Here is a 56180-nt window from a genome sequence, read left to right on the forward strand (position 1 = left end):
GGATCCAATCGTCGTGTTGCTCGGCAAGGACGGCACCGACAAGCCGAATGATGGATTCACGGTTTGGGAAGATCCCCACGACGTCGGTGCGCCGGCGGATCTCCCGGTTGAGCCGTTCAGTGGGGTTGTTCGACCACACCTTTGTCCAGACTGGTTTCGGTGCTGCGGTAAACGCCAGCACCTCATCGAGTGATTCCTCCAAATAGGCTGCAACCTCGGGAAACTTCGGTTCCAACAAGTCAACAACTTCACGGGCTTGCGCCCAGTTTGATTCCTCATCCGGTTGTTGGAAGATCGTCTGGAACATCGCTTAAGACCATCGGCCACTGCATTTTGGGGACTTTCTCATAGAGATTCTTCGCGAAGTGGGTGCGACAGCGCTGCCACGACGCATCGGGCAGCACTTCAGATATCGCGTGCTGGATGCCCTCATGGGCGTCACTGGTGATAAGGAAGACACCGCGAAGTCCACGAGCTTTTAAGTCCTGGAAGAAGCCCTTCCACGACGCGTTGGATTCCGTGGTGGCAACATGCATACCGAGCATTTCCCGGTAGCCGTCAGCGTTAACACCGGTGGCCAAAAGTACGGAGCATTTGACCACCCGGCCACCTTCACGCACTTTGATTGTCAACGCGTCGCACGACAGGTAGGCGTAGCCGCCGGGGTCCAGTGGGCGGTTTTTGAAATCGTCGACCATCTCGTCGAGTTCTTCTGACATGCGTAAGCCTTGTGATTTCGACAGGTTGTTAATGCCAAGGGTGGCCACCAGATCGTTCATCCTGCGGGTGGAGACCCCTTTGAGGTAGCAGGTCGCGATCACGGTCGATAGGGCCCGTTCTGCTCGTGAGCGACGTTCTAACAGCCAGTCCGGGAAGAACGCGCCGTGGCGTAGCTTCGGTACCGCCACGTCGATCGTGCCGACACGGGTGTCGAGGTCGCGGTGGCGATACCCGTTGCGGTGGTTGACCCGCTCGGTGGAGGCAACACCGTATTCAGCCCCGCACACGGTGTCGGCCTGGGCGGAGAGGATTTGGTTGATAAACCCTTGCAGCATCTGGCGCATCAGATCCGGAGACGCTTGGGCGAGCAGATCATCCAAATAGGTTGCCGGGTCGATAGAATGCGGTGCAGCGGTCATCGTCATGTTCCTTTCGGTGAGATGTGGTAGTTGAGTCGAAAAGTTACTGACGATGGCCGCCCCTGCATTTTCCAGGGCCCACCATCAGCAAGCGTTACACCACACTAAGGGACGCAACCAAACCCGCCCGCGGCGCATCACGAAAGACCAAGGTGGTCGGGCCGTATTCGGCGGTGTGTGCACCGGTTTCGGTGCCCGCTACGGCTACGATCCGGTGGCGGTGCGTATCGCGTTTGTGCTCACCGGGTTTATTTTCGGCGGTGGCATCTTCGCCTATCTGTTGTGCTGGTTGCTCATGCCGCGTCTTGGGGAGGACATGAGCCCGGGCCGGGCCATCTTTACCCGCAAGGATCAGCGCAGCCCCATCGAACAGAAAGAGTGCCGCACCGGCTGGCTGCTTCTGCTCGGGCTGATCATTTTCATCCCGGCGGCGGATGACGCGGGCGACAGCCGCGTGACCTACGGCGTGTTCGTCATGTTGCTGTTCATTTGGGTTTTCGCCTACGCCTCCAACCCGACGCCGCCCGCGCAATGGCGTGACGACGACCTCATCTGGCGCGACCAAAAACGCCGCCGCGGGTTCAGGCGCTAGCGGTAGCGCTTCGGCACATCCGGCGCGCCGAGCGTGAGCATGAGACGGTTGGCCCAGTTGAAGAAGGCTGACGAGTTGATCACGTCGATGATCGCCAGATCATCCAACCCGACCTCGCGCAATACCTCGACGTGCTCGGCACCGAATTCAAACGGGGTGCGGGTCAGCGCAACCGCAGCCTGGCGGATCGCGTCCCAGGCATCAGAGCCAAGGTCCGCCTCCACGCCTTCGTCGAGGAGACGGTCGATCGCCTCCGCGTCGCCGCCTTCCTCCTTCGAACGTGCCTGGTGCACTGATGCGCAGTACTCGCAGCCGTTCAAACGGGAGGCGACGGTGGCGGCAAGTTCGCGCTCGGCACGGCCCAGGCCACCTTCGGTGTTGTAGAAGGTGTCCAGGTCGGTCAGGGTGCGGGCTTTCAGCGCCTGCGGGTCGCGGGCGAGCAGACGGAAGTACTCCATGCCGATGCGTTCCGGCTTGATCAGAGCGTCGCGTTGCTCGTCGGTGAACTCGGACTCTTCAAGTGGTGCCACCCATGGCTTCCACCCCAGGGAGTGGTTGACAAACTTCTCGGGTGCGACGACCTCGGGTTGCAGGGTCACCGCAGCGGGCGTCCAGCCGGGATCGGCGACGCCGGCGGTGCGCTCAACAGCAGCATCCGCAACAGCAGCACCCGAACCACCCGCAGCCGCTCCCCCAGCCAGCACCTGCACACCGTGCACGACGCGCAGCTGGAACGCCACAAAGGAGATGAGTTGGCCGAGTGAGACGATCGCGTCCTCGGTGTAGCCAGTGGTCTGCAGGTGCCCGATCGCCGCGGGCGAGGCGTCCTTCGGGTGGAAGGTGAGCAGGTGGGCGAAGTCAAAGGCGGCGGCGAGCTGCCCCTCGCCGAAGGTGACAAAGTCCCCGCCCGCGTAGGGGCCGGCGGATACACCTGCGCGCACCGCGTCTTCGACCACGGCAACGAGCGCCTCGTCTTCGTCGACAAGCAAGTCCGCGTAGAACTCCGCGGCACGCTGCGCACCGGAAATGCCGGCGACGAAGGCGGCGACGGCGTAGCGGGTGGATACCGGCAGCGCCTCGATCAGCGCCGGGTTGGTGGGCTCAAACAGGGCTGCGAAGCTGCGCTGGGCGTTTTCAACCGCTTCGGGTCGGCGGCGGCGCAGTTCGGCAAGGTCGGCCGGGGTTTCTGCGAGCAGGTCGATAATGTCGTTAGACAACAAACTCTCCTAACTGTCGGGCACGGAAGACGGTGCCGGGGATGGCGTCGATAAGTTCACGAGTGACATCGTCGTGCGGGTGCGAGAACACCTCGTCGGTAGGGCCATATTCCACCTGTTGGCCGCGGCTGAACACACTCACCGTATCCGAGATCTGGCGCACCACCGCCAGGTCGTGGGAGATGAACACGTAGGTCAGCCCCAGTTCGCGCTGGAGGTTTTCCAGCAGCTCCAGGATCTGCGCCTGCACGGTCACGTCGAGTGCGGAGACGGCCTCGTCGAGCACCACGAGTTCCGGTTCGACGATGAGCGCGCGTGCGATGGCGACGCGTTGGCGCTGCCCACCGGACAATTGCGCAGGCGTGCGTGACGCAAAGCGTTCCGGGTCAAGCGCCACACGCTCCAGGTATTCGTTGGCGCGCGCAAGGCTTTCGCGTTTCGACGCCCCCGCGAGGTTGCGCAGCGGCTCCGCCACAATCTCGCCGACCCGCATCTTCGGATCCAGTGAGGAAAACGGGTTTTGGTACACCATCTGGATGCGGTTGCGGAAGTTGCGCTTCTGCTTCGGGCTCAGCGTGGTCAGTTCCTCACCGTCGAGGGTGATGCTGCCCTCAGCAGGCTGGTTAAACATGGCGATCGTGCGGCCTGTGGTGGTTTTGCCGGAGCCGGACCCGCCCACCAGCGCATGGGTGGAGCCGCGCGCGACCTCGAAGGAGATATCGGATACGGCGGTGAAGTCGCCGTAGCGCACGGCAAGGTTGTCTACGCGCAGGAGGGTGTCGGTGGTGACAGGGGGTCGTCGATACGCATTTGCCACGGACAGCGACGGCACGTTTGCCAACAGGCGCTTGGAGTAGTCCTGTGTGGGGTTGGTCAGCACCGTGCTCACAGGACCGTGCTCGACGACGCGTCCGCGCTCCATGATCACCACGTCATCGGCGCGATCGCCCGCCACGGCAAGGTCGTGGGTGATGAAAATGACGCCCAGGCCCAACTCTGCGCGCATCTCGTCGAGCAGGTCAAGGATGGTTTTCTGCACGGTCACGTCGAGTGCGGACGTGGGTTCGTCCGCAATGAGCACCTCGGGCTCGAGTGCTACCGCAGCAGCGATGAGCACGCGCTGCTTCATGCCGCCGGACAACTCGTGCGGGTATTGGTTGTAGCGCTTTTCAGGATCATCGATGCCGACGCGCTCAAGCAGGGCGATTGCTTGACGACGACGCGACGCCGCGTCCCCCACCCTATGAATCTCCAACCCATCCTCCACGGATGCGCCGATGGTTTTCAGCGGGTTGAGCGAGTTGTTCGGATCCTGCGGAACCAAACCAATCTTTGCGCCGCGCATCTGACGCCACTCGGCAGCGCTCAGGCTGGCAAGGTCTTGGCCCTTGAACCGGATGGAGCCCGCGCGCACGTTGCCGGTGGGACCCAACAGGTCGAGCGCCGCCATGGCGGAGGTGGTCTTGCCGGAGCCGGACTCGCCGACGATCGCGGTCATCTTGCCGGCATCGACAGCAAACGCGATGTTTTCCACGGTCGGCTCGGCATCACCGTACGCAACGGTAAGGCCGTCAACTTCAAGCAAAGGGGTACTCACTTCGCATCACCTTCTGTCTGAATGACCTGGGAGATGTGGTTGGTGGACATCACGGTGGCCACAATGGCCAGACCCGGCAGCAGGATCAGCCACCAGGCGGTGGACATGAAGTCGCGGCCTTCCGCGATCAGCAGGCCCCACTCCGGCACTGGTGGCGGTGCGCCGTAGCCCAGGAAGCCAAGGATGGACAACTGCAGGATTGCGGTGCCAAACTGCAGCGCAGCCAGCGCCAACACTGGGGTCAGCGAGTTGGGCAGCACGTGGCGGAACAACACCTGGGTCTGGGTTGCGCCAGAGCCGTAGGCAGCCTCGACGAAGTCTGCACCGGCAATCTGGATCACCTGCGAGCGAGCCAAACGAGCGAACGTGGCCACCGATGTCATACCAACAGCAAACGCCGCCTGCAGCGAACCGAAACCGGTGACGATGATGATGGACAGCGACAGCAAAATGCCCGGGATAGCCAGCAGCACGTCCACGAACCGCATAAGCACGGTCTCTACCCAGCCACGCTGCGTACCTGCAACCAGGCCAATGAGCGTACCCAGGACCAGGCCGACCACCACGGCGATCAGCGCGCCGAGCAGCGACTGGCGTGCGCCGTAAACCACGCGGGAGTACACGTCGCGGCCCACGGCGTCGGTGCCGAAGATGTGCTCACCGTTCGGCGCGAGCAGCGCCACATCCACGCCCTTGTACGGGTCGTAGGTGGCAAACACGCCCGGCAGCAGCGCCCACAGGGCAGCGATGACCAGGACGATCAGCGACAGGATCGTCGCCGGCGAGCGCCACCGGCGGTTCTTGCGCGACTTCGCCCGCACGCCAGCGCGCACATTCGCCCGCACGCCAGCGCGCACATTCGCCCGCGCAACAGGATCCGTTGCTGCTTGTGTTGTTTGTGTTGTCATCGGGCGCCCTCCTTCACGGCAGCCTGAGCGGTGCTCTTCTTAGCCTTGTTGCGCTGTTGCCCCGCATCCCGCAGTCGCACATCAAGCACCGGGTAGAGCAGGTCGACGATGAGGTTGATCAGCACGTACGCGGTCGCGGCGATGAGCACCACACCGAGCAGAACCGGCATGTCGCGGCTAGATACCGCGTTGACGGTCAGCGACCCCAACCCGGCGCGGCCGAAGACGGTTTCGGTCACCACTGCTCCGCCGACAAGTTCGCCGAACAGCAGGCCGGCCATGGTGATGGCGGGCAGCAACGAGTTGCGCAGCACGTCGCGCCAGAAGATGCGGGCCTCGCTGGCACCGCGGGCGCGGATGACTTGGACGAATGGTTGGGCGCGGACTTCGTCGATAGACCGGATGAGCACCTGCATCAGCGGCGCCGCCATGGGCACGGCCAGGGTCAGCGACGGCAGGATGAGCCCCTCGAGCGGGGTCGGGTCGACCACGTTGACCCAGCCGAGTTGGAAGGAGAAGAACTGCAGTAGCAGGATCGCGATCCAGAAACCTGGCAGCGACACCATGAACGACGGCAGCGCGCGGAAGAAATTACGCACCGCACCACCACCCGGCAGCGTGGCCACATAGGCGGTCAGCAGCGCGACGATGATGGCAAGTCCTATCGAGGTCGCCGCAAGCGCAAACGTGTGTGGCGCAGCGTCGACGATGAGGTCGAACACCGGCGTGCCCGAGGCAACCGAGAACCCCAGGTTGCCGGTAAACAGCCCGGCAAGGGTGGCCAGGTACTGCTCGACGAGCGGTTTGTCCACGCCCATCTGCTCGCGGATCTCCTCGATCTCTGCCTGGGACAGCCCAAGCGCGGGGTCCGCATAGCGCGCGGCCACGCCGTCCGATGGCAGGGCGGAAAGCAGGAAGAACGCAAGCGTGTAGGCAAGCAGCAGCACGAGCAGCGCCTGCCCAACGCGTTTCAGCACAGTGTTACTCATTTAGTTGTCCTCCCCATCACGGTCGAAGTACACCGAGTAGAAACTCGGGCGGGCCACCGATTCGGTAACAAAGCCCTTCACGTGTGGCGCAAGTGCGTACACCTGCGGCTCCTCGAACAACGGCAGCACGTAGGCCTGTTCTGTGAGGTAGTCCTGCACCGCCTTCGACGCGGCCGCACGGCCCGCATCGTCCGGTGTGGAAACCACCTTCTGCAGCAGTTCCTCGAGTTTGGCATCCACTGGGGTGCCATCTCCTGCGTTGTTCAGCAGCGAGTCGCGGCGGTTCACCGACAAGTGCGACTCAATCACGTCATAATCCGCACGCCCCACCATCGTGTGCATCAACTGCACGCGGTTGATGTCCTTCTGCGCTGCGTTTTGCGTGGCACGATCACCGGCCACCATGTTCAACTCAATGCCGAGGTCACGCAGGTCCGACTGCACCATCGTGACAATCTCTTTCGAGCGCGGCTGCGGCAGCGCGTGGTTGACCGACAGGCTCAACCGCTGCCCGTCTTTCACGCGGATGCCGTCGGGGCCGGGGGTCCAGCCGGCGTCGTGGAGAAGCGCACGCGCCTGATCGGGATCGAACGTGTACGCGCCGGGCTGCTCCGCGTAGCCAAGGGCACTCGAGGTCATCGACGACGTGGCCAGCGGGTAGGAATCCGACAGCAGAATGCGGATGATCTCTTCACGGTTGATGCCGTGGATAATCGCCTTGCGTACTCGAATGTCCTGCAGCAACGGGTGGTTAAACCGCATGGCCAATTGGTTGTTCATGCCGTTGGTGGCAGAGGCAACCACCTGCACACCCTGGTCTTTCAGGTGCCGCTCCACTGGCGGAGAGATCGTGCGCGCGGCGTCCGCTTGGCCGGACAGCAACGCGCCGGAGCGGACGGCTTCTTCGGCGGCGAAGGTGTAGTGGATGCCGTCAATGCGCGCCCGGCCCTGGTGCTCGAGCGACGGTGGCGCCCAGTCGTAATCCTCGCGCGTTTTCAGCACGAGGTCAGTGCCCAGCGTTTCACTATCGACGACAAAGGGGCCCGAACCGATCACATTCGCCGCCCCGCCTGGGCCGAAATCCTCGTTGCGCAGCTGCAGGGAGGAATCCGCCAGCAGGCCCGCGTTGTACGAGGACGTAGCCTGCGCAAACCCTGGCGACGGTGCGGTGAAGTGGAAGCGAACCGTGTCCTCGTCGACAACTTCGCCGTAGTCGTAGTTGGAGATCTGCTCCGAGACGTTGAGCAGGCGATCCTTGTCGCCCTGGCCGTAGAGGTCGAAGTTGTCCACGATGTTCTGCGCGGTCATCGGTGTGCCGTCGGAGTAGGTCACATCCGTGCGGATATCGAAGGTGAACACGGTGGCGTCCTCGTTGATCTCCGGCAGGTCGGTGGCAATCCACGGCTGGAGTTCGAGCGTTTCAGGGTCTTGGTAGAGCAACCTGTCTGTTAACTGATTGACCACACCGCCGTTGGGGTAAAACCCGGCAGCCGGCGGGTAGAGGCTGTTAAACCAGTTGGATTCCAGGTAGGTGAGCACATTGTCACCCTCTGCGTGAGATTCAGCGCCACCCCCTGCGGTGCAGCCGCTCAGCAGGGCAACTGCACCTACAAGTACAACTGGGGCCGCGACCGTTTTCTTCGGCACGTTATCGTCCTCTTTTCCCTTGTGGTTTTCGGCACCATACCACTTTTAGACAATTCGGTTCTTTCTTAATAGACTGCGCAGTCTATACACGTTATAAAGATTCATCGAAATCGTGGAGGTACATCGCTGTGGGAGCAGACATCGCCATCGTCGGAGCAGGACCGCGAGGCATCTCCATCACCGAGCGCATCGCAGCCTTCCTCAACGACCGTGGCGCTACACCACTGACGTTGCACATCATCGACGACGCCCAGCTCGGTGCCGGCCGCATCTGGGACACCGAACAAACCCGCACACTGTGCATGAACACCCTGGCTGGCGCGGTAACCCTGTTCACTGAGCCCGGCGCGACCGTCACCGCACCTGTGCTCGAAGGCCCCACCATGTTTGAGTGGATCCAGGCGCTTCGCGGCGAATTCGCGCATCCGCTTATCAGCGACCACCCGCCGGCCGTCCCCAACACCTTCGACGCTGAAATCCGTGTGACGCGACCTGAATCTAATCCTTCGCGTGCGTTGTATGGCGAGTACTTGCGCTGGGTGTGGCAGGTTGCGCTGGCCGAGCTGCCGGACTCTGTCACCGTGGTTGAGCACCAGTCCCGCGCGATGTCGCTGTACAGCGACGGAGGCCGAGACGCGATCTTGCTTGCGGACGGCACCCTGATCCACGCCGACGCCACCGTGGTTGCCTCCGGCTGGGTGCTGCCCGCCCCGACCCCGGCGCAGCAGGCGTTTGCCAAATCTGGCTTGACCTACATTCCGCCCGGCAACCCGGTTGAGCAGGACGTAGAGCGCATCGGCGAAGGCGAGCGCCTGCTCGTGCGCGGTATGGGCATGGGCTTTTTCGACCTCATGGCGCTGACCACCATCAACCGCGGCGGCCGCTTCTTCGAAGACGACACGGCCCGCTCCGGTTTGCGTTACGACGCCACCGGCGAGGAACCCCACTTCGTTGTCACCTCCGGTCGCGGCTACCCCTACCTGCCTAAGTCCGAGTACAACTCGCTTCCGCCAAAGGCCGATCTGTCGCGTCTGCGCGCCGCCATCGACGCCAACCCCGCCGAACCCGGCACAGGCACTTTGTCGTTCGGCCGCACCCTGTGGCCAGCGCTCGCCCGCGATGCCTTCGCCGAGTACTACCGCACCCTCGCGCGCGTGCGCCCCGAGGCGCTGAAGGTGCCGCTCGAGGAGATCATCACGCGTATCGACGACACCGACCTGGCCGTCCACGCCTCCCCCGAGGACATCCTGCCGGTCGCCCGCGCCCTGACCGAAGCACTCGAGGGCACAAGCACCGAACCGTTCGACATGGCTGCCTGGGTCGACCCGCTCGCCGGCACGGAAGATCTCAGCCTGGACGAACTCCAGCGCGTGGTCACCGACTCCATGGCGGGCGACATCGCCGAGGCCGTCGCCGCCTGGGACTCCCCGATCAAGGCCGGGCTGTGGGCGATTTCAGCCGGCCGCAAACCCAGCGCCATCGCCACCGAAAACGGCAAAGGCACCCCGGAGGTGGCCCGCTCGCAGTACATGGCGTTCGGTCAGATGGTCGGCTCCGGCCCGCCACTGTTCCGCACCCGCGAACTGCTTGCACTTGCAGACGCCGGCCTGGTGACGTTCCTGGGCCCGCAGCCGGTCGTCGATACGCAAGAAGGCGCATTCACCGCCGCAAGCCACGGGCGCACCACCACCGCGACTGCACTCGCCGACGCGTTCCTGCCTGGCCCGGACATCCGCAACACCAAGGACCCGCTGGTGCGCTCGCTTGTCGACGCCAACCGCGTCCGCCCGTTCGCCCAAACCGCCTCACCCGAAACCGACGATGCCACCCGCCGCGCCGTCCACCCCGACGGCGCCCTGGATCCCCGCCTGCACATCGTGGGCATCCCGACCGGCAAGCAGTGGGCGGACACGACGATCTCGCCGATGCCGGGCACGAACCCGCTCATGCTGCAAGAAACCGACAAGACCGCCCTGTCGCTGCTCACCCAGGCGCGCGTGCTCTAGGCCTGTTCTAGGCCGGCACTAGATTAAGCGAACGTGTTATCGTCTACCTACATTCATTCGTTTTCGAGAATTCAGAAAGAGGTTTTTCCTTGAAGTTTGGAACTAAGCTTGCTACTTCTATCGCTCTAGCTTCTGTGCTCGTACCAATGCCAGTCGCTACGTCCGCAGAGATTTCTCAGAACGAGGTTCAGCAGCCAACTAGCACCGGGGCGGGAAATGATGTCCTTGAGGAAAGGATTGCTAAGGCACAAGAGGAGCGACAAGCGCTTCTCGTAATCAATGACGCTGATGAGAGCGGATATTCCGCTGAAGTAGTAAACGGTAACGTTCGCAAAGAAGCGGACACAGTATTTGTAGAAAGCCCGAAGGGCGAAGAAGAAGCTCTGCCCACTTCAAAGACTCTCACTACTGGAGAGAAAGTAAACATCGAATACTCGGTTGAAGGTGACCAGATCACTGCAAAGTATTCAACGAACGTTGATCCAGAGTTAGTCGATGCCGCCCTCATTCAACCTCGGTCTACTGCTGGGTGTGTGGGGGCCATCCTCGTAGGGATCGGAGGGACTACAGCATCTGCAGTCGGAGTCGCCACTGCGCCGCTCACAGGTCCTATTGGCCCTATGATGGCTGCAGCTACCATGGCAACCGCATCTGGTTCTATCGTAACCGCTGCTGATCAGTGCGGATAAATATAAGTACCACGAACAGTAAGGAACGAAATGAGCCTTGGACGCAGAATGCTGATCATTGCGTTGAGTACGAACATTGCCATGCTTTGTTTAGTGAGTGCTGTTCTCCAGATAGTTCTGCCGAACGATGCACCGCAGTGGCTCATCTTTGGAAATATTGTTGTCTTCGTAGCGTGTGTCTACTACACATACAAAGCAGTGACGGTGTGGCCGGATGAAGAAAAGGCAGCCACAATTAGTTGATTGCCAAATTTCCTGGAGCGCTACCCTAAGTCGCGCGCAACCGCCCACCGGGTTAACTGGTGGCGGTTCGACGTCTGCGTCTTGCGCAGGATGTTGGAGGCGTGCGTCTCCACCGTCTTCACCGAAATGAACAGCCGCTCCGCGATTTCCTTGTAGGTGTAACCGCGCGCAAGCAGGCGCAGCACCTCAAGTTCACGCCGGGTCAGCGAATCCACTGCCGGGTCGTCCTCCTCCACGACCGGCCCGGAGGCAAACGCGTCGAGCACGAACCCGGCAAGCCGTGGCGAGAAATATGCGTCTCCGCCGCGCACCCGCTCAATCGCCTCCGCAAGTTCGGTCCCTGCGATGTTCTTGGTCACGTACCCGCGCGCCCCGGCACGGATCAGCGCGATGACATCCTCCGCAGCGTCGGAGACGCTCAACGCCAAATACGCAGGCCCCGGCGCGCGTTTGAGCACAGCCAACCCGCCGCCGTCGGGCATGTGCACATCCAGCAACACCACATCCGGGCGCTCCTTTTCGATCCCGCGCACCGCCTCCGCAACCGTGCCCGCCTCCCCGACGACGTCCAGCTGGCCGTCGCCTGCGGCAGCCAGCTCGGCCTTCACTCCTGCCCGAAACACCGAGTGGTCGTCTACTAAAAACACGCGCGTCATAGGTCTAACGCTAGTTCGATCTCGGAGCCATTGCCTATCGACGACACCACGTTAACCTCTCCCCCAACCCGCTCAACCCGTCCCACGATGGAATCGCGCAGCCCGTGCCGGTCCGCCGGCACCGCCTCCGGGTCGAAGCCGGCACCCCGGTCGCGCACGAACACCTCGAGCCTGCCCGCGAGGTGCTCGGCGTAGACGTCGATCGTGTCCACCCCCGCATGCTTGGCGGCGTTGACCATCGCTTCTCGGGCGGCGAGCACGACCGCTTCGGTGCGCTCGTCGAAAGGAAAGTCGTCTCCCACCGTGACCGGTTGAATCACGACCCCATAGGCGTCCTCCACCTCGCCCGCAGCTTTCTGCAACGCGGCGAAGGTGGTGGTGTGGTTGGACACGGTGTCGTCGAAAAGCCATGCCCGAAGTTCGCGCTCCTGACCACGGGCAAGGCGCACCACCTCGTCCGGATCATCCGCCTGGCGCTGGATCAACGCCAGGGTCTGCAGCACCGAATCGTGCAGGCGCGAGGCGATCTCCGCGCGCTGATCCGCCACCGCTTTCGCCTCACGCTCCGCGACAAGCGAGTTGGCCAACTTGGCAATCAGCGGCACCACAAGCACCCCGACACCAAGCACCGTCACCAGCACGGAAACAACCACACCGGCGACCCCGGCGCTCTCCCCGAGGAGTGCCACAGCGAGCACCCCGCTCATAATCAACAGCGCGCCTAAGGTCAACGCGGCGATGTTGCCCCACGAATCCGTACCGCGGTCGTACGCCTGCAACGCAATCACCGCACCGACGATGAGCACGCCGATGATGAACACCACCGTGGCCCCCGCGCCGGAGGAAATCTGCAGCGACGTCAACGCACCAGCGAAACCTGCAAGCACCAGGAAGATGTCGAGCGCACTCGGGCGCTGCCGCGGCGCAGCACTTTCAGCAACCGGGGTAAACACCCACAGACCTGCGTACAGCAGCACGCCGAAGCCACCAGCGAAACTCGCCGCAACCAAAAACAGACGCACCCACTTCACGTCCACCCCGAGCAGGTCAGCCGCCCCGGACGCCACGCCGGCAATGACGCGGCGGGAACGGTCACGGGTCAGCCGGGGATACAACGCAGACATGTCCCCCATCGTTGCACGGCAACCCCCTCAGGCGCATCGGGGTAAACCCTGAGATGAAAAATCAGGGTCGTTCCCGATACCGCGCTTGGCGTTGCCTCGCAACAATAGAAGCCATGGAAACCAACACGCTGAAGCGCATGTGGGAGACCCGCCCGCCCCGCATCCCGCAAGACCAGGGCGGCAAGGCCGTCGTCGGTGGTGTCTGCGAAGGCATCGGTGCCCGCTACCAAATTGACCCAACGCTCATCCGCGTCCTGTTCGTCGTATTGTCAATCGCCTTCGGCGGTGGCCTGTTCCTTTACCTGTTGTGCTGGATCAACATGCCCCGCTTCGGGCTGACCCGCACCCCAGCAAGTTCGATCGCCACCCCGAAAGAGCAGCTGACCAAGGTAGAAAAGAAAGAGCGCGACACCGGCTGGCTGCTGCTCCTCGGCCTTGTCATCTTCTTCCCCTCAGTCGCCGTTGCCAGCGACCTGCGCGGGGTTTTGGTCACCTTCGCGCTGTTCGCACTTGGTTGGTACCTCGCCTACCAGCGCCAGCCAGAGGCCCCGGAGGGACTCGTGGTGGGCGTAGAGTCGCAGACAAGCAAAGGCCCTGTTGTGGACACCTCCCACCTGACCGTGCCGGACGGCTACGAACACCCCGGGCAGAAACCACCGGCATGGGACCCGCTCGGCGCGGCACCTGAGCTGTGGCACTTGCCGGACCCTGTCGAGCCGGCTCCGGAGCGTGCGCAACCAAAGAAGCGCTACTGGCTGTGGATCCCCGTTACGCTGGTGCTGACAACGGCAACGGTGTTTGCGCTGGGGGTCACCAGCGAAGTGCGGCTTGGCAATTACAGCCGCTTCGGCAGCGCGCACATCACCGTGTATGACGTTGACGAGCTACCAGACCAAATGGGTACCAGCGGCTTCATCGGCGAGTCCTACATCGACTTCACCGAGCTCGAGCCACTGAGCGAGCCGAAAACGGTCAACATTGCGAACAACACCGGCAGCACCGATATCATCCTGCCGGAAAACGTCCCCGTCGACATCAACTGCAAGGTGAACATCGGCGAAGCCGCATGCCCCGAAGAACGGCAAAACGCGGACACAGACAGCGCGCTACTCACCATTAACGTGTCGCAGCGCGTCGGATCCGTGTCCGCGTACTACGCCCGCGAGGATGCGGGCGAAGGAAACTGACTTACTCCCACTCGATGGTGGCCGGCGGCTTGGATGTTACGTCCAGCACCACGCGGTTGACGTCGGCCACCTCGTTGGTGATGCGGGTAGAAATTACCTCAAGCGTCTCGTACGGGATGCGCACCCAGTCCGCGGTCATCGCGTCCTCGGATGCGACTGGGCGAAGCACGATCGGGTGGCCGTAGGTGCGGCCGTCGCCCTGCACACCAACCGAGCGCACATCGGCCAACAGCACGACCGGGCACTGCCAGATCTGGTCATCCAGGCCAGCCTTGGTCAGCTCCTCGCGAGCAATCGCATCAGCAGCGCGCAGAGTTTCCAGGCGCTCCTCGGTGACCTCACCGATGATGCGGATACCCAGGCCCGGACCCGGGAACGGCTGGCGGTTCACAATCACCTCAGGCAGGCCAAGCTCGCGGCCAACCGCGCGCACCTCGTCCTTAAACAGCAGACGCAGTGGCTCGACGAGTTCGAACTCCACGTCGTCCGGCAGGCCGCCCACGTTGTGGTGGCTCTTGATGTTCGCAGTACCGGTGCCGCCGCCCGACTCCACAACATCCGGGTACAAGGTGCCCTGCACCAGGTAGTCCACCTTGTGATCCGACAGCACATCAGCCACGGCGCGCTCGAAGGAACGGATGAACTCCGCACCGATCGCCTTACGCTTGGCCTCCGGCTCGGTCACACCGGCGAGCTTGTCCAGGAAGGCCTTGCGCTCATCCACAGTGACCAGCTTCGCGCCGGTGGCCGCCACGAAGTCCTTCTCCACCTGCTCGCGCTCACCCTGGCGCAGCAGACCGTGATCCACGAACACACAAGTCAAACGGTCACCAATAGCGCGCTGCACAAGCGCTGCCGCCACGGCAGAATCCACGCCGCCAGACAGAGCACAAATGGCGTAGCCGTCGCCGACTTGGTTACGGACATCGTCGATAAGCTGCTGCGCAATATTCGACGCCGTCCAGTTCTGCTCCAGACCAGCAATCTCCGTGAGGAAGCGGGTCAGCACCTCCTGGCCGTGCGGCGAGTGCATCACCTCCGGGTGGTACTGCACACCAGCAAACTTGCGCTCCGCGTTCTCAAACGCAGCAACCGGCGCACCCGGGGTCGAGGCAGTGACCTCAAAGCCCTCCGGTGCCTGCGTCACAGAATCGCCGTGGGACATCCACACCGGGTGCTCATCCAGGCCAGCGTGCAGCACGCCACCCTTGACAGCCATCGCCGTGCGGCCGTACTCGCGGGCACCGGTCTCCTCGACCTTGCCGCCGAGCGCCTGCGTCATCACCTGGAAGCCATAGCAAATACCAAAGATCGGCAGCCCCAGCTCAAAGATCTCCGGATCGAGCTGCGGGGCACCCTCCGCGTACACCGACGACGGCCCACCGGAGAGCACCAACGCCTGCGGGTTCTTCTCACGAACCTCCGCAGCCGTAATAGTCGACGGCACAACCTCCGAGAACACATGCGCCTCGCGCACACGGCGGGCGATCAACTGCGCGTATTGCGCACCAAAATCAACGACAAGAACAGGGCGTTTCTGAGCGGTAGTCACGGCCCAAATACTAGCTGATGGCATATAAATCCGAATATATTGTCCATTCTTCGACGTTTCGCCCCAGAATGATCTGCATGACATTGCGTGCCCCCTCCCCGGTTGAACCCAATGCCGACCGCACCGCCGTGTTGTGCATCCTTGGGTCCTGCCTGTTTCTGCAGCTTGGCGCAGCTCTTGCCACGCAGCTTTTCCCCCATGCCGGAACCTGGGCGACGAGTTCATTCCGACTACTCATCGCCTCCGTCATCCTGCTTGCAATCTCACGGCCAGCGTTTTGGCGCTGGACCCCCGAACAATGGGGTGCAGCGATCGTGCTCGGAGTGTCGTTAGGCTGCATGAACGGGTTCTACTACGCCGGTATTGCAACTGTGCCACTCGCATCCGCGGTAACCATCCAATTCCTCGGCCCGCTGCTGCTCGCCGCGGTGTTGTCCCGTTCAGTACGCGACGGCATCTCCGTCGGGCTTGCGCTTACAGGTATGGCGCTGCTTGGCGTTGATTCGCTCTCCGGTGAGCCGCTCAACCGCCTCGGCGTGTTCTACATCCTGATCGCAGGCGCTGCCTGGGCGGTGTACATCCTTGCCAACAAGCGCACTGGCCGCCTCATCGCCGGCCAAGGTGGGCTCGCGGTTGCCCTTGCAGTTGGTGGTTTGGTGACGTTGCCCTTCGGTTTCGAAGGCGCACTCGTTATCGTTTCCGATACCAATCTGCTGCTCCTCGCAATTGGTACCGCAATCTTGGCGTCGCTGCTCCCAACATCACTGGAACTGATTGCTATGCGACGACTCCGCCCCCAGGTATTTTCCATCCTCATCTCGTTCGAGCCTGCATTTGCAGCACTCGTCGGATGGCTTGTGCTCAGCCAGGACCCCTCCCCGCTGAAGCTTGCGGCGATTGCCTTGGTTATCGGTGCTTCCGTCAACCAGACACTCGCCGGCAAGCGACTCCGACGTCAGGTTTAACGGACCGCAGCGCTGAGGCTGTCCAGAGCCTCGCGCACCTTCTCCGTCGAAGGTGCCTGTGCGAGGCGCTCAGCTGAGCGGTGCAGCTGGTTAATCGAGGCATCAGCAGCAGCCATTGCCTTGTTCACCTGCTCCACCAGCGGTGCGACCTCTTCGCCCATGTCGTTGGTGTTCTCAGACCAACGACGAATCATCTCGAGCGGAATCTTGGTCAGCTCCGTGATGGAGTTAACCTTCAGCTCCACGCGGCGACGGAACGACGAGTGCAAGAACACGGCGTCATCCATGTGCTTGACGTCAGCCTCGAGTGCGTCGACGAGAAGCTGCATCGACTCCTCCACGTTAGCCTCCGTGGAGAACTGTGCGGTCTGTGCGGTGTGCAGACGAGCCAGAGCAATCGCCATACGTGCGTTGGACGTCTTGGCGTAGAGCTCCTGAGCGGTCTCCTCGAGGGTCCTCGCGTTCTCGTCGATAATGCCACGCATCGTCGCCCACACCTGCAGCGGTGCGAGCAGCAGCGTACGCGATGCACCCTCGGTGACCACGTTTTCCATCTCGGCCTTCACGTTGTTGGTCACTGCGTTTTCCTCGACCAGCGTCGCACTGGCCTTGCGCAGCTCCTCAGCAGCGTCCTTAATGGCGGTCTGCACCGTCATGAACTCGTCGAGTTCACGGTAGAGCGTCACCGCAGCATCGTAGATGTCGCCGGAGCCTTCCGGAAGCGTAAAGCCTGCATCCTCACGTGCCTGGACCTCAGCAGGAAGGACTTCGCGCAGGAATGCGTCGTAGTCCGGCAGCAGCTCCGTAACCTTCTCCGCGCCCATCACTGCACGCTCGCGGCGGCCAACACCGTTGGCCTTCGCCTCGTGCTCAACGATGTTTGCTTCTTGGTAAATACCAGCGGCTGCTTCGAAGTTCTCCGTCATCGGACGGGTACGCACCGACAGGTAACCGCCGTTTGGCAGCGGCGTAACAGTGGCAAACACGTCGTACGCGGAGCCGCTCTTCGCCTTATTACGCACATACGCGGCGAAAGGACGGCCCTCCTCGATGGTGTCCCACATGAGTTTGAACGCCGCACCAGGCATCTCCTCATGACGAATGAGGTTGTGCGGCTTACCAATCATCTCTTCGGCGGAGTACTGCGCGTACTTGATGAACACATCGTTCACATGCGTCATCACACCTTTGGCGTCAGTCACCGAAAAGAAGATGTCGTTCACATCAACTTCGTGGAATGGGCCCTCAGGGGCGTCGCGAAGAATCGTTACACGGCTAGACATAGGTCGATTTCATCCAGTTCTTAGTTACGGATTGCCAAATCGGCTTTCTGGAAAGCTTTGATCCCAGTATAGCCACATTTCGCCATAATTCTTTTCAGTCCACCAATGAGATTCATCGCACCCCACGGATCGCTCGATGGACCGAAGAGCACTACCTCCAGTGGCGCCGAAGAAGTGAAGTCAGGTTCCTTCCGCACGCTACCTCGCGGAAAACGTGGGTGAGCTGTCTGAGCTTCCCAATACACGCCACCGGCAGCAGCCTCAGTTGCCTTCGTCAATGGGTTGCCAAGCATGACAGCATCTGCACCACAAGCGATGGCCGCAGCAATCTCGCCTGCCCCCCAAATAGTGGTATCCGCAAGAATGTGGACATAACGTCCACCAGTCTCATCGAGGTAATCCCGACGTGCTGCCGCGACATCTGCGATAGCGGTAGCCATCGGGACATTCACCACCGTGTCGGCATCGCCCGAACCGACAATGACACCAGCAACGCCAGCGCGCATCAGGTGGGTCGCGGTCGTGTAGTCATACACACCACCGGCAATGACCGGCACGTCGAGCGAACCGACGAACTCTTTCAAGTTCAACGGTTCCCCACCTTTTTGCACGTGCTCTGCAGACACGATCGACCCCTGAATGAAGAGGATTTCTGCACCTGCGGCGATAACTACAGGCGCCAATTCGCGCACGTTCTGCGGGCTCACGCGCACCGCAACAGTCACGCCAGAGTCACGCACCTGGGCGATACGTTCCGAAAGCAAGTCGTGATCAAGTTCTGCGGCGTGCAACTCCTGCAAGGTGCGCACGGCACGCTCACCTGCCTCGACAAACTCCTGGTACTTCTCAGCCGTATCGACGTTAAAGGGGTCCTCGCATGAGTCCACCACCTTCTTCACCGCAGCCTCCAGATCAGCGTGTCGGCCCCACAGGCCTTCCGCGTCAATCACACCGAGGCCACCCTGCTTGCCCATCTCGATAACAAACTCAGGGCTTGCCAACGCGTCCGTCGGGTGGGACGCAAGCGGGATATCGAACGTGTAGGCATCAATATGCCAGGAGGTGTCCACATCCTGCGAGGAGCGGGTGCGTCGTTTCGGAACGATCGACAAATCACTCAAGCCGTAAGCCTTGCGGGCTTCGCGCCCAATGCCGATTTCCACGTAGTCACGCATGTTGTGCTGGTTCTCCTACTGGCGGTAGTTCGGTGCCTCGACGGTCTGCGTGATGTCGTGCGGGTGGGACTCACGCAGGCCCGCGGTGGTGATCTGGACGAACTGCTTGGTCTGCAGCTCCTCGATAGTGGATGCGCCTGTGTAGCCCATCGCGGCGCGCAGACCGCCAACGATCTGGTGGGTGATGGAATCCAGGTCACCGCGGAACGGCACGCGCCCCTCAATGCCTTCCGGCACGAGCTTGTCCTCGCTTGCCACATCCGCCTGGAAGTAACGGTCCTTGGAGAAGGAACGCTTCTCACCAGTCAGTCCACGGCCCTGCATTGCACCCATGGAGCCCATGCCGCGGTAACGCTTGTACTGCTTGCCGCCGACAACAACAATGTCGCCTGGCGCTTCCGCCGTGCCCGCCAACATGGAGCCGAGCATGACGGTGGATGCGCCGGCAGCCAATGCCTTAGCCACGTCGCCAGAGAACTGCATGCCACCGTCGGCAATGATCGGCACACCTGCAGCCTTCGCCGGCACGGCCGCCTCGAGGATGGAGGTAATCTGCGGTGCACCAACACCTGCAACCACGCGGGTGGTGCAGATAGAGCCCGGACCGATACCGACCTTGATGGCGTCTGCGCCAGCGTCGATCATGGCCTTCGCAGCGCTACGGGTAGCCAAGTTGCCACCGACAACGTCGACGCGGTCGCCGAATTCCTTCTTCACACGAGAGACCATCTCAAGTACACGGTTGTTGTGTGCGTGCGCGGAGTCGACAACGAGCGCGTCTACGCCCGCCTCAACGAGCAGACCAGCGCGCTCAAATGCGTCCTCACCGGTACCGACGCCAGCAGCGACAAGTAGACGGCCGTTCTCATCCTTCGAGGCGTTCGGGTACTGCTCGCTCTTGACAAAGTCCTTCACCGTGATCAGACCGGCAAGCTTGCCTTCGGAGGTCACAATCGGAAGTTTCTCCACCTTGTTGGCGGATAGCAGATCGAGCGCTTCCTTCTTGTCCACACCCTCCTGCGCTACAACCAGCGGCATCGGGGTCATGACCTCTGCAACCTTGCGCTGAGCATCCGGCTCGAAGCGCATGTCGCGGTTGGTGATGATGCCAACAAGACGGTCAGAACCGTCAACTACAGGAAGGCCTGAGATGCGGAAACGGGCGCACAGTGCATCGACGTCGGCGATGGTCATATCGGGGGTGGCGGTAACCGGGTTAGTCACCATGCCGGATTCCGAGCGCTTGACCACATCGACGTGCTCCGCCTGGTCCTGAGCGCTCAAGTTACGGTGCAGCACACCGATACCGCCCTGGCGCGCCATCGCGATCGCCATACGGGATTCGGTCACTGTGTCCATCGCCGCCGAAATAATCGGCATGCCGAGACGGATATTGCGGGTGAACTGGGCTTCGGTGCTCACCTCAGATGGAACAATGTGGGACTCCGCCGGAAGCAGCAGCACGTCATCAAACGTCAGCCCCCTCAGCGCCACCTTGTTCGGATCGTCGCCACCCGTCCATACTCGTGCCTCAGACATCGACATGTTCTCCTCTCCCGCGCGATTGTTTTCAGCAATGATATAACGCCGCGCAAGCTCTGGGGCTATGCGGGGATGACGCCCTGATTGGCCTAGCAAGCGGCCACTTAATAGGCTGGGCACCGTGAATTACGACGACATGATGCCGCTGGACCCGTTCGCGGACGACCCAAACGATCCGGCGTCGTTCATCGAAGACGATGAGATCGTGGAGCCCCTCTCCCCTGAGGAGCGCGTCGCCGTCATCCAGGACCTTGCACACGTACGCGACGCACAACGAATGCTGAAGCCGCGCGGAATTTTGGGCATCCATTTCCTGTGCGAGGACTGCGACCAAATGCACTACTACGACTGGGAGATCATGGAACAAAACATGATCGCCACCCTCAACGGGGAACTTCCCCCGGTGCATGAGCCCAGCGCGCAACCGAACGTCACTGCGTACGTTCCGTGGGATTACGCGATGGGCTACCTCGATGGTCTCGAGGCACGCTAGCTAGAAATTTTCCGACGAGCCCGCCCCGCCCGGCACTACCGGCGCGGGCGTTGCTGCGTACCGCGATGCAGAATCAACTGGGTTCGACGGGACATTATCGCGGACCGTCGGCCGTGCTGGCGGCTGATCTCCTGGGATCGGAGTTTGCTCGCGCGAATCGGACGGCTCCACCACCGTCGGTCGCGGTTGCTCCTGCGGCTGGCGCGGCGGCAAGCTCCCGTTCGAAGGCGCCACGGCATCCGACCCCGGCGCCGGTGCCCCAGCCGTCGGCTGCGCATTCTCCGGAGCAGGCGCAGGGTTCTGCTCCGGCGCCGGCGCAGGCTGCTGCACGCTCGGCGGAACTTCAACTTCATGGACCTCCACCACAGTCGTGGTTTCAGTAACCGTGCGTGGCGCTGGTTGCACTACGTCTTCACCGTTACGCGCCTCACGCATCTTGATACCTGCCATAAGCCCCCTAGCCTGCTCAAGCAGGCTTCGGGCGGCCTCCATATCCCCGCTTTGGTTCGCTGCCTCCAGCTCGTCGAGCGTGGTTGCCAACTCCACCATCGTGGTTTCGTTCGCCGAGCTCTGCGTGCCATACACCGCAGCGCCAGTGCCGACGATAGCCACAGACGCAGCTGCAGCACCGACCACACCTGCGACCCATGGGTTGGCGGTCCGGCGGCGCGCGCGGACGTCGTCAAGCGATGCAACCGGCGCAACCGGGATCACCGTGGGAGCCGCTGGCATCGGGCGATCGACGTCCTGCTTTAGTCCAAGCAGCGCCGCAGCCAGTGGGTCACTGCCGTCACTGGGGTCTACACCACTCGAAAGCGCATCAAGAAACGCATCGTCGCGAACGCACTCTTCTCCAAAGTCGCCGCCACCAAAATCACGCGTCATGGCCTGAATGGTCTCCTTCCAACTGCTCACGCAACTTGGACAGCGCCCTATGCTGCGCGACACGCACCGCACCTGGAGTACTGCCCACTACCTCTGCCGTTTCTTCCGCCGAGAGGCCCACAAACACTCTCAGAATCACAATGTCGCGAGCCTTATCACTTAATGAATCGAGTAATGCGCGAACTTCGTTACTTCCGTCTGCAACAACGGCTGCATCCTCCGGCGTGAACGCAACAACCTCCTGGTCAGGGACATCTTCAGTAGGCGTTGTCTTGTCACGCACCAGGCTGCGGTGCGCATCGGCGACCTTGTTAAACGCAATGCCGTACACAAACGCCATGAACGGCCGCCCGGTATCCACGTAGCGGTCAATGGACGTCGCTACCGCCAAGCAGATCTCCTGAGCGACGTCCTCCGCAGTCGGCATGCGCCCGCCTCCAATGCGCGCCCTGGCGTAGCGCAGCACCCGTGGATGGACGATGGCAATCACACGCTGGAGAGCACGCGCATCCCCTTCGGCGGCACGTGGAACGAGGGTGACAAGTTCATCTTCCTCGTCACCCGCTGTCGCGCCGGTATTGCCAATCACAAGCAAACACTATAAACACTCATTCCCCCGCCATATGAGTTACCGACGCGTATCCAAGAATTCACCAACCTTTAACTCTTGCCATTTTCCCTGCGAATTGCGCTTTTATTCACAAGAGCCTCCGAGAAACACCCGTGCCGTAACCGCGCGGCAACCCTTTGTTCACCCACCGCCGGAACACTGCACTGCTGGTTGTGTACATCACGTTTTCCACGGCAAAGGAGATCTCACACCATGACGTTGCCACAGCAACTCCCCGGCCCCAATGCAGACTTTTGGGATTGGCAGCTTCACGGCGCCTGCCGAGGCGAAGCCTCGGAAATCTTCTACCACCCCGAGGGTGAGCGGGGCCGCGCCCGCACGCAGCGTGAGAATCGAGCGAAGGCTATTTGCTTCAACTGCCCGGTGCTTACCCAGTGCCGCGAGCATGCCCTGCGCGTGGCCGAGCCCTATGGCATCTGGGGCGGCATGAGTGAATCTGAGCGCTCCACTGCCCTGCGCCGCGGCCTTGGCAGCGTGAAGTACGTCGCCGCCGTCAAGTAAGCGCACGACCGAAGAATCACGCCAAAAGAAAAACAGTGCCCTACCGAAGTGGGGCACTGTTTTAGCGTATCGACGACACCCTAGTGGGCGTGTGCGTGACCTTCCTCGCCTTCTTCGGCCGGCTTGGTCACCACGGATACCTCCGTGGTCAGCACCATGCGAGCCACGGATGCGGCGTTGACCACAGCGTTGTGGGTCACCTTCACCGGGTCGATGATGCCCTGGTCGATGAGGTTGCCGTACTCGAGCGTGGCGGCGTTGAAGCCCTCGCCGTTGTTCATCTCGGCAACCTTGGACACGACGACAGCGCCGTCGAGGCCCGCGTTGTCAGCGATCCAGAATGCCGGCTTGGACAGTGCACGTGCCACTGCCAGCACACCGGTCTTCTGCTCGCCTTCGAAGCCTTCAGCAAACTCCTCGAGCTGCTTGGCAATCTGCACCAGTGCGGAGCCGCCGCCGGCGATGATGCCTTCCTCTGCTGCCGCGCGGGCAGCGTTGATGGCGTCCTCGACGCGGAGCTTGCGCTCGTTTTGTTCGGTCTCGGTCGCTGCACCGACGCGCAGCACCGCGACACCACCGGAAAGCTTGGCCAAGCGCTCCTCGGCCTTTTCCTTGTCCCAGGTGGAATCCGTGGTTTCGATCTCGCGGCGGATCTGCTCGCGGCGCTCCTCGACAGCCTCTGCCGTGCCGGCACCGTCGACGATGACCGTGTCGTCCTTCGTCGTGGTTACGCGGCGTGCGGAGCCAAGGTGGTCCAGGGTGGCGTCCTTGAGGTTGATGCCAACCTCTGGGTCGATGACGGTCGCGTCGGTGACAACAGCAAGGTCATCCATGAACGCCTTGCGGCGCTCGCCGAAGTACGGCGACTTCACAGCAACGACCTTGATCACCTTGCGGATCGCGTTGACAACGAGCGCCTGCAGCGCCTCGCCTTCGATGTCCTCGGCCACGACGAACAGCGGCACCGACTCCGATGCAACCTGCTCAAGCAGCGGGAGGAAATCCGGCAGAGAGGAGATCTTGCCGCGTACGAGCAGCACGCGGGCGTCCTCAAGCACGGCCTGGCCGGCATCCGGATCGGTCATGAAGTACGGGGAGAGGAAGCCCTTATCAAAGGAAATACCCTCAGTCAGATCCACGTAGGAATCAATGGACTGAGACTCCTCGACGGTAAGCACACCGTCCTTGCCCACCTTCTCCATGGCACCTGCGACCATCTCACCAACCTCAGGGTCGCGAGAGGACACGGTGGCCACGTTGGCGATCTCAGCGGACGACTTCACGTCGGTCGCGCGAGCCTTGAGCTCCTCGACGACCTTGTCGGCTGCCACCTTGATGCCCTTATTCAGCTCGATCGGGTTCGCACCAGCAGCCACGTTGCGCAGCCCTTCGGCGACGAGCGCCTGGGCGAGCAGCGTTGCGGTGGTGGTGCCGTCACCTGCAATGTCGTTGGTCTTGACTGCGACGGACTTCACCAGCTGCGCACCGAGGTTCTCAAACGGATCCTCAAGGTCAATGTCGCGGGCGATGGTCACGCCGTCGTTGGTGACGGTCGGGCCGCCCCAGGACTTTGCAAGCACAACGTTGCGGCCACGGGGACCGAGGGTGACCTTCACCGCGTCGGCGAGCGTGTTCACGCCGCGCTGGATGCCCTCGCGAGCTTCCTGATCAAATGCGATGAGTTTTGCCATAGCGTTTTACTTACTTCTCGACGACGGCCAGCAGGTCACGAGCGGACAGCAGGAGGAACTCCTCGCCGCCGTACTTCAGCTCAGTGCCGCCGTACTTGGAGAAGATAACCGTGTCGCCTTCCTTCACGTCCACGGCGATGCGGTTGCCATTGTCGTCGAGACGACCCGGGCCAACAGCGATGACGACGGCTTCCTGCGGCTTCTCCGCAGCGGAATCCGGAATAACCAGGCCGGAGGCGGTGGTGGTTTCAGCCTCAGCGATCTGGACGAGGACCTTGTCCTCCAGCGGCTTGATGTTGACGTTTGCCATGATCAAAAACCTTTCATTGGTGAATGAATCAATAGTTCAGGTCTCACGAGGCGCAGCCGTCGTCGCGGGTGAACAACTGTGCTTCACACAACCTGCCTTAGCACTCTACCTATGAGAGTGCCAGCCAACAACACTGGTGGCGTTTAGCGGTTTTTCACCGCGTTACGCCACAGCTCGAACTCTTCGGGATTGTCGTTGCGGAAGTTTTCCACCGCACGGATCGCGTTGACAACCTCTTCGACCGTGCCTTCGCTAATGCTGCCGCCCCCGCGCGCCGCGAAGATCACCGGTCCACAGATCGACCTGGTGGGATCCGTAAGAAACTCCGGGGTGTCCGTCTCTGCAGTGTTACGCGCAAGGGACGCAACAGGGTTCGGCTCCGCTCCGACAATTCCAGCGTCAACCCGGTAAATCGCGTGGAACCGGTTGCCGTCGCGGTCAAACGCCACGTCCACAACACCATCGGTTCCGCCACCGAGCATCTCGCGCGCAGAGTCCTCGTCGAACACGATGCGACGGTACGTCAGATCTGGGTTGACGAGCAGCCCGAAACGTTCGCGTTCGGCCTGCTCTTGGCTAAATTGCTCGGTGGTCACGGAGGATTTCCTTTCACGGGATACAGTTCAGGTGCTCAATGTAGCCCCTCCCTGGTGACCTCGCTCGGCGAGGGATTACACGAGCGGAACCTCTACCTCGAGCGACGTGTCCGTGCCTACGCCCAAATCAGACGGCGTGGCCCCTTCGTGGATGAGCTGACCCGCAAGCGCTGCGATCATCACACCGTTGTCGGTGCAGAGTTTGAACCGTGGCACACGCAGTTCGATGCCGCGGTCGTCGCAACGCTGCTGCGCGAGTTCACGAAGACGACTGTTGGCCGCCACACCCCCGCCGAGCAGCAGGGTGTTCGCGCCGGTGTCCTCGCAGGCCATGATCGCCTTGGCGGTAAGCACGTCGCAGACTGCCTCCTGGAAGGACGCGCACACGTCCTCCAGCGAGATCACGCGGCCCTCACGCTCGGCGGCCTCAACGTGGCGCGCGACCGCGGTCTTCAGCCCAGAGAACGAGAAGTTGTAACGGTGTTCGCCGCGCAGATCCTCCGCACGCGACAGCGCACGAGGGAAACGCACCGCATTCGGATCCCCCTGCGCAGCTAACTTGTCGACGACCGGACCACCCGGATAGCCCAACCCCAGAAGCCGGGCCACCTTGTCGTAGGCCTCACCAGCAGCGTCGTCGAGTGTGGTGCCGAGTTCCTTCATCGGCTTGCCCACCGCGTCAACCTCGAGCAGCTGCGTGTGCCCGCCAGAGACCAACAGCGCAATCGAGTGCGGCAAGCTTTCCCCCTCGAGGTTGGCCACAGCGACGTGACCGCCAAGGTGGTTCACGCCGTAAAAGGGCACGCCCCAGGCGGCGGCGTATGCCTTCGCGGCGGAAGCGCCAACCAGCAGTGCGCCTGCAAGACCGGGCCCGATCGTGGCTGCTACGGCATCTGGCTTCTCAATACCAGCGTCCGCCAGCGCCTTTTCCATCACCTGCGGCATCGCCTCAAGGTGTGCACGGGAGGCGATCTCCGGCACCACACCACCAAAGCGGGCGTGCTGTTCCATCGAGGACGCGACGACGTCGGCAAGGATTTCCATCGTGCCGTCGTCATGAAGGTTGATGATGCCTACGCCAGTCTCGTCGCAGGAGGACTCGATACCGAGGACAATCATTGCTTACACCCTTTCGCTCTTGCGCGGGCGCGTCATGGTGTACGCGTCCATGCCGGAGGCCTGATAGTAGTTCTTCCGCACGCCGGCGGTGAAAAACTCGAAACGTTTATACAGCGCGATCGCGGGCTCGTTATCCACCCGCACCTCAAGATAGACCGGACCATCCATGAGGTCAGCGGTGTGCATCATCTGGTCCATCAACGCCCGGCCCAGGCCGCGGCCCTGCTGTTCGGGGTCCACCCCGATGGTGTGGATTTCAAACTCTGGGTCGTCGCGCGGGCCCAGCATTGCAAGCCCCGCGTACCCAAGCATCCGGCCTGCTTCAAACGCACCGAGGTAAAACGTGTGGGGCGCAGCAATCTCTGAACGAAATGCTGCCTCCGACCACGGGTTATCCCCGGCGAACAGGACAGCCTCTATCGCTGCCGCCGCGGCCGCATCGCCGACTGTCAGTTCACGGAACTCCATCACGGCAGCGCGGGCGACTTCGGAGCTTGCTTCGGTGGCACCGCATCCGGCCGACGCAAATACAGCGGGACGAGAGGCTCCGGGGTGGCGCTCAGATCCGCCACAGCAACCAACCCAGCCGGGGCCGGCGCATGGTACGCAATAGTGCCTGCTACGACCGTGACCTGCTCTGCAAGGTTGTCGGGCACGCTCAGCACGTCCACCTGCTCCACTGGCAGATCCGCCGGCTTACATACCTCGGGGCCTGCAACACGGGCACCGTCGTTGTACCGGGCCCAGTACACCTCGCGGCGGCGGGCGTCGGTCACCACAAGCACATCGCCTTGGCGGTCTACCGCTACCGCATCGTGGGTGCATACCCCATGCACCGGAATGCCAAGCGCCTGGCCAAGCGCAGAGGCGGTGGCCATCCCGACACGCAAACCGGTAAACGGGCCCGGCCCGCAACCGACAACGATGGCGTCGAGGTCGGCGAAGGTGAGCGAGGCTTCGTCGAGAAGCACCTGCACTGTCGGCACAAGCTGCTCGTTGTGCGCACGCGTAGCAACGGTTGCCTCAGCAAGCGTTTTCGCCGCCTCGGTATCCACGACACCTGCGACCAAATCCGTAGTCGCCGTGTCGAGGGCGAGCACCAGCATTACTGGCCCATCCCCAGAGCCCACTGGCCCTTCGTGTTGTAGAACGGCATTGCGGTGTTCAGCGGGAAAGTCTCCGACTGCGGAACAGTGCAGATGTCGACCTTCTTCAACTCAACCGGGTCGATCAGGGCAGTCTCACCCTCCGCTGGGATCAGCAGCACGTAACCCATCTCGCCGTTGAGGTCCACATCCTCATCCGTCAGCGCGAAGGCTTCCTTCTTCGCCTTCACCAGCTCCTCCGGCTCGCCTGGGCACAGCGTGGTGTACCCCATGTATTCGTTTGCGTCGTACACCCTGGACGGGTCAACGAGCTGCGCGGCAACCACGTCACCGCCCGGACGGGTCTGCAGCAACGCACGCGTCAGCGAGTTCGTCGGCTTCACCTCGTCCACAGCGTTCGAGCCACGGGACTGCGGAATGAAGATGATCCCGATCAGGATCACCAACCACAGCACCGCCGCAAGAATGATCCAACCACGGGCTTTGCTACTCGTTTTCAGCATGGGTGTAAGCCTACATCCCCTCCACGACACGCCAGGAAACTATCCTGCCCTCAGTCTCTGCGAGAGTCTCCCGATCCAACTGCACGAGAATGTGGCGCGCCCCCAACTGCTCCATCAAACCGCCGCCCCATTCTGCGACCACCACGGCATCTTCCAACTCGGTATCCAGGTCGAGCGCATCGAGCTCACCCAGCGGATCGTCGCCGAGACGGTAGGCATCCACATGCACCAACGTGGGCCCGCCCACAGTGGAAGCGTGTTGGCGCGCGATGACAAACGTCGGACTGGTCACGCGTCCCTTCACCTGCATGCCACGCGCAATACCTTGTGTGAATGTGGTCTTGCCGGCGCCGAGCGGGCCATCCAGGATCACTAGATCCCCCGCCTCAAGTGCTGCGCCGAGCTCCTCACCAAGCTGCTGCGTATCGACGACACCCTCACACACCCGCTTTCCCTCACGCGCAAACGTGTCCTTCACTTACTCCTCCCCTACATAGGTGCGAAGCGTTCGGCCCTCCGGCGCGCACACAACCTCATAGTTGATCGTGCCGGCGGCCTTAGCCAGATCAGTTGCGCTGCGACCACCCGCACCGAAGATGATTGCCTCGTCGCCTGCCTGGACGTTGTCCTCGTTTGCGCCGAGCCACACCACAATCTGGTCCATGCTCACACGCCCAACCTGGGTGTAGGTCTGGCCATTGATGGCGATCTCCAACGCACCCTGCCAGCTACGGTGCACGCCGTCTGCGTAACCGGCCGGAATCACTGCGGTGTAGCCGTCCTCGGGCGCTTCCCAGGTGCGTGCGTAACTGGTTGCTTCGCCCTGCTTCATCGGCTTAACCGCGATGACCTGGCCCACCCACGTCATCGCCGGCTTCAGGTCGTGGTCAAGTCCCGCCACCGGTTCGAGCCCGTACAGGCTCACGCCCGGGCGCACCATGTCAAAGTGCAAATCCTTGCGCGTCCAAGTCGCTGGCGAGTTCGCCATGTGGTTTCGCTCCACACGCAATCCGGCCGCACGCGCCGACTCGATCGCCTTGCGGAAGTTCTCCGCCTGGAAATCCGTGTAGGGGTCGACCGGGTTGTCGGCGCACGCCAGGTGCGTCATCAAACCAGCAACCTCAATCTTGCCGGCCTGCTCCGCCTCAAACGCCATCTTGAACGCCGCTTCCCACTCCGGTTCGTCGATACCGGAGCGGTGCATGCCCGTATCCACCATGAGGTAGACGGTGCGGTGCGTGGGTTCGTCGATAAGCAACTGCAAATGGGCAAAACTCGGCGCGCCAAGATCGATACCCTCCGGCAACTCCTCGTGGATACTCCACAACCAGGCGAGCACAGGCTTCTGTGTGACCTCACGGACACGACGAGCCTCAGCCAACGTGGCCACGCCGAACGCATCTGCGCCATTGCGATCCATCACCGGAACACACTTTTCGACGCCATGGTTATAGGCGTCCGCCTTCACCACACACATGAGTTTCGCCTCGCCTGCCTGCTCTTTCAGACGGCGAGTGTTGTGCGCAATCGCGCCTAGATCAATCGTTGTACGGAGCGGAAACATACGCCCCATTGTGCACCACCTACAGCAGGTGCACGACACCCAGCACAGTCAGCATTACTGCCACAGCCCACGTCGCCGCTGCCGTCACCTGCTGCGGGTGGCTGCGCGCCCACGCAAACCCCCTGCCTGCGAGACTTTCAGGACGAGCGCGCACCAACCCGACCAGCAGCGCACACAGCGTTGGCAGCGACAACGCCACCGAGGCGTACAGCGGAATCGCCGCGTAACGCACCTGCGCGTCAATACCCGAGGCGGACAGCAACGCAAGCCCGCCGTAAAACGGTGCCGAGGTTGCCGACTGCACCAGCCCCAAGACAAAACCCGTAAGCACCGGCAGCGGACCGGGTGTGTGCAGGTGCTGCATGATCTTCTGCGTCAGCGCCTGGTTGTCACCGCCACGCATGGCAAGCACCGCCGTCAGCAGTCCCGTTGCGATCAGCAGCACACCGAAGACAGGGCCGTTGACAAAACGTTCAACGGCGGAGCCCAACCCGTCGAAAATGACAAGCATCAGCAGCGCAAGCCCCGCCACCCCCAGCCAGTCACCGGCAATCAGCAACGATGTCGTCTTGGCGTAGCGGCCGTTTCCCCGCGGCACCGCAATACCTACTGCAACGATGACCCCGATGAGCAGAAGGTTCACCGAATCGACGAATGCGAGCTGTAACGCGCCGAGCATCCTGCCTCCTGAGTAACCCCGCCTGCAACGATGGACTCACCCTAGTCCAGACAAGGATGCAGTAGGATCGTCGGCGTGTCTGCGAAGCTAAAGAAACTCTCTGACCTGTCCAAGCGTGGCCCCCACCGCGTCCTTGAAGGCGACTTGGGCTACACGGGCCTACCCGGCAAGGTGTACACCCCTGCCGAGGGCAAGAACCTGCCCGCTGTCGCGTTCGGCCACGACTGGACGAAAGACATCGACGACTACCACGGCACACTGCGCCACCTGGCCAGCTGGGGCATCGCAGTCGCAGCACCCAACACCGAAACCGGGTTTAGGCCAGATCACCGTGGCTTTGCTGCAGACCTGGAGACGAGCCTGCAGATCCTCGCCGGCGTGCGACTAGGCAACGGCAACATCTCTGTCTCCCCAGGCAAACTCGGCATCGTCGGCCACGGCATGGGTGGTGGCGCCGCAGTGCTTGCGGCGGTAGACAACCCGAAGGTGAAGGCTGTGGCGACGGTGTACCCGGCAAACGTCGCACCGTCCGCGGTGGAAGCAGCCCGTGCGCTCTTCGCCCCCGGCATGGTCATCGGTCCCGGCGAGGACGGCGATTCCTTGTTCGACCCGGGCAACCCCGCAAAGCTTGCCTACAACTGGGCGGGCGATGTGGTCTACCGCGCACCGAAGAAGGGCGATCAGCAGTCCTTCTCCGAAGACGGCATGATCAAGCGCATCCTCGGCGTGGGCAAGTCCGACCGCTCGCTGCAGGAAACCGTGCGCGGCTTGCTCGTGGGCTACTTGCTGCACGTGCTAAACGACGAGAAGGCCTACGCCGGCTACGCGGAAGCCGACGCCGAAGGCTCTGGCGTGGTCTCCCTTTCTGGCGAGAAGCTCGCCAAGGCCGCGGGGCTGGCCCGCGACAACGCCGGTTTCTCCCTGTTCTAGGGCGGCGCGCTTCCGCGAGGTTCTCACTCGCGGGTTAGGCCTCTTCGCCCACGCCGGGCTGCTCCGGCGGAGTCCCCCGGGCCTGGCTTTGCAGCACCGCATGCACCTGCGCCCTTCTTGCGCGACGCGCCGCAGACACACGCGAGCGTTCCAAGGTGTAATCCCCACGCGGCGCGACCGGCTTCGGCCGTTCCATCGTCTCGCGCGCTCTGGCGTAGTGCTTCGCAGTTTGTTCCATCTTGTTCTGGTGCTCGCGCATCATGGCCTCAAAATCAGCCATGCGTTTTTGCGTCCTACGTTGGAACTGGAGCACAAACAACTCGTAATCCATTGGTTACCACTCCCCCGTTTTCTTCATTGCCCACGGATCCTGCCCGCCCTGAGCGCCTGATTGTGCCCCGTCTGCGCCACCTACGGAAGCAGCCGTTGTATCGACGTGCTGTGCCTTCTTCGGCGGTGGTGGCGGCTCTTGCACCTGCGACAGTTCTGGCGGTGGGGCGATAACCCCATCCTTAGTCGGTGTCGGTGCAGGTGCAGGCGGTGGCGGTGGCGTTGGCGCCGGTGCTGGAGCAGGTTTCGGTGCTGGTTTCGCCGGCGGTTCAGGCTCCGGCTTCGGTGCTTCCTCCGGCGGGCATTCCACCTCTCCTTGTGCGAGGTCGAGCTCAACGCCCAGCTTCAGCCCCACATCGACCGAGATATTCACGCCGGCGGCCACAGTGCCGACCGAGGAGCTTGCAACCGTGTCGCATGGTTTCTCCACCGCAGGCTCTGGCTGGGTTTGCGCCGCCTCACCAGTGCACTCGGCAATGCTGTCGAGGCACTCCCGGATCACCCCATTTCGGTCCGTGGTCGTTGCCGTTGCACACCGCAGCGCTTCGATGATCACCTCTACGGCGATCTCCACAATCTGAGTGATCCCGCAACGCTGCGCGATTTCGAACACACGGCGCGCAGGTTCCAAGATCGCACGAATCGCCATATCAGCTGAGCGCACGATCGCTTCTATCGCCGAAGAGCACTCTCCAATACGCTGGCCTACCTGCTTGACGTGTTCAAAGTGGTCGGTCTCGCGGGCTTCATTTCGGCACTCCCGATCCCGGATGCCCACCTCTTCAAACCATCCGCTGTTATCTGCCGTGCACGTGCGCGCTGGCGTATCCGGACGCTCACAACTCAACGCCAATTGCAAGCCGATCTGTGCGAACACCGAAAGGTCGAGCCCGTTGATACAGGAGGACTCGGACATCAACTCACCGGCAAGGCCTCGCACGGCATTGCGCTGGTGTTCTGGCACCTCAGGTGCAACCTCGACCGCTTCGACGAGGGTGCGGACATCATCTTGCACTGTCGGCATCATGGCTGCTCCACCCCCTCAAGTACCTCGGCTGCGAGTGCATCGGCGGCCACGATGTCGTCGGTAAGCGCGAGCACCTGCTCCCAGTTCTCGCTACGGACCTCTAAAAACCGCTTCGACGTACTGTGAAGCGCCTCAAGTGCCTCAGCAACACGCCGGCCTTGCTCCGCGAAGCCATCGCCGAAAGCAGACGGGTCCACCGTGATGCGCCTCGTGTCGAGGTCGTGCGCCGCAGCACGGTACGCGTTAATCGCGGCACCGTACTGCGTTCGAACATTGTCAACGTCAACGTCGACAGCACTGACATGTCGTGTCATTTCCCACCCCTGAAAAGATTCCAGTCCAACTATTTCTACTTAGTTAGACTCCCCCAACGCCCCGGCGGTTCCCTGCCGGGGCAAAAAACTTCTTACTCAGAAGTTACACGGCTGCGACGACCGCCGCGAGCTGTCCGGCAACCTTTCGTGCCTGTTCTTCCTCAGCTGCTTCCACCATCACGCGGAACAGCTCCTCGGTACCCGACGGACGCAGCAAGACACGACCGGTATCGCCCAGCTCCGCTTCAGCTTCGCGGATCGCGGCGGTAACGGATTCGTCGTCAAGAATGCGCGACTTGTCTGAGACCGGAACGTTGATCAGCGTCTGCGGCAGCACGGTCATCACACTCGCCAACTCAGCGAGCGACTTCCCGGTTTCAGCCATGCGTGCCATGAGCATCAGACCGGACAGCACGCCATCGCCGGTGGTCGCATGCTCCGGAACCACAATGTGGCCGGACTGCTCGCCACCCAAGGAGAAGTCGCCACGGTTGAGCTCTTCGAGGACATAACGGTCGCCCACTTTGGTCTCCCGCATCTCGATGCCCTCGCGCTTCATTGCCTGCTTCAGCCCCAGGTTGCTCATCACCGTGGCCACCAGCGTGTTGGAGCGCAACGAGTTGTTGTCGCGCATCGCGGTTGCCAGTACAGCCATGATCTGGTCGCCGTCGACAACATTGCCCTCGGCGTCCACAGCCAAGCAACGATCCGCGTCACCATCGTGCGCCAAACCAAGGTCCGCGCCGTGCTCAACCACTGCGCGCTGAATCTGCTCCATATGCGTGGAGCCTGCGCCGTCGTTGATGTTGTAGGCGTCGGGCTTGTTAAAGATCGCGGTCACGTCAGCCCCCGCTGCCGCATACGCCTTCGGGGCTACCTCGAACGCTGCACCGTTCGCGCAGTCCACCACAACCTTGATGCCCGACAGGTCGGTGCTTACCGCATCAGCCAGATGCGCCAGGTAGCGGCTCTGCGCATCTGGGGCCTCCTCAATCACACGGCCGATGCTGGTGCCGGTCGGGCCGGCTTCCTCCAGCTCGTCCATGGCGCGCTCAATCTCGTCTTCAATATCGTCCGGCAGCTTGTGACCACCAGCGGAGAAGAACTTGATCCCGTTATCCGGCATCGGGTTGTGGGAGGCGGAAATCATTACACCGATGTCGGCTCCGTAGTCGTCCGTAAGAAACGCCAAGCCAGGCGTCGGAATCACACCGACACGCAGCACGTCCACGCCCTTCGACGCCATGCCGGCTGCCATCGCTGCCGCCAGCATCTCACCGGAGACGCGCGGGTCGCGCCCAATGAGCGCTACTGGGCGACGCTTCCCCGAGCGACGGTCCTTCGTCAGCACCGTTGCCGCAGCTGCGCCGAGCTTCAACGCCAACGGCGCTGTCAACGCCTCGTTGGCCAAGCCGCGAACACCATCAGTTCCAAACAATCGAGTCATGCCCACAATTATGCATGCTTGCTGCAATTGCTTATCGACGAACCCTCGCAACCGGTCCGCTCACCAACAATGACAGAAGAAACGGCAAACGCCGCCACCCAGAACATGGGCGACGGCGTGTGGAGTAAGCCAGCGATTAACGCTTGGAGTACTGCGGTGCGCGACGGGCCTTGTGCAGACCAGCCTTCTTGCGCTCCACGGCACGAGCGTCACGGGTGAGCAGGCCGGCCTTCTTCAGGGTCGGGCGCTCAGCCGGGTTGTAGATGTTCAGTGCGCGGGCAATAGCCAGACGCAGAGCACCGGACTGGCCGGTCGGGCCGCCACCGGAGATGTTGGCCTTGATGTCGAACTGGCCCTCGCGCTCGAGCAGCGTCAGCGGGGTCAGGATGTCCTGCTGGTGCAGCTTGTTCGGGAAGTACTCCTCGAACTCACGGCCGTTGACTGTGATCTTGCCTTCGCCCTCGACGACGGTCACGCGAGCGATTGCGCGCTTACGACGACCAACAGTCTGGATCGGGCCCTCGTGCAGCGGTGCGACCTCAACGGTCTCCTCAGCAGCGTCAGCCTCCGGCGCAATTGCGTCACCGATGGTGTAGTTGAACTCCTCGGTTGCTGCGGTTGCGGCATCGATGTCGGTGTCGGCAGCGAGGTTGTCGTAGTTGTTCGGCTCGGTCATTACTGTGCCACCTGCTTAAACTCGTAGGTTTCCGGCTTCTGAGCAGCGTACGGGTGCTCGGAGCCGACGAAGACGTGCAGCTTCTTGATGGACTGGCGGGAGAGCTTGTTGTGCGGCATCATGCCCTTCACAGCTTCCTCGATCACGCGGTCCGGACGCTCGTCCAGTGCGCGGCCCAGGGTCATGGACTTCAGACCACCCGGGTAGCCGGAGTGGCGGTAACGCATCTCGCGATCGCGCTTGTTGGAGGAGATGTGGATCTTGTCGGCGTTGATCACGATGACGTGATCGCCGGTGTCAACGTTCGGTGCGAACTGCGGCTTGTGCTTACCGCGCAGCAGGTCTGCTGCGGTGGAAGCAAGCTTGCCCAGCACCACGTCGGTTGCGTCGATGACGTACCAGTTACGGGTCACGTCACCGCTCTTCGGGTGGTAAGTAGACATGCATGACTCCTTAAAGTCTGTCTAGATTGCTGCCGGCCATACTTCGCATGTTCCTCGACGGTTCCGGCGGCCGGTGGAGACCCGAAACGCGCGTCAGGCGGGACACACAGGGGTTAAACACTACGGCAATCTGGCCACAAAACAAAAACGCCGCCGCAGGTGTTCCCCATAGTCACCTGCGGCGGCGTTTCCCCCGAGTCCCCCTTTTTCTTTTGTGGATGCGCCGGGGACGGGTCTGCCGCGCCCTATCCCCCGATAGTCGGCGTTGTCGCCCCGACGCAAGTCTGTTGGTTAGCCCCAGCTGTTCGCTGCAGCGTTGTTGACGGCCAACATGGTGGAGTTGCCATCTTCAACGGTCTGCGCGATCTGGGTGAGGATCTGGTTGAGATCCTCTGCCGCTTGATCCCACTTGGCTTGGTGTGCCTGGTAGGCGGTGGCGGCGGTACCTTCCCAGGTCTGGACCATGGGCTGGAGCATCTGCTTCAGTTCGGCCAGGTCGCCGTTGATGCGGGATGCGGATGCGCGCATGTCTTCGGATGCGCCGGCGATCTGAGCGAAGTCGTATTTGATCTGCATGGTGGTTCCCCCTTGTGGTTAGAGTGCGAGTCCGCCAGCGAGCTGACGGAGGCTGTCGGTGTTGGTTGCGTCGGTGGACTCGTAGTGCTTCGCGTTGTCGCGAATGTTCGCGGAGATCGCGGTCAACGCCTCCGACAAACGCTTTTGAGCGTCGTCGTAGCGCATCATCAGGTCGTCGAAACTGCGCTGCGCGTTGCCCACCCAGTAGTTGCGAGTGGATTCGACTACCTGTTGGATGCGATCGATTTCACGGTTGACGTTTGCGTTGGTGTCGTCGGTACGGTCTGCGGCGGCGCGCATGACCTCCGCTTCAGTGGCGAACAGCTCCATGGTTTCCCCCTTGTGTGTTTAGGTTGGATGAACGGTGTGTGTTTGCCGTTCATATATCTGACTGACATTTGGTGCTTTCGGTTCCATCGAATTCAAAAGTTTTTCATGTCCGCATGTCAGCCCCCTTAAATTCAGCGGTTTCCATGGCCATTCGACACGTTGCGCGTTGCACTGTGGTGGGTTCATGGCGCGTGTGACAGCCCACGAAAAGCTGGGTGGTGCCGTGCGGCCAGGTCTTCCAGAGCGCCTGCGATCCATCCGCGGCGCGCTCCAGGTAGGTCACCGAGGTGCCGTCCGTGTCCACAAGTTCTGTTTGCGGGTCCGCCTCAACATCGGCGAGGAGTTGCTCGGCCATAGTCTTGGCCGGTAATTGGTACAGCCTCTCGACGGCGATGTGGAGGCGGAAATTCGGATCATCGCCGGTTGCGCGCCATGTGCCATCGTCGGCCTCAAGAGCGAACCCGGCAGGCAGTTCCACTTGAAGGCCGTCTTGTTCAAGCAGGACGGTCTGCGGTGCTTCTTCGCGTATCGACGACTCCACCGCCACAGACGGCGTTGCCCCCGCCGCAGCTTCAGTAGCCGTCGGTGTCGCAATTGAACTGTCCGTGTTCGCTGCACTGCTGGCGCTGCCGGCACTGCCAACGCTGCCTTTCCAGACAACGTTGAAGATGACCACCGCACACACGACTGCGACCACCGCGACGACTGCGGCGATGATCCAGACGCCGATGTTTGACGAGCGGTTGTCCGCAATCGCCGCGAACGTGTCTGTCGGCGGGTCCCGTGGCGGATCCCACGGCGCAGGTGGCGCGGAGGGTGCGTTGAGCAAACGTGGCACGTCTGCCGGATCGGGACCAAGGAGTTCGGTGGTTAAGTCAATGTCGTAGTCCGCCAAGGCGTACTCGAGCTCGCGTAGGCGCGTGTCGTCTGCGGTGATGTGCACGTGTGCCCCGTCTGGGTTCGGCCCCAGCACAGTGCGGATCGTGTTCGCGATTTCACGGCTGCTTGGCGCGTCGAAGCGGTGGACGTCGGCCGCACCGGTGAACACGGTCGACGCATCGGTCGCGGTAATGCGCAGGTCTGTCATTTAGTCCCCCATATTCAGCATCGGCAGTTGGATCATGCCCTTCGGCTCGCCCTGTACGAGCGTTGCGCGCCCTGGTGGCTGCGGTGCCGGTCGGACGCCGAAGAGTGCGCCTTCGTCCTTGGTGCCGTCCAGAATCAGCACGTCTGGGTGAAGGTCTTTCACAGCGGCGAGGAACGGGCCAAACATGGCACGCCCAACACCGCCGAACTTGCGTGCCACCACGATGTGCAAGCCGATGTCACGCGCGTGGGGCAACAAGTCGATGATTGGGCGCAGTGGTTCGTCGCCGACCAGGTCGAGATCGTCGATAAGCAAGTAGAGCTCTGGGCCTGCCCACCAGGACCTGTCTGCCAGTTGGGCGGGCGTGACGTCGCTGCCCGGCAGTCGCGAGGTCAGCGTGGTGGCCAGCGAGCGCACCGCATCGGTGAGCGCACTCGAGGAAGCTGCGTACGCCGCGACCATGTCGCTGTCCGCATGAGCCAGGTGTGCCCGGCGCGGGTCGCAGATCACCATGCGGGCTTGTTCGCGTGGCATCGCTGAAATAGCCGCAATCGTGCTGGCGATGAAGGCGGATTTGCCCGCGCCGCCTGCGCCGATGGCCAGGATGTGGCCGGTGGAGTACAGCGGTGCAAGGTCCGCTCCGCCAATGCCGAGTGGGATGCGGGTGCCGTCGATAAGCGGTTGCGCGTCGACTCTTGCTGGCAGCACGCGCAGGCGTGGCACCGGCGTCTGGCTCGCCGCCTGGGCTGCGATGTGTGCGATGTCTTCGGCGCTGGTCAGCGCGACATGCATGACTTTGCCGTCCGGGGTGAGCGCACGTCCCGGCACGGCGGCGAGACGTTCTTGGGCCTTGCGGTCGATCAGCGAATCCATCGGCTCGGTCAGGCGCATCTCGATGCGGGTGCCGATGAGGTCGCGCACATTCGCACGCACCGCGTTCCACCGCTGTGTGGTAATCAGCAGGTGCACGCGTGCCGCAGGGCCTTCGGAGGCGATTCGCGCCAAAGGATCACGCAGGTCTTCGAGTTTGGAATCGTTGGCCAGCAACGCATGCCAACCATCGACAACGAGCAGTGTCGCGCGCGAGGCAGGCGCATCCAGGAGTCCGGTGACCTCGTCGATAACACGGCGCGTGCGTTCTTCATCCTTCGCGTTCGCCACACCCGCCACGTGAGGCAGGGACTCGATGTCGCTGTAGTCGCCGCCGCCAGCGTTGATGATGTAGATCGCCACCTCATCGGTTGTGCGACACAGCGCTTGCTTGGCGACGATCGACCGCACCGCCATCGACTTCCCCGTCTGCGGCGCACCAGCAATGGCAACATGCCCACCGGCACGGGAAAAGTCCACGGCGAAGGGGACTTGGAGTTGGCGATAGGGCTCGTCGACGAGGGCGATGGTGTCGTCGACAAGCGAAGAAAGCGCGAGCGTATCCGGCAACGGTGGCAGCCACACCTGGTGGGCGCGCATGCTCCGGGTTGCGGCGACGTCGCGGGCTTTCTCCACAACGGCGTCGAACAGCGTTGTCGAATAGTCGGTATCGGTAACAGTTTGCGGGGCGATTTCTATCTCGTCGCCGGTAAACAACCGCACTGTCGGCGCGTCCGCTGGGTGCGACAACACCTGGCGGGTCAGCGGACCGGACACGTAAGAACCCCTGAAGCGGGTGAGTTCCATACCTGACTTGAGGTAACCCGAGCCCGGCTCACTGGGCAGTTCATAGGCATCCGGCACGCCGAGGACTTGGCGCGACTCCCCTGCGGAAAACGTCTTCAACCCGATGCGATACGACAAGTGGGAATCGAGCCCGCGCAGCTTGCCTTCCTCGAGCCGCTGCGAGGCGAGCAACAAGTGCACACCAAGTGAGCGGCCCAGCCGTCCCACCGCGACGAAAAGGTCCGCGAAGTGCGGGTGTTGCGAGAGCAGTTCTGAAAACTCGTCGACGATGATCACCAGCGACGGCAGTGTGTGCCCGGCGCGGGTGTAGTCGGTGATATTCGCAAAGTTGCCTGCGGCACGCAGCAGTTCCTGGCGGCGGTTCAACTCGCCGGAGATGGCATCAAACATGCGCTCGACCAGCACGGCCTCGTCTTCAAGGTTGGTGATCACCGCACTGGTGTGGGGCAGGTCCTCGCAGCCGAGGAAGGTTGCGCCGCCCTTGAAGTCCACAAGCACCAAGTTGAGCTCGTCCGGCGAGTGCGTTGCGGCAAGCGCAACAACGATTTCCTTAAGCAGTTCGGACTTACCACTACCGGTAGCTCCGATGCAGAGCCCGTGTGGGCCCATGCCACCGAGCGCTGATTCTTTGAAGTCCAGGTACACCGGCTGCCCATCGGGGGTCGCGCCGATGGGCACGACAAGCTTGTTGCGCATCCCCGGCCACATGGTGGTGGCATCGAGTGCGTCCAGGTCCGTAATCCCCAGCATGGCAAGCAGATCGCCAGTGTCCTCACTTGCGCCTTCTGGGCGTCGGTAGAACCCGAGGTGGCGAGCGATGAACTCGGCCTGCGCGTCAGTGAACGAGTCCGGAAGGCCGAGTTGCTCCATGCCCTGTTCGGTGACCGCAGCGAGCGTATCGGTGCACACGAGGTGGAAGGCATCCGGGTCCACAAAGTAGTGCTCGTCCGGGTGGACGACAATCACACAGTCGGCGTCGGGGGCGTGGAGGTGCTCCACGGTGGCGTCGATAAGCACCACGCGAAAACGTGCATGTTCCGCGCGAGCGTGCGGCAGCCACTTCGCCCACGCGAATGGCGCGTCGATGCTGACCAACTCGGGCCCATGAAAAAACGCGAGTTGGCACACGATGGAACGCGCCACCTCATGCGCGCCGGGACCAGCCAAGGTGACCGCGGGAAATGCATCGAGCTGCACAACAATCGGCATGCCAGGCACGGTGCTTACGGCAGCGACAGTGCGACGAAGACTCACCGCGCACACCGGGTCAAGGTCCTCTGGGCTTCCCGGATCCTCTACATCGACAGGCGTGCACAGCGCACCGCTGCCAGTCCCCAACCGGACGGTCAACGCCAGCGGTGACGCCGCAGTGCGCTCCCAAACCCGCTCCACCGGTGTCGCAGCAACAAGATCTGCCGGAGCCGGGTGCAACCCTGTCGCGTGCGCGCGCTGTTGCGCTGCGTTCGCGCGCGCCTTCCGGGTCAACGCATCCAGGTGGCGCAGGTACACCCGGCGCGTTTCGTTGATATCTCCCTGCCGATCTTGCGGATTGATCATGCCCAACAGTCCGAAAAGCATCATCAGCGGGAAGATCAACATCATTGGGCTCACAGTGCGTCCAGATGTCATCATCAGCGCCATCACCGCACCAACGGCAACCACCATCACAATTGGCAGCAAGATTTTGATCACCGGCTGCGTCTGCGGCTTTTGCGCTGTTGGGACTGGCTCTGCACGCAGTTGTCCTGTTGGCAGTGCCGGCACGTCAGGTGTGCCCGCAGTTGGTGCGAGCACAGCATCGTGGTCTAACCCGAGCATTCGTGGATCCCCCCTTTTCACCCCATGTGGCCACAGTTCCCCCGAACTGTGTTGGGCATAGTGTTGAGCGCAGTGTAGACCATTTGCCCGCCAAAGGGGTACGAAAAGCTGGACTGCAGCGTAACGGTGCGCCATACTGGCCCAAGTTGCGTGGCAAATGGGGGCCACGCGTTGAGACTTCCGGGGGAAGAGTTTTGGTTGCTACTTCGGCGCACCACATTGTGCGCGTAACCGTACGTGTTTCTGTTGCGGCGTTTCACCGCGATATCGATGTCACACTGCCGACATCCTCAACGTTTGCAGAGGTGCTGCCCGAATTGGCGCGTCTTGTGGAACTGCCGCAGATCCACCGCCCGTGGGAAATCTCCACGGCAGGCGGACGCCCACTCGACATGCACACGCCGTTGTACGCGCTCAAGCTTCACGACGGCGCCGTGATCGCCCTGCGCCCCAAAGAACCCATCGCACCTCCCGTGGTACGCGACGCCGCCGACGCCCTCGCGCACGCAGGCCGCAATGCCCGCAGCGTGCGCGGCCTCGACGCCGCCGCAACCCTCGTAGGGTTAGCGTGCATTGCGTTGCTGCTCAGCATGTTTACCCCACCTCCCGCGACCTTCGCCGTCACCGGGTTATGTGCGCTCACCCTCGCTGCTGTTGCGAAATCGCCCGCCGTGTTTGCTGCCGCGCCGTTGTGCCTCGGCTGGGCCGCCGCCACATGGGTCATCGGTGGCACAGAACCGAACCTGCACAGCACAGACGTTGCTCTTGGCGCACTCGCAGGTGTCGTCACAGCCTTCATCACCGTCGGCATTGGAGTGGCTCTGCGCCTTGCAGGCCCTGCATTGGTGGCGTTTGCTGTCACGGTTGGTGTGCTCAGCGGCATCGGCACGTTAGGCACCTGGCTGCCCGCCGCAAACGCGCCTGCCGCATTATCCGTCCTCACCGGCCTGTTTACGGTTGCCGCCACACCCGGCATCGCCACCCGTGCTGCAGGCCTTGCCGTGGCGCACGTGCCCACCGCCGGCGAAGAATTCGATCGCGCCGACGAATACCAACCAGACGTCGACGCACGCAGCCGAGTCGCCACCACCATCGCCAGCGCAGTCACCGCCGGAATTGCCACAGTGAGCATCCCTGCGCTCCTCCAGATCGGCAGCAGCGGCGGTGCATGGAACTTCGTGTTCTGCACCTGCATCGCTGGCGCACTCGTCGTCTACGCATCGCGCCACCACTGGGCTGCAACCCTCATTGCGCTGATGGCGATAGCACTCGCGGCAGTCATTGCTTCCGCCATCAGCATCGTGCGTATCGACGACCCGCATCCCGCCCTCATCACCATCGCCGTCCTCACCGCACTGGCAGCTACAACCACCGTGCTGTGGGCCCGGCGCGTACCCGACCTAGAACCGACAACCGTTGTCTGGTTCGAACGTGCCGAAATCGCCGCCCTCATCGCCGTCATCCCACTCGCGGTACACCTCACCGGGGTCTTCGACCTGATTCGAGGGCTGTAACAATGCGCACACGTTCCCTGCCCGCTTCCGCACTGTTGCCACTGATGCTCGCCATGCCTGTACTCTGCGCACCTGCAGCACTCGCGCCGGGCTCGCTTACCTACGCCTCCGCCCAAGACATCGCCTGCGCCGTGCCTTCGGCAGCACAACCACCAGGTGAGACACCTGCGGAGCTCCACGAGCTCCGTCGCTTCGCCACCGGAGCCGGCGTGCGCGTCGCCGTCATCGACACTGGCGTCGCTCCACACCCGGAACTTAATCACCTGCGCCCCGGAGCCGACTTTGTCGGCGACAACGCGCTTGCGGACTGCGACAGCCACGGCACCGTCGTCGCCGGCGTCATCGCTGGGCGCACGCTCGGCATCGCACCAGATGCGGAGATCCTCGCGGTGCGCCAAACGTCAGCCCATTACCGCGGTGGCCGCGGCCAATCTGTCGCGGGGGACCTTGAGACGCTCGCCTCTGCAATCAACAACGCGCTCGACGAGGGGGCGCGCGTGCTCAACGTCTCTGTCGTGTCCTGTGTGGACCCGGGGCTTGCCTCGCGCATCGACCTCAATGGGCTGCGCGGCGCGTTGCACCGTGCCGAGGCCGACGGCGCAGTCGTCGTCGCCGCATCCGGCAACACCAGCGCCGATTGTGAACCAGGCTTTAGCGTGATCCCAGCTCTGTTTCCCACGGTGCTTGCTGTGGGGGCTCGCGAGGACACCCACACGCTCGCGTCATACTCCTTGCCAGCGGAAATCTCCGCAGCCGGTCTTGTCCCACACGCGCTCGCATCCAGCGGCAACGGCTGGGCCGACGGCACGCTCACCCGCGACGGGTCACGCCCCTACGTTGGAACCAGCTTCGCCGCACCGGTAGTCAGTGGTGCGGCCGCGTTGCTCATGCAGCGCTACCCCGGCATCACGCCGGACCACGTGCGCACGCTCATCACCGCCGCAGCACAACACGGCGGCGGCGCAATCACCCCGCACAACGTGATCAGCCAACTCACGCCGGACGACATCGCGCCACGGGACACCGTCACCGTGGCCCCAACAGAGCGCACCGCCTCCTTGGCCGCGAAACGGTTCAGCAGTGTCGGCCTCGGCGCAGTTGTGTTCGCTCTACTGGGTGTCCTTGTGCTGTGTGCTGTTAGTACGTGGCGGTCAAAGCAGCAGCCCGGGTCAGCTCCTCGCCCTCCGGCAAGAGGCTGACAATCTCCCAAGGCACGCGCTCGACATGCACCGCACCCACCGTGGCAAGTGTTTCCGCATCGGGTGCACGGTGGCGCAACCCGTTGCTCGCCACGACGTGGAAGCCATGTCCGGAATCCACACCGATCGAGCCATCCGCAAGCCCCACAAAGTGTGTCGCCACCGACGTCCCAGACAACGCAATCGCCGAAGTATCACCGGATCGCACTGCACCGTACCGTGCTGCACCAGCGTGTTCTGTACCGTCGTGTTCTGTACCGGACTGCACCGCGCCACCACGGTCCTGGTCCACGCATACCGTCTGCTGCACCGGGTCAACCCACTGCGGGCGACGCTCTGGAATCGTCAGCCCTAAGTCCCCGTCCTGATACGTGGCTAACTGTTCGCGGCCGATGCTGCGTTGCTTCGCGCCAGCATCCAACAGCACTGCCTGCTGCACCTCACTGAGCGGCTCGATTCTCCCGTTGAACAGCGCCCACGCACCGCTCTCAGCGACCAATACTTCTGGCAGCCGGTCGGGCGCAGGTACTGATACCGGTGGCAATTCCTTCAGCGCCGTCATCACCTGCAACGGTGGCTCCCACATCGGAGTGGTGTGCCCGACCCCCAACGCACGGCGCACGATACGCCCGTGCGGAGTAGTCGCATCAGGCAGCAACTGTCTGCCCTCACCAGTCACCAACCATTGGCGGGTGCCGTCGGTGGCCAGCACGGTGTCGTCGCCAAGCAAAGGCTCCGGACGCTGCCCCGCAACCACCGTCACACGGCCCGGCACCGCACACACCGACCATGCAGCATCAACCGCACCCTCCGGCGCAAACATCGCCGGCGCAGCCACAATACCCACCTGAACGCCACGTGGCATCGCCGCCAAATGCTCATCACCCACCCGCGACGGATCAGCCGCCGCACCAGCAATCAAGCGTGCAGAAGAAAGATTGGTCACCGGATGAACAGTGTCATCAACACGCACATACAGCGTGCCGTCCGACGCCCGCAGAATCGGGGCATCCCCCGGATCTGCATTCGGACGCATCCACGCAAACAACCCCATCACCCCGGCGATCATCACCACCGCAGCAACACCAAACACCGTGGCGCGATGGCGCGCCGACAACGGGTCATGAATCATCCGGATATCCCCGAACAACAACCCATGCTCCATACGACGGCGCATGAACTGGTGGCCCGAAACCTGGGCACGTGTAGTAGGCAAAAGTTTCGCCATAATTCCCCCTCCCCCGAGTAAGTACTCAACAGGCTACAGCCTTAGCACCCCGCGCGCATCTACCAGGCGGCTACACCGGCATCTTCAAGCTCGAATAGCTCATCCGAGCCGTGGTCCTGTCCGTCTTTGCGCATCGCCCGCAACTGGGCGGTGGAGAACTCGCTGTTGACCGCAAACACCGACGTCGTGCCCTTGCGATACACCGGCGTCACCCCGTTTGACGCCCAGAACGCCCGCAGCATCGGATACTGCGGTTTCTGGTCCGCCCAAAACGACCCCGGGCTGAGCACAAAGAACCGTACGTTCAAGTCCTTCAGCGCCTGCTCCACCACTTCGCCGTTGTCTTCTCCGATGAAGTCCGCGTGCTGGAAAATTGTGTCGTGCGCTGAGCCAATCCCGCCGGTCGGCCATAGGTAGTGCCGGGAAACCGACGGCAACCCGTTGTAGGCATACATCCACGAATATCCATCCGCAGGATCACCCATGATCGTGCCTTCCCACGCTGCGTCCTGGGTCGCCAACCAGTCAAACACCTGGAGGTCATCCGCGCTTACCATCCGTCCGCTTTGGCGCGGGGTAGCAAACGCGTCCTGTGCACCAGCCTCAGTGTGGTTGCGTACCTGTGGCACCGCCGCCGACCCGGCGATCACCGCCACCGCGATCGACGCCAGCACCGTGGCTCGCTGCCCCGTACCGGTTCGTGCTGCGAGTGGAGCGAAGGTGACAAGGCGGATAATCACAGCAATGCCGATGGCGGCCGCTGCCCACACGCACATCACCACCGGCATGATCAGCCGGTGCCCCGTGCTGTAGTGCAGGTTGCCCACCATGGCCAGTACATCGCCCCACGCGTTATCGAATGGTGTGAGCGCATTTGCGGTCACCGCAAGCGAAACCACATACAACAGCACAGGCCACACCTGGCCGCGCCACAGCACCAACGCCAGCGCGCCTGCACCGGCGAGCCACAGCATCACCGTCGGGTCGAAGTCCGGGAAAAACTGAGAGACGTGCCGGGTGTCCATCCGAAACGCACTCCCCCACGCGCCGCCGCGGCCTAGTTTCTCCTGCGGCGCCCATGAGGCAACCTCACTCGCCTGGTCCGACCCCGCCAGCACTTGGGGCAAAAACACGAGCGTTGCCGCGGCTGCCGGGAGTGCCATCCACACCGTATCGCTGCGACGCGAGCGCACCGGGCGAACCAGCAGCGACGTCGCCCACGCAAAGATGACGCCGAGTACCACCACGGTCACCGCAGACGGGTGTGTGCACAACACGCCAAGGAACCCGATCGCAGCAGGCAGCGCACCCGCATGCCGTGCCGGAACTTCAAGGAACTGCCAAACCACGATGCCGGTCAGGGTCATCGCAAACAGGTACGGCCACATCCCCACGTAGTCGGGCACCCACAGCAGCTGCGGGGCCGCGTACGCCATGATCGCGGCAAACGCGGCGGCAATCTGCGCGGTGAGCCCAGTCGAGCGCATAAACGCGAACACCAGACTCACCATGGTCAGCGGCAGTGCCACCGCTGGCAGCACCGTCGACGCGATGTTGACCGCCCGAATCGGCTCAAGTCCAGCAGCCTCCGCAAAGAGAGCAACACCCGCGTGGAATCCCGACGGGTAGAACAGCCGCGCGTGCGTTTCGAAGTTCTGCAGCTCGCCCATGCGTGTCGACGACGCCACGCCCGTCTCCATCACAAACCGCACCGCATTCGCATGCCACTGCGAATCCCACCCCTGGACGATATTGTCCGCACCGTTGGGCATCTGAGCCAACCACGACAGCCGGTCCGTAACTGCCATCCACGCCGCGACCGCTACCCCGACAAACGGAATGCCCCAGTGCGTCCACTCCACCTTGCCGGGAAAAAGCGCACGGTGCCACGGCACATCACCACCGCGGCGGGCCTTGCGTGCAAACGCATAGCGCCACCCGCCAGCCACCGCGAGGGCAAGCACCATGCTCACCCCGAACGTCCACAGGTTAAACGGCGCACTAGTCACGCCCCACATCCACGACGACACTCCGATAACACCGAAGGTCACCGGCAGCGCCGTGGTCACCGCTGCAGGAACTCGGAGGCCTGCAGCCCACGCCACCAGGAATCCGGGAAGCAGGAAAAACACAACTGCAAACCATGCTGCGGCTGCTGTGGTCATCGCACCTCCCAGATTGTCAGTAACCCAAGCATGCTACATCTCGCGACGCGCGCGGGTAGCTTCGGCGCGGGCAGCTAACTCAGAATCAGCGGGATACTCGACGCCGACCAACGTCAGGCCACGAGCGGGAGCGAGTGGGACTTCGGGCGCGCGTTCGTCGCGAAGCAAGAGCTCCTTTGGCCAGTCACTCCCCCGGCGGCCCTCCCCGACGGTTAAACACGTCGCGGTCAGCGCGCGAACCATATTCCAGCAAAACGCATCCGCAACAATGCGCGCTTCGTACACGGTGTCCTCGACCTGCGACCACTCGAAAGAATGCACGTCGCGGATCGTGGTGGCATGCTCCTTCGGGCGGCAAAACGCCGCGAAGTTGTTCAAGCCCACAAGCGCATCGGCACACGCCTGTGTCGTCTCAAGGTTGATAGGTTTTGGCCACACCGCCGTATCGCGCGCCCGTGTTGGCAACGCACCTGCCGGATGCGTAGTCACCCGATATACGTAGGTGCGGGCCAACGCCGAGAAACGCGCGTCAAACCCCTCTGGCGCTTCCTCGACATTAAATACGCGAACGTCTTCCGGGAGCAGTTTTGCTAATCGACGAACCAACCGTCCCGGGTCCCCCTCAATCGAACGCTGATCAAGGCTGCTGCGAGGAATATCCACATGGGCGGTCTGTCCCGAGGCATGGACTCCTGCGTCGGTGCGTCCAGCGACGGTAAGGGAGACGCTACTACGCAGCACGAGGCTCAACGCCTCTTCGATGGTCTGTTGGACTGTGCGGATGCCGCTTTTCTGGCGCGCCCAACCGTGAAAATCGGTGCCATCGTAGGCGATATCCAAACGCAGCCGCATCGTCTCATCCATGGCGATCAATCTTATCTGGGCAATACAAAACGCCCAGCTACACGGGGTAGCTGGGCGTTACGCGAGGAAGGAAGTGAGTTTACTTCTCTTCCTCAGCAGCGGTCTCCTCTGCCGGAGCCTCGGTGGTCTACTCTGCCGGAGCCTCCTCAGCCTTGGCCTCCTCAGCCTGGCGGGATGCAGCTGCGCGTGCAGCGCGGGTTGCCTCGGTGGTAACGGTCTCCTCGAGCACCAGGGAAATCTGGGTCATCGGAGCGTTGTCACCGGAGCGGTTCGGGAGCTTGATGGAGCGGGTGTAGCCGCCCTCACGGTTCTCGAACTTCGGCGCGAGCTCGTTGAACAGGTAGTTAACAACCTGCTTGTTCGGCAGCTCAGCGAGGACTGCGCGGCGGTCAGCCACAGTGCCCTTCTTCGCCTTGGTGATCAGCTTCTCAGCGTACGGACGCACGGCACGTGCCTTAGCGTCCGTCGTCTTGATAGCGCCGTTCTCGAAGAGGGACTGCGCCAGGTTGGCCAGAATGTGCTTCTGGTGCGAGGCGGACCCTCCGAGGCGGGCACCCTTCTTGGGGGTAGGCATATTCGAACTCCTCGTATGCGGTTAGTTGAGCGCGTGCTCTGTTGTGTTACTCGGTCTCGTCCGCGCCGTCGTCCACGAAATCGCCAGTTTCGGCGTCGTAGCCTTCGAGCTGGGTCGGGTCGAAATCTTCCGGAGCGTCCTTCAAGGTCAGGCCCAGGTTAGCGAGCTTGATCTTGACCTCGTTGATCGACTTCTGGCCGAAGTTGCGGATGTCCAGCAGGTCGGTCTCGCTGTACTCAGCAAGCTCGCCCACGGTGTGGATCTCCTGACGCTTCAGGCAGTTGTAGGAACGAACAGAGAAGTTCAGGTCCTCGATCGGCGTGGAGTACGCAGCGATGTACTCGGACTCCTGAGCCGACGGGCCGATCTCGATGCCCTCTGCAGCGGTGTTGAGCTCACGAGCCAGGCCGAAGAGCTCCACCAGGGTGGAACCAGCCGACGCGAGCGCGTCACGTGCGGTCATCGAGTTCTTCGTCTCAACGTCGATGATGAGCTTGTCAAAGTCGGTGCGCTGCTCAACACGAGTTGCCTCAACCTTGTAAGCAACACGGGTCACCGGCGAGTAAATCTGGTCGACCGGGATACGGCCGGCCTCTCCACCGGAGTTCGGCATAGCCGGGACGTAGCCACGGCCGCGCTCGACAACAAGCTCCATCTCCAGGCGTGCCTGCTCGTTAAGGGAGGCGATGTGCAGATCCGGGTTGTGGATCTCCACGCCTGCCGGTGGCTCGATGTCACCTGCGGTGACGTCGCCCGGCCCCTCGACTGCAAGCTGCATGACTACCGGCTCGTCAAAGTCGGAAGACAGCACGAGGTCCTTGATGTTGAGGATGATCTCGGAGACATTCTCCTTGACACCGTTGATCGTGGTGAACTCGTGGAGCACACCGTCGATCTTGATGGACGTCACGGCTGCGCCCGGGATGGACGACAGCAGCGTGCGACGCAGGGAGTTGCCCAGGGTGTAACCGAAACCAGGCTCGAGCGGCTCGATGACGAACTTCGAGCGGTTGGTATCGATGTACTCCTCGGTCAATTCAGGACGCTGAGAGATGAGCATGAACTTCTCCTTTGGCTCCCGCTATATGAAGCCGGTAGGGACTGATATGGAAGATTCCGTGCACCGTGGACGGCGCGCGGGGTGAAGCAAACGTGTGAAAGTTTACTTCGAGTAAAGCTCGACGATGAGCTGCTCCTGCAGCGGCACCTCGATCTGAGCGCGCTCGGGCAACTGGTGCACGAGGATGCGCAGGGTGTCCGGAACGACCTGCAGCCAAGCCGGAACGACAGCGTCCAGGAGGTTGTCCTGAGCCTCTTCGAACCACAGCATGTTGCGGGACTTCTCACGGACGTCGATGATGTCGTACTGCGTTACCGCGAACGACGGAACGTCGATGCTCTTGCCGTTGACCGTGAAGTGGCCGTGGGACACGAGCTGACGTGCCTGACGGCGGGTCTTAGCCAGACCAGCACGGTAGACAACGTTGTCCAGACGGGACTCCAGCAGGATGAGCAGGTTGTCGCCGGTCTTGCCCGGGCGACGGTTCGCTTCTTCGTAGTAGCGACGGAACTGCTTCTCCATCACACCGTAGGTGAAGCGGGCCTTCTGCTTCTCCTGCAGCTGGAGCAGGTACTCGGATTCCTTGATGCGAGCGCGGCCAGCCTGCCCCGGAGGGTACGGGCGACGCTCGAAGGACATGTCGCCGCCGACGAGGTCGACGCGGAGGCGACGGGACTTACGGGTAGCAGGGCCGGTGTAACGAGCCATGTCTCTTTACCTCTTTTCCTTTCAGCCTTAAACGCGACGACGCTTCGGCGGACGGCAGCCGTTGAACGGCTGAGGCGTCACGTCGGAGATCGAAGACACCTCCAGGCCGGCAGCCTGGAGCGAACGGATAGCGGTCTCGCGGCCGGAGCCCGGACCCTTGACGAAAACGTCGACCTTCTTCATGCCGTGGTCCATTGCCTTGCGGGCAGCGTTCTCTGCAGCCATCTGCGCAGCGAACGGCGTGGACTTACGGGAGCCCTTGAAGCCAACGTGGCCGGAGGACGCCCAGGAGATGACGTTGCCCTGCGGGTCCGTGATGGACACGATGGTGTTGTTGAAGGTGGACTTGATGTATGCGTGGCCTGCGGCCACGTTCTTCTTGACGATGCGACGTCCGCGACGTGCACCGGAACGAGTCTGAGTAGCCATAGGTTACTTCTTCTTTCCTGCGATGGTCTTCTTCGGGCCCTTGCGGGTACGCGCATTGGTCTTGGTGCGCTGGCCGCGGACAGGCAGGCCACGACGGTGGCGCATGCCCTGGTAGGAGCCGATTTCGATCTTGCGGCGGATGTCTGCCTGAACCTCGCGGCGCAGGTCGCCCTCGACGGTGTAGGAGGACTCAATCGCGTCACGCAGAGCGGAGAGCTGGTCATCGCTCAGATCGTCCGTGCGCAGGTCCGGAGAAATGCCCGTCTTCTCGAGCAGTTCCTTGGATCGGGTTGCACCGATGCCATAGATGTAGGTGAGAGCGATCTCCATGCGCTTATTGCGCGGGAGATCAACACCAGCTAGACGTGCCATGAGGTACGTACCTTTCGGGTTGTTACGGTGGTTTTCTCCCCACCCGTCCACGTCAACCAACGCTTTATCCGGACCGTGCCGGAGGATGGGTTGGGATTACACGCGGCTCCAGCCACCGTGGCCGGAGGTAAACGACCCACTATGAGCAGGTCTGGGTGAGGAGGCTGAAATGCTTACTTGTAGCGGTAAGTGATACGCCCGCGTTCCAGGTCGTAGGGAGAGAGCTCCACCACGACACGGTCCTCAGGGAGGATGCGGATGTAGTGCTGGCGCATCTTGCCACTGATGTGGGCGAGAACCTCGTGCCCATTGTCGAGTTCGACACGGAACATGGCGTTCTTCAGGGGCTCGACGATGCGGCCCTCAACCTCGATTGCGCCTTCTTTTGCCATACACTCCACTTCCTACACTGCCCGCAAATGTGCAGGCAGAAACGTTTTCTTACCGTGACAGTCGGTACCTGCCAACACTTCGTGGCAGCACCGTTGGACTACTTTATCCGCTCACCTGCGAAAACGCAAAAGGCCCCAGCATTTCGCCGGGGCCAATATGCAACAAAGATGCCTAGTAGACGTAGACCTTGTCACCGATCTGCAGATCGTTGAAGTAGCGCTGTGCATCTCCGCGGTACATGCGGATGCAGCCGTGGGACAGGATGCTCGGGTCCCCCTCATGGAACGCGATGCCGTTGTAGGTGAAGTACGTGGCGTACGGCATCGGTGCGTTGCCGAACTCCCAGGAGATCTCGTCCTTGACCTTACGGTTGACGTAGAAGGTACCGCGCGGCGTCTCGTAGCCCGATCGGCCCGGACCAATCAGGCCCGACTGGTAGTACATGACACCGTTGTTCTGCAGCCAGGAACGGCGACCATCAATGTCAATGCAGGCCTTGGCATCGGCCGGGCACGGACCGTAGTCAAAGCCAGCACGCGGGTTCGGAGCCGGCGCCGGAGCAGGAGCTGGTGCCGGAGCGGGAGCCGGCTTCGGTGCAGGCTTCGGCTTCGGAGTCTTCTCGGCGATGAGTCCGGGGAAGAAAACCTCCACGATCTCGTCGATACGCTGCTTCGCCTTCGCCGGCAGATCCGGACTGATATTCGCCAACCCATCTGCCTGCAAGCGCAGGTTGTTGCGAAGATCCCAAGCTGCATCCCGTGCAGACTTATCCAGGTTTGCAAACGCGGTGTTTGCCGACGAGGACAGCGCATCAAGGCTGGAGGTTGCAACCGGATTCGGGGCCGGAGCAGGCGCTGCCTGCGCAGTCACAGGTGCAGCAAGCGTAGCGACGACACCGAGACCGGCAGCGAACGTAATTGCGCGTCGCTTCAACGGCGACTGCTTTGCATGGCGAGGACGGTAAGACATGCCGGAAGTATAACCGTATAGCTATGAATCACGCATCGACGCGCCAGCCGTTTATACGCGCGGAGTAAGAATTCGTGGTCCCTGAGCGGTCGCTGCCACGGTGTGTTCCCAGTGTGCTGCCGGTGAACCATCGAGGGTGGTAACCGTCCATTCGTCGTCAAGTACGCGCGTGTCGTAGCCACCACCCAGGATCAACATCGGCTCGATCGCCAACACCGAACCTTCCTGAATCACAGGACCCCGATTCGGCTTGCCCTCATTAGCCAGGTACGGGTCTTCGTGCATCGTGCGGCCAATGCCGTGCCCGCCGTAGCCATCCACAATGCCGAGCTCAACGCCGAAACTCTCCTCGGCGGCGTAGGTTGCCAACTCCAACGCGTGAGACACGTCAGTGAGCTTGTTGCCCGGAACCATGGCTTTCAGGCCTTCTGCGAGCACCCACTCGGTTGCGCGGTTGAGCGCGTCCACATCCGGTGCAAGTTCACCGATACCGAACGACCAGGCACTGTCCCCTACCCAACCGTTGAACGTTGCGCCGCAGTCGATGGAAACCAGGTCCCCTTCATTGAGCACCACGTCAGCGGATGGAATGCCATGGACCACCACATCGTTGACCGACGCACAAATCGAGCCAGTAAAACCGTGGTATCCGAGGAAGGTCGGCACCGCGCCATGGTCGCGAATGACGGTTTCCGCCACCTTGTCAAGGTCAAGCGTGCTGACACCCGGCTTTGCCGCAGCACGGACCTCCTGCAGCGCGACACCGACAATGCGGCCGGCTGCCTCCATCGCATCGAGTTCGTCGGGGGTTTTGGCGGCAATCTTGCGTTTGCGGAATGCCATAGCGGGGTGCTCCTTTGTGGTGGTCGTCGATAGGCAAAAGCGAAAGGCCGGTGCGAACACCGGCCTTGAGCGTATTCGGGCTACTTGCCCAGCTGCGCCATGGCGCGCTGGTTGATCTCGTCGACGTCGCCCACAGCGTCGATAGAAATGATCTCCTCACCGTAGTGGTCGATCAGCGGTGCGGTCTCATCGCGGTACACGGCGAGACGGGTGCGGATGGTCTCCTCGTTGTCGTCTGCACGACCACGGGCGAGCATGCGCTCCACGACAACGTCCTCATCAACAACGAAGTTGAGCACGCCGTCGAGCTTCTCGCCCTTCTTCGCCAGTAGGTCGGTCAGGATCTCAGCCTGCTCCACCGTGCGCGGGAAGCCGTCCAGCAGGAAGCCGTCCTTCGCGTCGTCCTGGTTCAGGCGATCCTCAACCATGCGTGCGGTGACATCGGTCGGCACAAGCTTGCCGGCGTCGATGTAGCTCTTTGCCTCAACACCGAGCGGGGTGCCCTCGCCAATGTTGGCGCGGAACAGATCACCGGTGGAGATGTGCGGAACACCGAGCTTTTCGGAAAGGATAGCGGCTTGGGTGCCCTTGCCGGCACCGGGAGGGCCAAGGAGAACGAGACGCATTATCGCAGAAGTCCTTCGTAGTTGGATTGCAGAAGCTGGGATTCAATTTGCTTAACCGTGGTCAGGGCCACGGAAACCATAATCAGGATGGCCGTACCGCCAAACGCGCTCATACCCATCCGGCCGGAGCCGGTGATACCGGCGTCCATTGCCAGGTTCGGCAGCACTGCGATCAGCGCGAGGTAAATCGCGCCGACGAACAGCAGGCGGTTCATGACGAACGCGAGGTATTCAGCAGTCGGACGGCCCGGACGGATACCCGGGATAAAGCCACCGTACTTCTTCATGTTCTCTGCCTGATCGACCGGGTCATACTGGATCGACACATAGAAGTAGGAGAAGAAGATGATCATCACGACGTAGGTGAGGATGTACTGCCACGAACCCGGGTTCTGCAGCCATGCCATCACGTGGTTCATCCACCAGTTGTCCGGCGGAGTCGGGTTATTCATGGTCACGATCTGTGTGATCAGAACCGGCACGTACATCAGCGACGAGGCGAAGATGACCGGGATAACGCCAGCCTGGTTGACCTTCAGCGGCAAGTAGGTGGAAGAACCACCGTACTGGCGACGGCCCACCATGCGCTTGGCGTACTGCACCGGGATACGACGCTGGCCCTGCTCAATGAAGACAATGCCGACGACCAGCGCAATAAGCGCAAGGATGACGAGGATCAGCGTCAAGGCACCGGAGTTCTGGAGGATGAACGCACCCTCGGACGGGATCTGGGTTGCGATACCCGCAAAGATGAGCAGGGACATACCGTTGCCCACGCCCTTTTCAGTGATGATCTCGCCGAGCCACATGATGAGCACCGCACCGGAGGTCATCACAAGGATCATCATGATCAAGGTCCAGACATTGCGGTCTTCCACCAGCACCGGCATTCCCTGGCCGAGCAGCTGCTCGCGGTCTGCCAGCGCGACGATACCTGCGGACTGCAGCAACGCCAGCGCGACCGTGAGGTAGCGCGTGTACTGCGTCATCTTCGCCTGGCCGGACTGGCCTTCCTTCTTCAGCTCCTCGAACTTCGGGATCACGACAGTGAGCAGCTGCACGATAATCGACGCCGTAATGTACGGCATGATGCCGATCGCGAAGATCGACAACTGCAGCAGTGCACCACCGGAGAACAGGCCAATGATGGAGAACATCGTGGCACGGTCACCCTGGGCAACCTCTTCGAGTCGCTGGTTGATCAACGCGTAATCAACGCCCGGGGACGGGATCTGGGCACCTACGCGGTACAGAATCATCAGCGCAAGGGTGATCAAGATCTTCTTGCGAAGGTCAGGATCCTTAAACGCTTGAGCAATTGCGGACACATAGCCTCCTGGCTTCCACCTGAACCGCGGCGGAAGGTAGTGGATAGTGCAGCGCCGACTCGTGCATGAAGGCACACAAAACGGGCCGTCGCCGTGTTTGACCCCACTACCCTAGCAGCTGTGCTTAAAAAGTTGATACTCACGGTCGACTTTACCGCTACAGCACAGCGAAAACCCCCACACCGGACAGTGATTGTCCAGTATGGGGGTTATCTCAAGCGCGGAAAGCGTTACGCTTTCGGCTCTTTACGCGTCCTTCGGAGCGCGCTTGGAGAACTCGACGACGGTGGCGGAACCGCCAGCAGCCTTGAGCTTCTCCTCAGCGGACTTGGAGAACTTGTTTGCGGTGACGTTGAGTGCGACGTTGATGTCGCCCTCTGCCAGCACCTTCACCGGCTGCTTCGGGCGAACGAGGCCCTTAGCGACGATGTCGGCAACTGCAATGTCGCCACCCTGCGGGAATGCTTCCGCGAGGTCCGCGACGTTGACCACCTGGTACTCGACGCGGTTCGGGTTCTTGAAGCCCTTGAGCTTCGGCAGACGCATGTGCAGCGGCATCTGGCCACCCTCGAAAGCAGCGGAAACCTGCTTACGAGCCTTGGTGCCCTTGGTACCGCGGCCAGCGGTCTTGCCCTTGGAGGCCTCACCGCGACCAACGCGGGTC

58 protein-coding genes and 1 pseudogene (1 of these 59 cut by a window edge) are annotated in these 56180 nt (G+C 62.2%); 11 read left to right on the forward strand and 48 right to left on the reverse strand.

From position 1 onward, the window contains the following. Positions 1–1139, reverse strand: a pseudogene (locus tag HMPREF2736_RS01470) (IS256 family transposase); the annotation flags it as partial. A gap of 52 nt (positions 1140–1191) precedes the next feature. Between HMPREF2736_RS01470 and HMPREF2736_RS01475 the strand changes: the two are divergent. Further along, entirely contained in the window at positions 1192–1731 is a 540-nt protein-coding gene (locus HMPREF2736_RS01475) for a PspC domain-containing protein (protein WP_083322941.1), read from the forward strand. On the opposite strand, the gene HMPREF2736_RS01480 is transcribed toward HMPREF2736_RS01475, so the two are convergent. Genes HMPREF2736_RS01480 through HMPREF2736_RS01500 form a run of 5 tightly spaced genes read right to left on the reverse strand, consistent with a single transcriptional unit; the run spans position 1728 to position 8089 of the window. Beyond that, positions 1728–2948, reverse strand: coding sequence for an alkylhydroperoxidase domain protein (locus HMPREF2736_RS01480; RefSeq protein WP_070828737.1), 1221 nt, complete (start codon positions 2946–2948; stop codon positions 1728–1730). The two genes, HMPREF2736_RS01475 and HMPREF2736_RS01480, sit on opposite strands and share 4 nt — an antisense overlap. Next, the gene (locus tag HMPREF2736_RS01485) at positions 2941–4545 is read right to left on the reverse strand and encodes a dipeptide ABC transporter ATP-binding protein (protein WP_070828738.1); all 1605 of its coding nucleotides are present in this window, start codon (positions 4543–4545) and stop codon (positions 2941–2943) included. Before HMPREF2736_RS01485 ends, HMPREF2736_RS01480 begins: the two co-directional genes overlap by 8 nt. Continuing rightward, positions 4542–5390: an ABC transporter permease gene (locus tag HMPREF2736_RS01490; protein ID WP_070815652.1), complete on the reverse strand. Its 849-nt coding sequence runs from the start codon at positions 5388–5390 to the stop codon at positions 4542–4544. Before HMPREF2736_RS01490 ends, HMPREF2736_RS01485 begins: the two co-directional genes overlap by 4 nt. 59 nt (positions 5391–5449) lie before the next feature. Next, positions 5450–6442, reverse strand: a complete 993-nt coding sequence (locus tag HMPREF2736_RS01495; protein WP_070815585.1) for an ABC transporter permease — start codon at positions 6440–6442, stop codon at positions 5450–5452. Then, positions 6443–8089: a TIGR04028 family ABC transporter substrate-binding protein gene (locus HMPREF2736_RS01500; RefSeq protein WP_070614282.1), complete on the reverse strand. Its 1647-nt coding sequence runs from the start codon at positions 8087–8089 to the stop codon at positions 6443–6445. A gap of 128 nt (positions 8090–8217) precedes the next feature. Here HMPREF2736_RS01500 and HMPREF2736_RS01505 point away from each other — a divergent pair, with 128 nt between their 5' ends. From HMPREF2736_RS01505 to HMPREF2736_RS01515, 3 genes are all read left to right on the forward strand, one after another. After that, on the forward strand, positions 8218–10095 hold the full coding sequence (locus HMPREF2736_RS01505) for an FAD/NAD(P)-binding protein (RefSeq protein ID WP_371326399.1): 1878 nt from the start codon (positions 8218–8220) through the stop codon (positions 10093–10095). A gap of 89 nt (positions 10096–10184) precedes the next feature. Continuing rightward, entirely contained in the window at positions 10185–10784 is a 600-nt protein-coding gene (locus tag HMPREF2736_RS01510; RefSeq protein WP_224213059.1) for a hypothetical protein, read from the forward strand. Between the two features lie 30 nt (positions 10785–10814). After that, a complete protein-coding gene (locus HMPREF2736_RS01515) occupies positions 10815–11027 on the forward strand; it encodes a hypothetical protein (RefSeq protein WP_224213060.1) in 213 nt (70 codons plus the stop codon). A 20-nt stretch (positions 11028–11047) separates the two neighbouring features. Here HMPREF2736_RS01515 and HMPREF2736_RS01520 read toward each other — a convergent pair whose 3' ends face one another. Then, the gene (locus tag HMPREF2736_RS01520) at positions 11048–11683 is read right to left on the reverse strand and encodes a LuxR C-terminal-related transcriptional regulator (RefSeq protein WP_070828741.1); all 636 of its coding nucleotides are present in this window, start codon (positions 11681–11683) and stop codon (positions 11048–11050) included. Further along, positions 11680–12807 (reverse strand): ATP-binding protein, encoded by a 1128-nt coding sequence (locus HMPREF2736_RS01525; protein WP_246822028.1) that lies wholly within the window; start codon positions 12805–12807, stop codon positions 11680–11682. Before HMPREF2736_RS01525 ends, HMPREF2736_RS01520 begins: the two co-directional genes overlap by 4 nt. Before the next feature lie 113 nt (positions 12808–12920). On the opposite strand from HMPREF2736_RS01525, the gene HMPREF2736_RS01530 reads away from it, so the two are divergent. Continuing rightward, on the forward strand, positions 12921–13994 hold the full coding sequence (locus HMPREF2736_RS01530; protein ID WP_070828743.1) for a PspC domain-containing protein: 1074 nt from the start codon (positions 12921–12923) through the stop codon (positions 13992–13994). Position 13995: 1 nt separating this feature from the next. Here HMPREF2736_RS01530 and guaA read toward each other — a convergent pair whose 3' ends face one another. After that, on the reverse strand, positions 13996–15570 hold the full coding sequence (gene guaA / locus HMPREF2736_RS01535; RefSeq protein ID WP_141761231.1) for a glutamine-hydrolyzing GMP synthase: 1575 nt from the start codon (positions 15568–15570) through the stop codon (positions 13996–13998). Between the two features lie 53 nt (positions 15571–15623). Here guaA and HMPREF2736_RS01540 point away from each other — a divergent pair, with 53 nt between their 5' ends. After that, entirely contained in the window at positions 15624–16511 is an 888-nt protein-coding gene (locus HMPREF2736_RS01540; protein ID WP_070828744.1) for an EamA family transporter, read from the forward strand. Here HMPREF2736_RS01540 and HMPREF2736_RS01545 read toward each other — a convergent pair. The 3 genes from HMPREF2736_RS01545 to guaB are packed head-to-tail and all read right to left on the reverse strand — an operon-like array spanning position 16508 to position 20508. Continuing rightward, positions 16508–17794 carry a PAS domain-containing protein gene (locus HMPREF2736_RS01545; protein WP_070828745.1) on the reverse strand — a complete coding sequence of 429 codons (1287 nt, stop codon included), beginning with the start codon at positions 17792–17794 and terminating at the stop codon, positions 16508–16510. The genes HMPREF2736_RS01540 and HMPREF2736_RS01545 overlap by 4 nt on opposite strands. A gap of 20 nt (positions 17795–17814) precedes the next feature. Further along, complete coding sequence (locus HMPREF2736_RS12495) at positions 17815–18969, reverse strand: GuaB3 family IMP dehydrogenase-related protein (RefSeq protein ID WP_070570589.1); 1155 nt, start codon at positions 18967–18969, stop codon at positions 17815–17817. A gap of 15 nt (positions 18970–18984) precedes the next feature. Continuing rightward, a complete protein-coding gene (guaB, locus tag HMPREF2736_RS12500; RefSeq protein WP_070422775.1) occupies positions 18985–20508 on the reverse strand; it encodes an IMP dehydrogenase in 1524 nt (507 codons plus the stop codon). A 124-nt stretch (positions 20509–20632) separates the two neighbouring features. Between guaB and HMPREF2736_RS01560 the strand changes: the two genes are divergently transcribed. Then, entirely contained in the window at positions 20633–21004 is a 372-nt protein-coding gene (locus tag HMPREF2736_RS01560; protein WP_070422774.1) for a DUF5319 domain-containing protein, read from the forward strand. Here HMPREF2736_RS01560 and HMPREF2736_RS01565 read toward each other — a convergent pair whose 3' ends face one another. After that, on the reverse strand, positions 21005–21889 hold the full coding sequence (locus tag HMPREF2736_RS01565; RefSeq protein ID WP_070422773.1) for a hypothetical protein: 885 nt from the start codon (positions 21887–21889) through the stop codon (positions 21005–21007). Then, positions 21879–22478 carry a sigma-70 family RNA polymerase sigma factor gene (locus HMPREF2736_RS01570; RefSeq protein ID WP_224213064.1) on the reverse strand — a complete coding sequence of 200 codons (600 nt, stop codon included), beginning with the start codon at positions 22476–22478 and terminating at the stop codon, positions 21879–21881. Before HMPREF2736_RS01570 ends, HMPREF2736_RS01565 begins: the two co-directional genes overlap by 11 nt. 234 nt (positions 22479–22712) lie before the next feature. Between HMPREF2736_RS01570 and HMPREF2736_RS01575 the strand changes: the two genes are divergently transcribed. Next, complete coding sequence (locus HMPREF2736_RS01575) at positions 22713–23021, forward strand: WhiB family transcriptional regulator (protein ID WP_070422772.1); 309 nt, start codon at positions 22713–22715, stop codon at positions 23019–23021. Between the two features lie 80 nt (positions 23022–23101). Here HMPREF2736_RS01575 and groL read toward each other — a convergent pair whose 3' ends face one another. The 10 genes from groL to HMPREF2736_RS01625 form a co-directional block, all read right to left on the reverse strand. After that, on the reverse strand, positions 23102–24712 hold the full coding sequence (gene groL, locus HMPREF2736_RS01580) for a chaperonin GroEL (RefSeq protein ID WP_070828746.1): 1611 nt from the start codon (positions 24710–24712) through the stop codon (positions 23102–23104). A gap of 10 nt (positions 24713–24722) precedes the next feature. Beyond that, on the reverse strand, positions 24723–25022 hold the full coding sequence (gene groES, locus HMPREF2736_RS01585) for a co-chaperone GroES (RefSeq protein ID WP_070422770.1): 300 nt from the start codon (positions 25020–25022) through the stop codon (positions 24723–24725). A gap of 143 nt (positions 25023–25165) precedes the next feature. After that, positions 25166–25618, reverse strand: a complete 453-nt coding sequence (locus HMPREF2736_RS01590) for a hypothetical protein (protein ID WP_070570595.1) — start codon at positions 25616–25618, stop codon at positions 25166–25168. A gap of 75 nt (positions 25619–25693) precedes the next feature. Beyond that, positions 25694–26737, reverse strand: a complete 1044-nt coding sequence (gene tsaD / locus HMPREF2736_RS01595; protein ID WP_070422768.1) for a tRNA (adenosine(37)-N6)-threonylcarbamoyltransferase complex transferase subunit TsaD — start codon at positions 26735–26737, stop codon at positions 25694–25696. Positions 26738–26740: 3 nt separating this feature from the next. Next, entirely contained in the window at positions 26741–27205 is a 465-nt protein-coding gene (rimI, locus tag HMPREF2736_RS01600) for a ribosomal protein S18-alanine N-acetyltransferase (RefSeq protein ID WP_070450557.1), read from the reverse strand. Beyond that, entirely contained in the window at positions 27205–27843 is a 639-nt protein-coding gene (gene tsaB / locus HMPREF2736_RS01605) for a tRNA (adenosine(37)-N6)-threonylcarbamoyltransferase complex dimerization subunit type 1 TsaB (RefSeq protein ID WP_070422766.1), read from the reverse strand. The genes rimI and tsaB overlap by 1 nt, the downstream gene beginning before the upstream one ends. After that, positions 27843–28346, reverse strand: a complete 504-nt coding sequence (locus HMPREF2736_RS01610; protein ID WP_070422765.1) for a hypothetical protein — start codon at positions 28344–28346, stop codon at positions 27843–27845. Before HMPREF2736_RS01610 ends, tsaB begins: the two co-directional genes overlap by 1 nt. A 10-nt stretch (positions 28347–28356) precedes the next feature. Next, on the reverse strand, positions 28357–28824 hold the full coding sequence (gene tsaE, locus HMPREF2736_RS01615; RefSeq protein WP_083322943.1) for a tRNA (adenosine(37)-N6)-threonylcarbamoyltransferase complex ATPase subunit type 1 TsaE: 468 nt from the start codon (positions 28822–28824) through the stop codon (positions 28357–28359). Continuing rightward, positions 28825–29910 carry an alanine racemase gene (alr, locus tag HMPREF2736_RS01620; RefSeq protein WP_070828770.1) on the reverse strand — a complete coding sequence of 362 codons (1086 nt, stop codon included), beginning with the start codon at positions 29908–29910 and terminating at the stop codon, positions 28825–28827. It abuts the gene before it with no gap. Between the two features lie 19 nt (positions 29911–29929). Beyond that, positions 29930–30589, reverse strand: a complete 660-nt coding sequence (locus tag HMPREF2736_RS01625; RefSeq protein ID WP_070828747.1) for a hypothetical protein — start codon at positions 30587–30589, stop codon at positions 29930–29932. A 75-nt stretch (positions 30590–30664) separates the two neighbouring features. Between HMPREF2736_RS01625 and HMPREF2736_RS01630 the strand changes: the two genes are divergently transcribed. Then, complete coding sequence (locus HMPREF2736_RS01630) at positions 30665–31519, forward strand: dienelactone hydrolase family protein (RefSeq protein WP_070828748.1); 855 nt, start codon at positions 30665–30667, stop codon at positions 31517–31519. A gap of 34 nt (positions 31520–31553) precedes the next feature. On the opposite strand, the gene HMPREF2736_RS01635 is transcribed toward HMPREF2736_RS01630, so the two are convergent. The 10 genes from HMPREF2736_RS01635 to eccCb form a co-directional block, all read right to left on the reverse strand. Then, positions 31554–31799, reverse strand: coding sequence for a hypothetical protein (locus HMPREF2736_RS01635; RefSeq protein ID WP_141739346.1), 246 nt, complete (start codon positions 31797–31799; stop codon positions 31554–31556). Between the two features lie 54 nt (positions 31800–31853). Then, positions 31854–32876, reverse strand: a complete 1023-nt coding sequence (locus tag HMPREF2736_RS01640) for a hypothetical protein (protein ID WP_070820716.1) — start codon at positions 32874–32876, stop codon at positions 31854–31856. Beyond that, on the reverse strand, positions 32873–33190 hold the full coding sequence (locus tag HMPREF2736_RS01645; protein ID WP_070450572.1) for a hypothetical protein: 318 nt from the start codon (positions 33188–33190) through the stop codon (positions 32873–32875). The genes HMPREF2736_RS01640 and HMPREF2736_RS01645 overlap by 4 nt, the downstream gene beginning before the upstream one ends. A 103-nt stretch (positions 33191–33293) precedes the next feature. Beyond that, a complete protein-coding gene (gene glmM, locus HMPREF2736_RS01650; protein ID WP_070820717.1) occupies positions 33294–34637 on the reverse strand; it encodes a phosphoglucosamine mutase in 1344 nt (447 codons plus the stop codon). A 136-nt stretch (positions 34638–34773) separates the two neighbouring features. Continuing rightward, a complete protein-coding gene (gene rpsI, locus HMPREF2736_RS01655; protein WP_070422757.1) occupies positions 34774–35313 on the reverse strand; it encodes a 30S ribosomal protein S9 in 540 nt (179 codons plus the stop codon). Next, positions 35313–35756 carry a 50S ribosomal protein L13 gene (gene rplM, locus HMPREF2736_RS01660; protein ID WP_070422756.1) on the reverse strand — a complete coding sequence of 148 codons (444 nt, stop codon included), beginning with the start codon at positions 35754–35756 and terminating at the stop codon, positions 35313–35315. The genes rpsI and rplM overlap by 1 nt, the downstream gene beginning before the upstream one ends. Before the next feature lie 291 nt (positions 35757–36047). Beyond that, complete coding sequence (locus tag HMPREF2736_RS01665; protein ID WP_070422755.1) at positions 36048–36332, reverse strand: WXG100 family type VII secretion target; 285 nt, start codon at positions 36330–36332, stop codon at positions 36048–36050. Positions 36333–36350: 18 nt separating this feature from the next. Further along, a complete protein-coding gene (locus HMPREF2736_RS01670) occupies positions 36351–36662 on the reverse strand; it encodes a WXG100 family type VII secretion target (protein ID WP_070422754.1) in 312 nt (103 codons plus the stop codon). A gap of 103 nt (positions 36663–36765) precedes the next feature. Then, positions 36766–37749, reverse strand: coding sequence for a type VII secretion-associated protein (locus HMPREF2736_RS01675; protein ID WP_070828749.1), 984 nt, complete (start codon positions 37747–37749; stop codon positions 36766–36768). Further along, entirely contained in the window at positions 37750–41244 is a 3495-nt protein-coding gene (gene eccCb / locus HMPREF2736_RS01680; protein ID WP_070828750.1) for a type VII secretion protein EccCb, read from the reverse strand. Between the two features lie 194 nt (positions 41245–41438). On the opposite strand from eccCb, the gene eccD reads away from it, so the two are divergent. After that, positions 41439–42758 carry a type VII secretion integral membrane protein EccD gene (eccD, locus tag HMPREF2736_RS01685; protein ID WP_168167609.1) on the forward strand — a complete coding sequence of 440 codons (1320 nt, stop codon included), beginning with the start codon at positions 41439–41441 and terminating at the stop codon, positions 42756–42758. 2 nt (positions 42759–42760) lie between these two features. Continuing rightward, positions 42761–43957, forward strand: a complete 1197-nt coding sequence (locus tag HMPREF2736_RS01690) for a S8 family serine peptidase (protein ID WP_083322944.1) — start codon at positions 42761–42763, stop codon at positions 43955–43957. On the opposite strand, the gene eccB is transcribed toward HMPREF2736_RS01690, so the two are convergent. From eccB to rplO, 14 genes are all read right to left on the reverse strand, one after another. Then, positions 43896–45173 (reverse strand): type VII secretion protein EccB, encoded by a 1278-nt coding sequence (gene eccB, locus HMPREF2736_RS01695; RefSeq protein ID WP_246822029.1) that lies wholly within the window; start codon positions 45171–45173, stop codon positions 43896–43898. The two genes, HMPREF2736_RS01690 and eccB, sit on opposite strands and share 62 nt — an antisense overlap. 71 nt (positions 45174–45244) lie before the next feature. Then, positions 45245–47350, reverse strand: a complete 2106-nt coding sequence (locus tag HMPREF2736_RS01700; protein WP_070828753.1) for a DUF6541 family protein — start codon at positions 47348–47350, stop codon at positions 45245–45247. Between the two features lie 33 nt (positions 47351–47383). Further along, on the reverse strand, positions 47384–48214 hold the full coding sequence (gene truA, locus HMPREF2736_RS01705) for a tRNA pseudouridine(38-40) synthase TruA (protein WP_070771072.1): 831 nt from the start codon (positions 48212–48214) through the stop codon (positions 47384–47386). 127 nt (positions 48215–48341) lie between these two features. Continuing rightward, entirely contained in the window at positions 48342–48788 is a 447-nt protein-coding gene (gene rplQ / locus HMPREF2736_RS01710; RefSeq protein WP_070828754.1) for a 50S ribosomal protein L17, read from the reverse strand. Positions 48789–48834: 46 nt separating this feature from the next. Then, on the reverse strand, positions 48835–49848 hold the full coding sequence (locus tag HMPREF2736_RS01715; RefSeq protein ID WP_070422746.1) for a DNA-directed RNA polymerase subunit alpha: 1014 nt from the start codon (positions 49846–49848) through the stop codon (positions 48835–48837). 102 nt (positions 49849–49950) lie between these two features. Then, entirely contained in the window at positions 49951–50556 is a 606-nt protein-coding gene (gene rpsD, locus HMPREF2736_RS01720) for a 30S ribosomal protein S4 (RefSeq protein WP_070422745.1), read from the reverse strand. A gap of 27 nt (positions 50557–50583) precedes the next feature. Next, positions 50584–50985 (reverse strand): 30S ribosomal protein S11, encoded by a 402-nt coding sequence (gene rpsK / locus HMPREF2736_RS01725; RefSeq protein ID WP_070422744.1) that lies wholly within the window; start codon positions 50983–50985, stop codon positions 50584–50586. Positions 50986–50988: 3 nt separating this feature from the next. Further along, positions 50989–51357 (reverse strand): 30S ribosomal protein S13, encoded by a 369-nt coding sequence (gene rpsM, locus HMPREF2736_RS01730; RefSeq protein ID WP_070422743.1) that lies wholly within the window; start codon positions 51355–51357, stop codon positions 50989–50991. Between the two features lie 173 nt (positions 51358–51530). Next, complete coding sequence (infA, locus tag HMPREF2736_RS01735; RefSeq protein ID WP_070422742.1) at positions 51531–51749, reverse strand: translation initiation factor IF-1; 219 nt, start codon at positions 51747–51749, stop codon at positions 51531–51533. Positions 51750–51921: 172 nt separating this feature from the next. Continuing rightward, positions 51922–52719 carry a L,D-transpeptidase gene (locus HMPREF2736_RS01740; protein ID WP_070828755.1) on the reverse strand — a complete coding sequence of 266 codons (798 nt, stop codon included), beginning with the start codon at positions 52717–52719 and terminating at the stop codon, positions 51922–51924. Between the two features lie 51 nt (positions 52720–52770). After that, positions 52771–53562, reverse strand: coding sequence for a type I methionyl aminopeptidase (gene map / locus HMPREF2736_RS01745; protein ID WP_070570614.1), 792 nt, complete (start codon positions 53560–53562; stop codon positions 52771–52773). Positions 53563–53642: 80 nt separating this feature from the next. Continuing rightward, entirely contained in the window at positions 53643–54188 is a 546-nt protein-coding gene (locus HMPREF2736_RS01750) for an adenylate kinase (RefSeq protein ID WP_070422739.1), read from the reverse strand. Continuing rightward, positions 54188–55516 carry a preprotein translocase subunit SecY gene (gene secY, locus HMPREF2736_RS01755; RefSeq protein WP_070482501.1) on the reverse strand — a complete coding sequence of 443 codons (1329 nt, stop codon included), beginning with the start codon at positions 55514–55516 and terminating at the stop codon, positions 54188–54190. The genes HMPREF2736_RS01750 and secY overlap by 1 nt, the downstream gene beginning before the upstream one ends. Before the next feature lie 246 nt (positions 55517–55762). Beyond that, on the reverse strand, positions 55763–56180 hold the 3' portion of the coding sequence (rplO, locus tag HMPREF2736_RS01760; protein ID WP_070422737.1) for a 50S ribosomal protein L15. The gene runs 59 nt beyond the window's last position; the window shows 418 of its 477 coding nt (coding positions 60–477); its start codon lies off the right edge, out of view — the gene reads right to left on this strand; the stop codon is at positions 55763–55765.

This window comes from Corynebacterium sp. HMSC036E10, from assembly GCF_001836265.1.
GTDB lineage: Bacteria > Actinomycetota > Actinomycetes > Mycobacteriales > Mycobacteriaceae > Corynebacterium > Corynebacterium coyleae.

Bases quoted from the DNA above. Each gene is read 5' to 3' on its own strand.
- HMPREF2736_RS01475 (WP_083322941.1), top strand. From the start codon at position 1,192: ATGGCCGCCCCTGCATTTTCCAGGGCCCACCATCAGCAAGCGTTACAC.
- HMPREF2736_RS01495 (WP_070815585.1), bottom strand. From the start codon at position 6,442: ATGAGTAACACTGTGCTGAAACGCGTTGGGCAGGCGCTGCTCGTGCTG.
- HMPREF2736_RS01515 (WP_224213060.1), top strand. From the start codon at position 10,815: ATGAGCCTTGGACGCAGAATGCTGATCATTGCGTTGAGTACGAACATT.
- HMPREF2736_RS01520 (WP_070828741.1), bottom strand. From the start codon at position 11,683: ATGACGCGCGTGTTTTTAGTAGACGACCACTCGGTGTTTCGGGCAGGA.
- HMPREF2736_RS01525 (WP_246822028.1), bottom strand. From the start codon at position 12,807: ATGTCTGCGTTGTATCCCCGGCTGACCCGTGACCGTTCCCGCCGCGTC.
- HMPREF2736_RS01530 (WP_070828743.1), top strand. From the start codon at position 12,921: ATGGAAACCAACACGCTGAAGCGCATGTGGGAGACCCGCCCGCCCCGC.
- guaA (WP_141761231.1), bottom strand. From the start codon at position 15,570: ATGCCATCAGCTAGTATTTGGGCCGTGACTACCGCTCAGAAACGCCCT.
- HMPREF2736_RS01540 (WP_070828744.1), top strand. From the start codon at position 15,624: ATGACATTGCGTGCCCCCTCCCCGGTTGAACCCAATGCCGACCGCACC.
- HMPREF2736_RS01545 (WP_070828745.1), bottom strand. From the start codon at position 17,794: ATGTCTAGCCGTGTAACGATTCTTCGCGACGCCCCTGAGGGCCCATTC.
- HMPREF2736_RS12495 (WP_070570589.1), bottom strand. From the start codon at position 18,969: ATGCGTGACTACGTGGAAATCGGCATTGGGCGCGAAGCCCGCAAGGCT.
- guaB (WP_070422775.1), bottom strand. From the start codon at position 20,508: ATGTCTGAGGCACGAGTATGGACGGGTGGCGACGATCCGAACAAGGTG.
- HMPREF2736_RS01565 (WP_070422773.1), bottom strand. From the start codon at position 21,889: ATGACGCGTGATTTTGGTGGCGGCGACTTTGGAGAAGAGTGCGTTCGC.
- HMPREF2736_RS01575 (WP_070422772.1), top strand. From the start codon at position 22,713: ATGACGTTGCCACAGCAACTCCCCGGCCCCAATGCAGACTTTTGGGAT.
- groL (WP_070828746.1), bottom strand. From the start codon at position 24,712: ATGGCAAAACTCATCGCATTTGATCAGGAAGCTCGCGAGGGCATCCAG.
- groES (WP_070422770.1), bottom strand. From the start codon at position 25,022: ATGGCAAACGTCAACATCAAGCCGCTGGAGGACAAGGTCCTCGTCCAG.
- tsaD (WP_070422768.1), bottom strand. From the start codon at position 26,737: ATGATTGTCCTCGGTATCGAGTCCTCCTGCGACGAGACTGGCGTAGGC.
- rimI (WP_070450557.1), bottom strand. From the start codon at position 27,205: ATGGAGTTCCGTGAACTGACAGTCGGCGATGCGGCCGCGGCGGCAGCG.
- tsaB (WP_070422766.1), bottom strand. From the start codon at position 27,843: ATGCTGGTGCTCGCCCTCGACACGGCGACTACGGATTTGGTCGCAGGT.
- HMPREF2736_RS01610 (WP_070422765.1), bottom strand. From the start codon at position 28,346: ATGCTGAAAACGAGTAGCAAAGCCCGTGGTTGGATCATTCTTGCGGCG.
- alr (WP_070828770.1), bottom strand. From the start codon at position 29,910: ATGTTTCCGCTCCGTACAACGATTGATCTAGGCGCGATTGCGCACAAC.
- HMPREF2736_RS01625 (WP_070828747.1), bottom strand. From the start codon at position 30,589: ATGCTCGGCGCGTTACAGCTCGCATTCGTCGATTCGGTGAACCTTCTG.
- HMPREF2736_RS01635 (WP_141739346.1), bottom strand. From the start codon at position 31,799: ATGGCTGATTTTGAGGCCATGATGCGCGAGCACCAGAACAAGATGGAA.
- HMPREF2736_RS01640 (WP_070820716.1), bottom strand. From the start codon at position 32,876: ATGATGCCGACAGTGCAAGATGATGTCCGCACCCTCGTCGAAGCGGTC.
- HMPREF2736_RS01645 (WP_070450572.1), bottom strand. From the start codon at position 33,190: ATGACACGACATGTCAGTGCTGTCGACGTTGACGTTGACAATGTTCGA.
- glmM (WP_070820717.1), bottom strand. From the start codon at position 34,637: ATGACTCGATTGTTTGGAACTGATGGTGTTCGCGGCTTGGCCAACGAG.
- rpsI (WP_070422757.1), bottom strand. From the start codon at position 35,313: ATGACCGAGCCGAACAACTACGACAACCTCGCTGCCGACACCGACATC.
- rplM (WP_070422756.1), bottom strand. From the start codon at position 35,756: ATGTCTACTTACCACCCGAAGAGCGGTGACGTGACCCGTAACTGGTAC.
- HMPREF2736_RS01665 (WP_070422755.1), bottom strand. From the start codon at position 36,332: ATGCAGATCAAATACGACTTCGCTCAGATCGCCGGCGCATCCGAAGAC.
- HMPREF2736_RS01670 (WP_070422754.1), bottom strand. From the start codon at position 36,662: ATGGAGCTGTTCGCCACTGAAGCGGAGGTCATGCGCGCCGCCGCAGAC.
- HMPREF2736_RS01675 (WP_070828749.1), bottom strand. From the start codon at position 37,749: ATGACAGACCTGCGCATTACCGCGACCGATGCGTCGACCGTGTTCACC.
- eccCb (WP_070828750.1), bottom strand. From the start codon at position 41,244: ATGCTCGGGTTAGACCACGATGCTGTGCTCGCACCAACTGCGGGCACA.
- HMPREF2736_RS01690 (WP_083322944.1), top strand. From the start codon at position 42,761: ATGCGCACACGTTCCCTGCCCGCTTCCGCACTGTTGCCACTGATGCTC.
- HMPREF2736_RS01700 (WP_070828753.1), bottom strand. From the start codon at position 47,350: ATGACCACAGCAGCCGCAGCATGGTTTGCAGTTGTGTTTTTCCTGCTT.
- truA (WP_070771072.1), bottom strand. From the start codon at position 48,214: ATGGATGAGACGATGCGGCTGCGTTTGGATATCGCCTACGATGGCACC.
- rplQ (WP_070828754.1), bottom strand. From the start codon at position 48,788: ATGCCTACCCCCAAGAAGGGTGCCCGCCTCGGAGGGTCCGCCTCGCAC.
- HMPREF2736_RS01715 (WP_070422746.1), bottom strand. From the start codon at position 49,848: ATGCTCATCTCTCAGCGTCCTGAATTGACCGAGGAGTACATCGATACC.
- rpsD (WP_070422745.1), bottom strand. From the start codon at position 50,556: ATGGCTCGTTACACCGGCCCTGCTACCCGTAAGTCCCGTCGCCTCCGC.
- rpsK (WP_070422744.1), bottom strand. From the start codon at position 50,985: ATGGCTACTCAGACTCGTTCCGGTGCACGTCGCGGACGTCGCATCGTC.
- rpsM (WP_070422743.1), bottom strand. From the start codon at position 51,357: ATGGCACGTCTAGCTGGTGTTGATCTCCCGCGCAATAAGCGCATGGAG.
- infA (WP_070422742.1), bottom strand. From the start codon at position 51,749: ATGGCAAAAGAAGGCGCAATCGAGGTTGAGGGCCGCATCGTCGAGCCC.
- HMPREF2736_RS01740 (WP_070828755.1), bottom strand. From the start codon at position 52,719: ATGTCTTACCGTCCTCGCCATGCAAAGCAGTCGCCGTTGAAGCGACGC.
- map (WP_070570614.1), bottom strand. From the start codon at position 53,562: ATGGCATTCCGCAAACGCAAGATTGCCGCCAAAACCCCCGACGAACTC.
- HMPREF2736_RS01750 (WP_070422739.1), bottom strand. From the start codon at position 54,188: ATGCGTCTCGTTCTCCTTGGCCCTCCCGGTGCCGGCAAGGGCACCCAA.